Source organism: Geomesophilobacter sediminis (genome assembly GCF_016458275.1).
Lineage (GTDB): Bacteria > Desulfobacterota > Desulfuromonadia > Geobacterales > Geobacteraceae > Geomesophilobacter > Geomesophilobacter sediminis.
Map to the genome: position 1 here is coordinate 229,711 of NZ_JAEMHM010000006.1, position 55,764 is coordinate 285,474.

61 protein-coding genes and 1 pseudogene (2 of these 62 cut by a window edge) are annotated in these 55,764 nt (G+C 59.4%); 46 read left to right on the plus strand and 16 right to left on the minus strand.

Annotation, left to right across the window (positions count from 1 at the left end; all coding sequences use genetic code 11):
- The 9 genes from JFN93_RS08990 to JFN93_RS09030 form a co-directional block, all read right to left on the minus strand.
- Positions 1-230: the beginning of a radical SAM protein gene (locus JFN93_RS08990; protein WP_199383724.1), read on the minus strand. 925 nt of this gene lie to the left of the window's left edge; the window shows 230 of its 1,155 coding nt (coding positions 1-230); it begins with the start codon at positions 228-230; its stop codon lies off the left edge, out of view.
- 18 nt (positions 231-248) lie between these two features.
- A complete protein-coding gene (locus JFN93_RS08995) occupies positions 249-1,139 on the minus strand; it encodes a class I SAM-dependent methyltransferase (protein ID WP_199383725.1) in 891 nt (296 codons plus the stop codon).
- 8 nt (positions 1,140-1,147) lie between these two features.
- Positions 1,148-2,197: a UDP-2,4-diacetamido-2,4,6-trideoxy-beta-L-altropyranose hydrolase gene (gene pseG, locus JFN93_RS09000; protein ID WP_199383726.1), complete on the minus strand. Its 1,050-nt coding sequence runs from the start codon at positions 2,195-2,197 to the stop codon at positions 1,148-1,150.
- On the minus strand, positions 2,194-2,895 hold the full coding sequence (gene pseF, locus JFN93_RS09005; protein ID WP_199383727.1) for a pseudaminic acid cytidylyltransferase: 702 nt from the start codon (positions 2,893-2,895) through the stop codon (positions 2,194-2,196). Before pseF ends, pseG begins: the two co-directional genes overlap by 4 nt.
- Complete coding sequence (gene pseC, locus JFN93_RS09010; protein ID WP_199383728.1) at positions 2,892-4,046, minus strand: UDP-4-amino-4,6-dideoxy-N-acetyl-beta-L-altrosamine transaminase; 1,155 nt, start codon at positions 4,044-4,046, stop codon at positions 2,892-2,894. Before pseC ends, pseF begins: the two co-directional genes overlap by 4 nt.
- Positions 4,043-5,062 carry a UDP-N-acetylglucosamine 4,6-dehydratase (inverting) gene (pseB, locus tag JFN93_RS09015; RefSeq protein ID WP_199383729.1) on the minus strand — a complete coding sequence of 340 codons (1,020 nt, stop codon included), beginning with the start codon at positions 5,060-5,062 and terminating at the stop codon, positions 4,043-4,045. The genes pseC and pseB overlap by 4 nt, the downstream gene beginning before the upstream one ends.
- A gap of 405 nt (positions 5,063-5,467) precedes the next feature.
- Positions 5,468-6,295 (minus strand): flagellar motor protein MotB, encoded by an 828-nt coding sequence (locus JFN93_RS09020; RefSeq protein WP_199383730.1) that lies wholly within the window; start codon positions 6,293-6,295, stop codon positions 5,468-5,470.
- A complete protein-coding gene (locus tag JFN93_RS09025) occupies positions 6,296-7,063 on the minus strand; it encodes a flagellar motor protein (protein ID WP_199383731.1) in 768 nt (255 codons plus the stop codon).
- Between the two features lie 20 nt (positions 7,064-7,083).
- Positions 7,084-7,341, minus strand: a complete 258-nt coding sequence (locus tag JFN93_RS09030; protein WP_199383732.1) for a flagellar FlbD family protein — start codon at positions 7,339-7,341, stop codon at positions 7,084-7,086.
- A 421-nt stretch (positions 7,342-7,762) separates the two neighbouring features.
- On the opposite strand from JFN93_RS09030, the gene JFN93_RS09035 reads away from it, so the two are divergent.
- Positions 7,763-8,170, plus strand: coding sequence for a flagellar protein FlaG (locus tag JFN93_RS09035; protein WP_199383733.1), 408 nt, complete (start codon positions 7,763-7,765; stop codon positions 8,168-8,170).
- Positions 8,171-8,467: 297 nt separating this feature from the next.
- Here JFN93_RS09035 and JFN93_RS09040 read toward each other — a convergent pair whose 3' ends face one another.
- Positions 8,468-9,346, minus strand: a complete 879-nt coding sequence (locus JFN93_RS09040; RefSeq protein WP_199383734.1) for an EamA family transporter — start codon at positions 9,344-9,346, stop codon at positions 8,468-8,470.
- Between the two features lie 126 nt (positions 9,347-9,472).
- Here JFN93_RS09040 and JFN93_RS09045 point away from each other — a divergent pair, with 126 nt between their 5' ends.
- Positions 9,473-10,177: a cytidylate kinase-like family protein gene (locus JFN93_RS09045; protein ID WP_199383735.1), complete on the plus strand. Its 705-nt coding sequence runs from the start codon at positions 9,473-9,475 to the stop codon at positions 10,175-10,177.
- Between the two features lie 211 nt (positions 10,178-10,388).
- Here JFN93_RS09045 and JFN93_RS09050 read toward each other — a convergent pair whose 3' ends face one another.
- A complete protein-coding gene (locus JFN93_RS09050) occupies positions 10,389-11,198 on the minus strand; it encodes a metallophosphoesterase (protein WP_199383736.1) in 810 nt (269 codons plus the stop codon).
- A gap of 106 nt (positions 11,199-11,304) precedes the next feature.
- Between JFN93_RS09050 and JFN93_RS09055 the strand changes: the two genes are divergently transcribed.
- From JFN93_RS09055 to recQ, 24 genes are all read left to right on the plus strand, one after another.
- Complete coding sequence (locus JFN93_RS09055) at positions 11,305-11,718, plus strand: peptide chain release factor family protein (protein WP_199383737.1); 414 nt, start codon at positions 11,305-11,307, stop codon at positions 11,716-11,718.
- A gap of 330 nt (positions 11,719-12,048) precedes the next feature.
- On the plus strand, positions 12,049-13,296 hold the full coding sequence (gene rho, locus JFN93_RS09060) for a transcription termination factor Rho (RefSeq protein WP_199383738.1): 1,248 nt from the start codon (positions 12,049-12,051) through the stop codon (positions 13,294-13,296).
- 100 nt (positions 13,297-13,396) lie between these two features.
- The gene (gene rpmE / locus JFN93_RS09065; protein WP_199383739.1) at positions 13,397-13,603 is read left to right on the plus strand and encodes a 50S ribosomal protein L31; all 207 of its coding nucleotides are present in this window, start codon (positions 13,397-13,399) and stop codon (positions 13,601-13,603) included.
- Positions 13,604-13,708: 105 nt separating this feature from the next.
- A complete protein-coding gene (thyX, locus tag JFN93_RS09070; RefSeq protein ID WP_199383740.1) occupies positions 13,709-14,398 on the plus strand; it encodes an FAD-dependent thymidylate synthase in 690 nt (229 codons plus the stop codon).
- A gap of 169 nt (positions 14,399-14,567) precedes the next feature.
- Positions 14,568-15,473 carry a DUF1385 domain-containing protein gene (locus tag JFN93_RS09075; RefSeq protein WP_199383741.1) on the plus strand — a complete coding sequence of 302 codons (906 nt, stop codon included), beginning with the start codon at positions 14,568-14,570 and terminating at the stop codon, positions 15,471-15,473.
- Between the two features lie 151 nt (positions 15,474-15,624).
- Positions 15,625-16,695, plus strand: coding sequence for a peptide chain release factor 1 (gene prfA / locus JFN93_RS09080; protein ID WP_199383742.1), 1,071 nt, complete (start codon positions 15,625-15,627; stop codon positions 16,693-16,695).
- Between the two features lie 108 nt (positions 16,696-16,803).
- Complete coding sequence (gene prmC / locus JFN93_RS09085; RefSeq protein WP_199383743.1) at positions 16,804-17,664, plus strand: peptide chain release factor N(5)-glutamine methyltransferase; 861 nt, start codon at positions 16,804-16,806, stop codon at positions 17,662-17,664.
- A gap of 36 nt (positions 17,665-17,700) precedes the next feature.
- Positions 17,701-18,966 carry a UDP-N-acetylglucosamine 1-carboxyvinyltransferase gene (murA, locus tag JFN93_RS09090; protein ID WP_199383744.1) on the plus strand — a complete coding sequence of 422 codons (1,266 nt, stop codon included), beginning with the start codon at positions 17,701-17,703 and terminating at the stop codon, positions 18,964-18,966.
- A 178-nt stretch (positions 18,967-19,144) separates the two neighbouring features.
- Positions 19,145-19,783 (plus strand): ATP phosphoribosyltransferase, encoded by a 639-nt coding sequence (hisG, locus tag JFN93_RS09095; protein WP_199383745.1) that lies wholly within the window; start codon positions 19,145-19,147, stop codon positions 19,781-19,783.
- Between the two features lie 201 nt (positions 19,784-19,984).
- Positions 19,985-21,271 carry a histidinol dehydrogenase gene (gene hisD, locus JFN93_RS09100; protein WP_199383746.1) on the plus strand — a complete coding sequence of 429 codons (1,287 nt, stop codon included), beginning with the start codon at positions 19,985-19,987 and terminating at the stop codon, positions 21,269-21,271.
- Positions 21,272-21,306: 35 nt separating this feature from the next.
- The gene (gene hisB / locus JFN93_RS09105; protein ID WP_199383747.1) at positions 21,307-21,891 is read left to right on the plus strand and encodes an imidazoleglycerol-phosphate dehydratase HisB; all 585 of its coding nucleotides are present in this window, start codon (positions 21,307-21,309) and stop codon (positions 21,889-21,891) included.
- Between the two features lie 12 nt (positions 21,892-21,903).
- Complete coding sequence (gene hisH / locus JFN93_RS09110) at positions 21,904-22,527, plus strand: imidazole glycerol phosphate synthase subunit HisH (RefSeq protein ID WP_199383748.1); 624 nt, start codon at positions 21,904-21,906, stop codon at positions 22,525-22,527.
- Positions 22,528-22,547: 20 nt separating this feature from the next.
- Positions 22,548-23,273 carry a 1-(5-phosphoribosyl)-5-[(5-phosphoribosylamino)methylideneamino]imidazole-4-carboxamide isomerase gene (gene hisA / locus JFN93_RS09115; RefSeq protein WP_199383749.1) on the plus strand — a complete coding sequence of 242 codons (726 nt, stop codon included), beginning with the start codon at positions 22,548-22,550 and terminating at the stop codon, positions 23,271-23,273.
- A gap of 94 nt (positions 23,274-23,367) precedes the next feature.
- Positions 23,368-24,126, plus strand: a complete 759-nt coding sequence (hisF, locus tag JFN93_RS09120) for an imidazole glycerol phosphate synthase subunit HisF (protein ID WP_199383750.1) — start codon at positions 23,368-23,370, stop codon at positions 24,124-24,126.
- Between the two features lie 145 nt (positions 24,127-24,271).
- Positions 24,272-24,601, plus strand: a complete 330-nt coding sequence (locus JFN93_RS09125; protein ID WP_199383751.1) for a phosphoribosyl-ATP diphosphatase — start codon at positions 24,272-24,274, stop codon at positions 24,599-24,601.
- 134 nt (positions 24,602-24,735) lie between these two features.
- Complete coding sequence (rpsU, locus tag JFN93_RS09130; protein ID WP_199383752.1) at positions 24,736-24,933, plus strand: 30S ribosomal protein S21; 198 nt, start codon at positions 24,736-24,738, stop codon at positions 24,931-24,933.
- An 11-nt stretch (positions 24,934-24,944) separates the two neighbouring features.
- Positions 24,945-25,388 (plus strand): GatB/YqeY domain-containing protein, encoded by a 444-nt coding sequence (locus JFN93_RS09135; protein ID WP_199383753.1) that lies wholly within the window; start codon positions 24,945-24,947, stop codon positions 25,386-25,388.
- Between the two features lie 114 nt (positions 25,389-25,502).
- A complete protein-coding gene (locus JFN93_RS09140; RefSeq protein WP_199383754.1) occupies positions 25,503-26,015 on the plus strand; it encodes a CvpA family protein in 513 nt (170 codons plus the stop codon).
- Between the two features lie 12 nt (positions 26,016-26,027).
- Positions 26,028-27,767: a DNA primase gene (dnaG, locus tag JFN93_RS09145; protein ID WP_199383755.1), complete on the plus strand. Its 1,740-nt coding sequence runs from the start codon at positions 26,028-26,030 to the stop codon at positions 27,765-27,767.
- A 27-nt stretch (positions 27,768-27,794) separates the two neighbouring features.
- The gene (gene rpoD / locus JFN93_RS09150; RefSeq protein WP_199383756.1) at positions 27,795-29,549 is read left to right on the plus strand and encodes an RNA polymerase sigma factor RpoD; all 1,755 of its coding nucleotides are present in this window, start codon (positions 27,795-27,797) and stop codon (positions 29,547-29,549) included.
- 239 nt (positions 29,550-29,788) lie between these two features.
- Positions 29,789-30,469, plus strand: coding sequence for a 7-cyano-7-deazaguanine synthase QueC (queC, locus tag JFN93_RS09155; RefSeq protein WP_199383757.1), 681 nt, complete (start codon positions 29,789-29,791; stop codon positions 30,467-30,469).
- Positions 30,470-30,482: 13 nt separating this feature from the next.
- Positions 30,483-31,307 (plus strand): GTP cyclohydrolase FolE2, encoded by an 825-nt coding sequence (folE2, locus tag JFN93_RS09160; RefSeq protein ID WP_199383758.1) that lies wholly within the window; start codon positions 30,483-30,485, stop codon positions 31,305-31,307.
- A gap of 115 nt (positions 31,308-31,422) precedes the next feature.
- Entirely contained in the window at positions 31,423-32,097 is a 675-nt protein-coding gene (locus tag JFN93_RS09165) for a TIGR04282 family arsenosugar biosynthesis glycosyltransferase (RefSeq protein WP_199383759.1), read from the plus strand.
- 74 nt (positions 32,098-32,171) lie between these two features.
- A complete protein-coding gene (gene recQ, locus JFN93_RS09170; protein ID WP_199383760.1) occupies positions 32,172-33,959 on the plus strand; it encodes a DNA helicase RecQ in 1,788 nt (595 codons plus the stop codon).
- A 310-nt stretch (positions 33,960-34,269) separates the two neighbouring features.
- Here recQ and ilvA read toward each other — a convergent pair whose 3' ends face one another.
- The 3 genes from ilvA to JFN93_RS09185 are packed head-to-tail and all read right to left on the minus strand — an operon-like array spanning position 34,270 to position 37,271.
- Positions 34,270-35,472, minus strand: a complete 1,203-nt coding sequence (gene ilvA, locus JFN93_RS09175) for a threonine ammonia-lyase (protein WP_199383761.1) — start codon at positions 35,470-35,472, stop codon at positions 34,270-34,272.
- A 20-nt stretch (positions 35,473-35,492) separates the two neighbouring features.
- Positions 35,493-36,488 (minus strand): cation diffusion facilitator family transporter, encoded by a 996-nt coding sequence (locus JFN93_RS09180; RefSeq protein WP_199383762.1) that lies wholly within the window; start codon positions 36,486-36,488, stop codon positions 35,493-35,495.
- Positions 36,489-36,536: 48 nt separating this feature from the next.
- Positions 36,537-37,271, minus strand: coding sequence for a hypothetical protein (locus tag JFN93_RS09185; protein WP_199383763.1), 735 nt, complete (start codon positions 37,269-37,271; stop codon positions 36,537-36,539).
- A gap of 144 nt (positions 37,272-37,415) precedes the next feature.
- Here JFN93_RS09185 and trxB point away from each other — a divergent pair, with 144 nt between their 5' ends.
- Positions 37,416-38,372, plus strand: a complete 957-nt coding sequence (gene trxB, locus JFN93_RS09190; RefSeq protein WP_199383764.1) for a thioredoxin-disulfide reductase — start codon at positions 37,416-37,418, stop codon at positions 38,370-38,372.
- Between the two features lie 131 nt (positions 38,373-38,503).
- Positions 38,504-39,520, plus strand: a pseudogene (locus JFN93_RS09195) (YifB family Mg chelatase-like AAA ATPase); the annotation flags it as partial.
- Here JFN93_RS09195 and JFN93_RS09200 read toward each other — a convergent pair.
- Positions 39,513-41,033: a recombinase family protein gene (locus JFN93_RS09200; protein ID WP_236021603.1), complete on the minus strand. Its 1,521-nt coding sequence runs from the start codon at positions 41,031-41,033 to the stop codon at positions 39,513-39,515. The pseudogene JFN93_RS09195 and the gene JFN93_RS09200 sit on opposite strands and share 8 nt — an antisense overlap.
- 13 nt (positions 41,034-41,046) lie before the next feature.
- On the minus strand, positions 41,047-41,742 hold the full coding sequence (locus JFN93_RS09205) for a LexA family transcriptional regulator (protein ID WP_199383766.1): 696 nt from the start codon (positions 41,740-41,742) through the stop codon (positions 41,047-41,049).
- 62 nt (positions 41,743-41,804) lie between these two features.
- Between JFN93_RS09205 and JFN93_RS26070 the strand changes: the two genes are divergently transcribed.
- The 18 genes from JFN93_RS26070 to JFN93_RS09295 form a co-directional block, all read left to right on the plus strand.
- Entirely contained in the window at positions 41,805-41,966 is a 162-nt protein-coding gene (locus JFN93_RS26070; RefSeq protein ID WP_407931877.1) for a hypothetical protein, read from the plus strand.
- 286 nt (positions 41,967-42,252) lie between these two features.
- Positions 42,253-43,098: a plasmid replication initiator TrfA gene (gene trfA, locus JFN93_RS09215; protein WP_215907718.1), complete on the plus strand. Its 846-nt coding sequence runs from the start codon at positions 42,253-42,255 to the stop codon at positions 43,096-43,098.
- A 261-nt stretch (positions 43,099-43,359) separates the two neighbouring features.
- Complete coding sequence (locus JFN93_RS09220) at positions 43,360-43,725, plus strand: hypothetical protein (protein ID WP_199383768.1); 366 nt, start codon at positions 43,360-43,362, stop codon at positions 43,723-43,725.
- A gap of 118 nt (positions 43,726-43,843) precedes the next feature.
- Positions 43,844-44,440: a sigma-70 family RNA polymerase sigma factor gene (locus JFN93_RS09225; protein ID WP_199383769.1), complete on the plus strand. Its 597-nt coding sequence runs from the start codon at positions 43,844-43,846 to the stop codon at positions 44,438-44,440.
- Between the two features lie 35 nt (positions 44,441-44,475).
- Positions 44,476-44,973 carry a hypothetical protein gene (locus tag JFN93_RS09230; protein WP_199383770.1) on the plus strand — a complete coding sequence of 166 codons (498 nt, stop codon included), beginning with the start codon at positions 44,476-44,478 and terminating at the stop codon, positions 44,971-44,973.
- Positions 44,974-45,036: 63 nt separating this feature from the next.
- Positions 45,037-45,654: a hypothetical protein gene (locus tag JFN93_RS09235; protein WP_199383771.1), complete on the plus strand. Its 618-nt coding sequence runs from the start codon at positions 45,037-45,039 to the stop codon at positions 45,652-45,654.
- Positions 45,655-45,854: 200 nt separating this feature from the next.
- Positions 45,855-46,736, plus strand: a complete 882-nt coding sequence (locus JFN93_RS09240) for a ParM/StbA family protein (RefSeq protein ID WP_199383772.1) — start codon at positions 45,855-45,857, stop codon at positions 46,734-46,736.
- A 7-nt stretch (positions 46,737-46,743) separates the two neighbouring features.
- Positions 46,744-47,049 carry a hypothetical protein gene (locus JFN93_RS09245; protein WP_199383773.1) on the plus strand — a complete coding sequence of 102 codons (306 nt, stop codon included), beginning with the start codon at positions 46,744-46,746 and terminating at the stop codon, positions 47,047-47,049.
- 109 nt (positions 47,050-47,158) lie between these two features.
- A complete protein-coding gene (locus tag JFN93_RS09250) occupies positions 47,159-47,755 on the plus strand; it encodes an OmpA family protein (RefSeq protein ID WP_199383774.1) in 597 nt (198 codons plus the stop codon).
- Positions 47,752-48,492 (plus strand): DsbC family protein, encoded by a 741-nt coding sequence (locus tag JFN93_RS09255; RefSeq protein ID WP_199383775.1) that lies wholly within the window; start codon positions 47,752-47,754, stop codon positions 48,490-48,492. Before JFN93_RS09250 ends, JFN93_RS09255 begins: the two co-directional genes overlap by 4 nt.
- Before the next feature lie 58 nt (positions 48,493-48,550).
- Positions 48,551-48,856 (plus strand): hypothetical protein, encoded by a 306-nt coding sequence (locus JFN93_RS09260; RefSeq protein ID WP_199383776.1) that lies wholly within the window; start codon positions 48,551-48,553, stop codon positions 48,854-48,856.
- Positions 48,857-48,910: 54 nt separating this feature from the next.
- Positions 48,911-49,174: a type IV conjugative transfer system protein TraL gene (locus tag JFN93_RS09265; RefSeq protein WP_199383777.1), complete on the plus strand. Its 264-nt coding sequence runs from the start codon at positions 48,911-48,913 to the stop codon at positions 49,172-49,174.
- A 22-nt stretch (positions 49,175-49,196) separates the two neighbouring features.
- Positions 49,197-49,775, plus strand: coding sequence for a type IV conjugative transfer system protein TraE (locus JFN93_RS09270; RefSeq protein ID WP_199383778.1), 579 nt, complete (start codon positions 49,197-49,199; stop codon positions 49,773-49,775).
- Positions 49,772-50,725 (plus strand): type-F conjugative transfer system secretin TraK, encoded by a 954-nt coding sequence (locus tag JFN93_RS09275; protein WP_199383779.1) that lies wholly within the window; start codon positions 49,772-49,774, stop codon positions 50,723-50,725. The genes JFN93_RS09270 and JFN93_RS09275 overlap by 4 nt, the downstream gene beginning before the upstream one ends.
- Positions 50,715-51,965: a TraB/VirB10 family protein gene (locus tag JFN93_RS09280; protein ID WP_199383780.1), complete on the plus strand. Its 1,251-nt coding sequence runs from the start codon at positions 50,715-50,717 to the stop codon at positions 51,963-51,965. The genes JFN93_RS09275 and JFN93_RS09280 overlap by 11 nt, the downstream gene beginning before the upstream one ends.
- A complete protein-coding gene (traV, locus tag JFN93_RS09285) occupies positions 51,962-52,486 on the plus strand; it encodes a type IV conjugative transfer system lipoprotein TraV (protein ID WP_199383781.1) in 525 nt (174 codons plus the stop codon). Before JFN93_RS09280 ends, traV begins: the two co-directional genes overlap by 4 nt.
- 2 nt (positions 52,487-52,488) lie before the next feature.
- A complete protein-coding gene (locus JFN93_RS09290) occupies positions 52,489-54,942 on the plus strand; it encodes a TraC family protein (protein ID WP_328753773.1) in 2,454 nt (817 codons plus the stop codon).
- 4 nt (positions 54,943-54,946) lie between these two features.
- Positions 54,947-55,764, plus strand: the beginning of a protein-coding gene (locus tag JFN93_RS09295) for a hypothetical protein (RefSeq protein ID WP_236021604.1). 1,135 nt of this gene lie beyond the right edge of the window; the window shows 818 of its 1,953 coding nt (coding positions 1-818); it begins with the start codon at positions 54,947-54,949; the stop codon falls past the right edge of the window.

The window sequence follows — 55,764 nt, forward strand, 5'->3', positions numbered from 1 at the left end:
ATCATGTCGTTGTTAATCACGGTCATGAACTGCCCGAAGACGCCGGGAAGCCCGAGCTTCCGGGAGGCGTAGTAGACCTCCGGCTTCTCCACGATCTCGCAATTGCTATTGAGGATCGCCATGCTGGTCTTCCCTGTTTCGGCCTGCTTCTTCATTTCCTGCTCAATCAGCTCTTGCGGGATCGTGGCAAGAGGGGGAGCGACGATGGCGTCAAAGTTGAAGTAAATCAAGGGGGACTCCTTTTTTCGTTACTTCTTGAAATAAGCGATTAGCTCGCGCCCGATGCCGAGCTCGAAGAAGCGGGCGTAAAGGTCCCGCTTCAGGTCCAGCTTTTCCGCATCCCTGAAGACGTACTCGAAGTTGACGCGCTGAGAATGGATCGATTTACCCACTGCCGGTTCCTCGACATAGTTCAGCCCCATCATGAGGTACATCTCAAGGGGGAACGTGACCGTCCCGCCGATGAAGGTGAAGCCGGCCTTGCCCACCAGTCGGAGCAGGCTCTCCCGGTCGAAGTAGTTGATGTGGTCGGGGTGCGATATCCAGTACGGGCGGAAGTTCCGGCTTTCCTGAAGCATCGTCTGCAGCGGGCTGAAATCGTTAGGGACCTTCACCTGAAGGATCCCGCCCTCTTCGAGCAAGTGGTCATAGATCTCACGGCAGACCGATTGCGGCTCGATCACGTGCTCCAGCACGTTGTTCAGCGTGACGACGGAGAAACGCTTCCCGGCGAAGAGTCGGTGGTCGAACTCCTGCTCGTGGATCGTTATGCCGTGCTGGCGCGCGAAATCGCTGATCCCGGAGAGGCTAGGCTCGACCCCGGTTACTTCCCATCCCGCATCGTGGCAGTACTTGAGGAAAAGCCCGCTGCCGCACCCAATGTCCAACAGACTCCTGGCGCCGGACCCGACGTGCCTGCCGATTTCCGCGAGGTACTCAGAGAAACAGAAGTTCAGGTAGTCGTTGTCGGCCAGCTGCTTCTCGTAGTAGTCGTCCTGCGTGGTGACGAAATACTGTTTCTTATAAAAGGAGGCGATGAACTCCTTGTCGGGGACCGGGAGTAGGTGGCGGTACCCGCACACCGTGCAGTCGATCACCCTCACGTCATCCTTGCTGCAGATGATTTCTCCTGAATGCATTTCGCACCTCATTGCAACGAAAGTAAGGCGAGTTGTTCAGCGCAGCGTTCGGCTCCCTTGCCGTCGACGAGCTCCATGGATTTCGTCGTAAAACCTCTGAGGAGGGGGGCGTCGGCCATTACCCGCTGAAGGAGCTCCGCCAGTTGCTTCTCCGTTAGCTCGCCTGCATGCCCCGCGTGAAGCAGTACTCCGCATCCCGCGAGATGGTTGATCGGCTCAATCTGGTTTGCCGCAGTGGTGATCACGACCGAAGGGAGGCCCAAGCAGCATCTTTCCCAGGTGGCAGATCCGGCGGTTCCGACAAAAAGATCCGCCTCACTCATCAGCTCCGCCATGTTTTCCACGTAGAAAAAGGTGCGTCCGGCTGGAAACTCCGCGACCAGTCTCCCGATCTCTTCCTTCAGGGGGGTGTGCCCTCCGACGACGACATCGACGGCCAAGGATTTACTGTTCCTTGCCAGCGCCCGCAGCGCCTTCGCTGTCTCGCCGGTCGTGTCGTTGCCGCCGAAATAGATCAGCACCCTCTTCACGCCTCCACCCCGCTCACGCAGGACGGCCCGCGCCGCAGCGAATTGTGGTCGCAAGAGGGCGAACCGGGGGCCTAGGAGGTTGACGCACCCCTTTGGGAGGTGTGGAAGGTAACGTGCCTCGGCGTTGGTAAAGAAGTTCTGGTCCAGCAGAAGGTCACAGTCGTGGTCGCGGTCGGCCAGGTCGTCGATCGCCATGATCCTTGCGGCGTTGCAACGCATGGCAGTTTCCCACCCTTGGCCCAGTCCGTAATGGTCGACGATCAGCCAGTCCAGCTTTTCAGCTGCCAAACGGGCCGACGTTTGCGCGGCGTCTTCCTCAAACGAAGGTGCCGCAGCGGCAAAATCCGGCAGGCGTATCGTCGGGTAACCGCAGTTTTCCACAACGTCACAGAGGTGGCCGGGGAACTCCCTGGAGATAAAACAAACAGTGGCTCCACCCGCACGAAGCACATCGGCAAGGGTCAGGGTGCGGATCACGTGCCCTGAGCCAATCTTGGCCGATGCATCGGCGCGCACCGCGACTTTCATAATGTTTCGGCTAACTGGCGCCATGCCCGGAACATCAGCTCCGCCCTTGTCCAGTCCTCAGGCGTGTCTATGTCTTGGACAAGGTGGCGTGGCAGGATCACCGGAACGGAGGCGGGAGAGAAAGCGACTGTGCCGTTCAGGAAAGCATCGGATCGTCCCCACAGAAATTGTCCGGCATCGTGGTAGGTCTCCTCCAGATCCTGTGAGCGGGTGAAGACGTGTTCAGGATAGAGCGGTTCCACCGTCCCGTCGGGACGAAGCCGGATCGCGCGCTGAACCGGGAACGCGAACGAAGTGACGGCAAAGGCGTAGCTCTTGCCGGTGGCGACCAGCTTCTCGTAACCTTCCTGCAAAAAGGAGGGCTGGAGGAACGGCGCAGTTGCATAGATGCAGCAGGCGTGGCTGATGGGAGTCCCCTGGGTCGCAAACCACTCGATCGCATGCTTTACCACATCGCTGGTCCCGGTGTGGTCGTCGGCCAGTTGTTTCGGGCGCAGGAAAGGGATGTCGGCTCCGAAAGACCTTGCCACCTCCGCTATTTCTTCATCATCGGTTGAGACCACGATACGATCGAACAGCCCGCACTCCCGTGCCGCCTCAATGGAGTAGCCGATGATCGGTTTGCCCGCGAAGGCTCTGATATTCTTGCGCGGAATCCGCTTGCTTCCGCCGCGGGCGGGTATCAGTGCCAAATTCATCGCACTACCTCCTTTACCGCCTTGATGACTTGGTCCTGCTCCTCGTAGGTGAGTGAGTAGTAGAGGGGGAGGGTGATCGCTTCGGCATAGTACGCTTCGGCCTGCGGGAAGTCACCTTCCCGGAAACCGAGCTCCCGGTAGTACGGCTGGGTGTGCACCGGGATGTAGTGCACGTTCACCAGGATGCCGCGGGCGCGCAGGGCCTCGAAAACCTCGCGGCGCCCCTTTCCCGGCCGCTGCGGCACTTTGATCACGTAGAGGTGGAACGCCGAGTAGCTGTCGGGGTGCTGCCAGGGAAGGGTCACCGGGAGCTCCCGAAGGGCGTCGTCGTAGCGCCGCACCAGCTCGTGGCGGCGTGCCACGAACTCGTCGAGACGGGTCATCTGGCTGGCGCCCAGGGCCGCCTGAAGGTCGGTCATGCGGTAGTTGAAGCCGAGCTCGATCTGCTCGTAGTACCAAGGTCCCTGGGATGCGCCGTGCATCAGGGAGGGATCTCGGGTGATGCCGTGGCTGCGCAGCCGGACCAGGCGCTCGTTGAGCTCGGCGCTTCTGGTAAGGACCATGCCTCCTTCGGCGGTGGTGACGATCTTGACCGGGTGGAAGCTGAAGACGGTCAGGTCGGAGTAACGGCAATTGCCGACCGGCTCACCCCGGTAGCGACCGCCGATGGCGTGGGAGGCATCCTCGATGACCTTGAACCCGTATTGCTTGGCCAACGCGTCGATCCCGGCCATGTCGCAGGACTGCCCGGCGAAGTGCACCGGGATCACCACCTTGGGGAGCTTTCCCGCCGCGGCGGCCTGCGCAAGCTTTTCCGCCAGCCGCTCCACGCTCATGTTGTAGGTGCGGGGATCGATGTCGACGAAATCGACCGAGGCGCCGCAGTAGCGGGCGCAGTTGGCCGAGGCGACGAAGGTGTTGGGAGAGGTCCAGAGGGTGTCCCCGGGGCCGAGTCCCAGGGCGAGACAGGCGATGTGCAACGCGGAGGTCGCGCTGTTGACCGCGACGGCGTGGGGGACCCCGCAGTAGGCCGCGACGCAGCTTTCGAACCGCTCCACCGCGGGCCCCTGGGTGAGCCAGTCCGATTGGAGGACTTCGGTCACTGCGGCCACGTCGGCGGCGGAGATGCTCTGCCTCCCGTACGGTATCACAGCAACTTCGCCTTGAAGCTGGGATCGACGTGCTCGACCATGAGCTGGCGCAGCTCATCGACGGTGAGCCACTGGTCGTTGGTGCCGCTGTTGTAGGCGAAGCCGGGCTTGCAGGGCGCGCCGTTGAAGGTGCGGGCGAATTCCTGGGCGTCCCACATCGGGATCGACGGGAGGATGACGAAGTGCTTCTCGAACTCGATGGAGCTGATGGCATCGGTGGCGGTGATCATCTCCTCGTGGAGTTTTTCGCCGGGGCGGATGCCGATGATCTCGTGCTTGCAGCCCGGCGCGATCGCTTCGGCGACGTCGGTGATCCGGTAGCTCGGGATCTTGGGGACGAAGATCTCGCCCCCCCACATCTGCTCCAGGGCGTGGAGCACGAGGTTGACGCCGTCGGTGAGGGTGATGTTGAAGCGGGTCATCCGCTCGTCGGTGATCGGGATCACCCCCTCGGAGCGCTTGTTGAGGAAGAAGGGGATGACGGAACCGCGGCTCCCCATGACGTTGCCGTAGCGGACCACGGCGTACTTGATGTCGCGCTTTCCCTTGAAGTTGTTGGCGGCGACGAAGAGCTTGTCGGAGCAGAGCTTGGTGGCGCCGTAGAGGTTGATCGGGGCGGCGGCCTTGTCGGTGCTGAGCGCCACCACCCTGCTGACCCCCTTGTCCATGGCCGCTTCGATGACGTTCTGGCCGCCCAGGATGTTGGTCTTGATCGCCTCGAACGGGTTGTATTCGCAGGCGGGAACCTGCTTCAACGCCGCGGCATGGACCACGACGTCGATTCCCTCCATGGCGCGGGTGATCCGGTCTCGGTCCCGGACGTCGCCGATGAAGTAGCGGATCTGGCGGAATTTATCGGGCGGGAACTGCTGAGCCATCTCGTGCTGCTTCAGTTCGTCCCGGGAAAATACTACGAGGCGGTGGACTTCCGGGTAGCGCTGCAGGATGAGTTCGACGAACTTCTTGCCAAACGAACCGGTCCCGCCGGTGACCAGAATCGACTTTCCTTTGAGCATCTGTCAGATACCTCCGAAATTGGACCGCAATGGGTCGGAATTCAGGGAAGCAACTGCCATGCCAAAGGCCGAAGGGGTTGAATATAGTGGAAAAACATCGATTTGAGGGGTGTTTGGGGGCGTCGGGGAACCAAGGGGGCGAGGAAATGCGGGAAGGGGTCAAAACTTTGAACGATAAAACTATGACAGAACCGGAGAGAATCAAACAATGAGGCCATGAGCCACTGAGCTCAATGAGGCAAGGCACATCCCGTGCGTGGGCCGCGTTGACAAACGAAACGCGACGGCTCCTGCACGACAAGACCCTGCGATCACGGAAAAAGGAGGGTGGTGGACCGCGGGCTGTCCGCCACTACGAGTTCGCATCACGAAAAAAGCCGGTCCGCTTGCGCCGACCGGCTTCTTCTATTCTTTCTTGGGCTCGGGGGTGATCGGCCCGCTGCCCAACGGTGCGCTTACCGGCCGCATTGCCGTCGGTTCCCGTCGCTCCTCCTGCTCGGAGAGGAGCACGATGTCCACGCGCCGGTTCTTTTTCCGCCCCTCCGCGCTGTCGTTGTCGGCGATGGGGCGGTATTCCCCGTAACCGGCGGCGGAAAGATGGTCCGGCTCGAAATCCTCTTTCATCATGTAGCGCAGCACGTTGGTGGCGCGTGCCGTGGAAAGCTCCCAGTTGGAAGGGAAGGCCGAGGTGCTGATGGGGATGTTGTCGGTATGCCCCTCCACCCGGATGTCATTGGAATACTCGGACAGGGATTCGATGACGTCCTTGAGCAGCGTGACCGCGGAGGGTTTGATGGTGGCGCTTCCCGAGTCGAAGAAGCCTCCTTCCTTCAGGCTCACCACGAGACCGCGTTGATTCTGGGAGACGCTCACCTTGTCCTGGGCGCCGCTTTTGATCAGGAACGCCTCGAGCGAGGCCTTGGTGAGCTTGAATTCCTTGGTGGACCCACGGGTCTTGCCGCGCCGCATGGGGGTGGAGGTGGCCTTGCTGGGGGCCTGGGGGATCAGGTTCATCGCCCCGGACTCGATGACGCTCGGGGTGGGGGCCGAGGACTGCGTGAACCCGAAGGAGTCGCGCATCGACGCCATGACTTCCTCGATCTTCTTCTTGTCCGTCTGGCTCATCGCGTACAGGGTGACGAACACGGCGAAGAGAAGCGTGATGAAGTCCGCGTAGGAGACCAGCCACCGCTCGTGGTTAGGTTCCTTCTCGTGCTCCTTTTTTCTGGCCATCTATTTGCCCTTCTTTTCGCCGCTGTCGCCGTGCACGTAGGCCCGAAGTTTCTGCTCGATGAAGTGCGGGTTCTCACCGTTTTGGATGGCGATGAGACCCTCGATCACCATCTCCTTCTGCAGCAGTTCCTCTTTCAGCCGGTGCTTGAGCTTGGAGCCGAACGGGAGACAGAAGATGTTGGCGGTCATGAGACCGTAGATGGTGGCGACGAAGGCGACCGCGATGCCGCCGCCCAGCTTGGACGGGTCGGAGAGGTTGCTCATGACGTGAATGAGACCGAGTACGGCGCCGATAATACCGATGGTCGGGGCGAAGCCGCCGGCGGCCTCGAAAACCTCGGCGCTCCCTTTGCCGTGCGATTCGAAGGAGGAAAGCTCGATCTCCATCGTTTCCCGCAGTTTTTGCGGGTCGATGCCGTCGACGACCAGCGAGATCCCCTTCTTGGTGAAGGAGTCCTTGACCGTCTGGGCTTCCTGTTCCAGGGAGATGAGACCGTTACGGCGGGCCTTGGCGGCGTAGTTGATGATGTTCTTGATCACCCCTTCCGGGTCGTCCTTGGGGGGCATGAAAACCCGCCCGACGTCCTTGAACGCCTTCAGGATGACCGGGAGCGGAAAGCTGACGAAGGTCGCGCCGAAGGTGCCGCCGAGAACGATCATCGCCGCGGTCGGCTGAATCAGCGCCCCGATGTGGAGGCCTTCCAGGAGCGCGCCGCCGAAAACGGCACCGACCCCCATTACAATTCCGATTATGGTTGCTAAATCCATGGTGGCTCGCTTGAGTTAAGTTACGGTTTGCTCGCGGGGAGGTACCGGCTCGGGGTCGTCTTCCCCAGGTACTTCTTTGTCGGGGGAGTCGCGGCGCGCCTCAGGATGCGGGCCCGGTAGGCGACGATCCGGTCGATCACTACGCAGGCGGGCTCCCGAAAGAGGTAGTTCTTGCCGTTGGAGAGGGTGACGTGGGTGTCCGGCGTCTCTTCCAGGATCTCGATGTGGTCGGGGTTCAGGAAGATCTCTGCCCCGTCCAGTTTGGTCAGCTTGATCATAGGCACCTGCCTTGGATGATTGGGTAGCTGTTAGTTGTCTTCGGCAGCAGCTTGCGAAATCTTTAGCGGGTAATTGGAGAAATGCCGAAAAAATCAGGACCCTCGCCACGGTGCGACACGCCGCGCCAAGGGTGAGCAAAGATGGTCCCCGGTATTGGTAAGCAAGGATTGAGCCTTCTTTACTGCCTGTCGGGAAAGGCTAATAAAAACAGTTGCCTGTAGAACCGGTGGCGGGGCGCGGACCGTTTTGTGCCCACCGTTGGACCGGCCGGTCCGGGCTGCCGGAGTCAACTTTTTGAAGCTGCCCGATGAAAAAAAATAGCGTGTGGGGGAAGCTTGATTTTTTTTTGCTAAAGTTTCGCCCGGAAGCGCCGAAAAGTGGAACCATGAGAGGCAGTAGAAGGACTTAGGAGGAAACGCCATGGCCCTTGAAGCAATCAGTGGATCGCCCGCTGCATACGTTCCCGCCCCGGGAACGCAGCACAATTCGGCAACGGCGCCGACCCCCACCGCTACCGACGCGGGCATCAAGAAGCAGGCACAGGAATCGATAAAGCTCCAGCTCGCGACCAAGGTACAGGACGCGACGCAGGTAAAAAAAGCTGCAACGGTGGAAGATCGCGTCAAGGAAGCCACCCAGGCGCTCAACGATTTCATGAAGCACTACGGGATCAAGCTGCAGTTCGATATCGACGACAAGCAGACGATCGTGAAGGTGCTGAACCAGCAGACCGGTGACGTGATCCGGCAGATCCCTTCGGAAGAGGCAATCCGCATCTCGAAGGCGCTGGATACCCTCCAGGGATTGATCATTCAAAAGAAGGTCTGATACCTCTCATCCCAGGACGAAATCTGTACAAACAGCAGCGTCGGCCCCATGCCGGCGCTGCTGTTTGCGTTTTCGGAGGTAAGGCTATCTCCTGCTACGAGCGACTTTCCGGCCGCGACGACCTTTACTGGGGGAGCGCCTTTCCAGGCGCGATCCGCCGAAGGCGGTGACAGCGGGTTTCGATCAATCGCGACAGGCATGTCGCTCCTGCACGGTAAGCCGGCGCCGCTCCCCTCTATCCATTTGTCAAACTTTTGAAAACTGCCCGCCCCTTTCTGCGGTCATTATTTTGACGACTTATCCTTCCCACACGATCAGCAGCACGCCAATCAGCATCAGGATGGTTGCCAGCATCCGTCCCGTGGTTCCTTCCTCGTGGAAAAGGAGCCGACCGTACAGCACTCCGAAGAGGAGACTCGTTCTTTTTACCGCGATCATGTAGGCGACGTTGGCGACGTTGATGGCGTAGACGTGGCTGAGCGCCTGGACCAGGTAGCAAAGGGAGGGGAGGACGGTGGCCCGTACCGTGCCGTTTCGCCCCATTTCCCGGATCTCCCGGCGCCCTTTCCACAATGCCACCGGGGTCACGATCACCGCCAAAAGCGGCAGGTAGACGGCGGCAAAGAAGAGCGGAGAGGAGGCGGCGATGGCGCGTTTGCCGAGGACGGACGTGACGCTGTAGATCACGGCGACCGCCAGCATGCAGAGCGAGCCCCGGTCGGAGAGCAGGGCGCGGATCGGGGTCAGCCACCCCTGCCGGGCCTGGGGGAGATGCAGCAGGTAGCTCCCCGCCGCGACCAGGAGCACCCCCGCCGCACCGGTGGGGGAGATGGTTTCCCCAAGGATGAGAGACGGCACCACCAGGAGGAATACCGGGGTGAGGGAAAGCAGCGGAAGCGTCAGGCTCAGCGGGGAGAGCTTGAGCGCCTTGGTATAGAGAAACAGGGCGACCGTCTCCAGGGGGAGCGCCCAGAGGGTGCTCGGCAGGAATTCCGGCGCCAGGGGAGGGACATCGACGAATAGAAGCAGGGCGAGCAGAAACGGCAGGGCGGGGAGCGTCCTGGCCCAGGTGACCAGGTACTCGTTGCGACCGGAGAGGGCCTTCTTGAGCAGCGCGTCACTGGTCGCGAGCATGAAGGCGGAGAAAAGGGTAAGGGGAACCCAGAACCAGAGCATCTGCCAATCTTACCCGGCGGGGCGATCATTTGCAGCAGTTCACATTAGCCGGGGTTGACTCTGTTGCAAAAGCGGGCTTAATTAGTTCTTCAGGCAGGTGATTATCATCCTGAGGGGGGCCGGGAGATGGGAGAGAGCAATCTGATCGCGTCGGTGGAGAAGAGGCTGGAAACCCTGATCGAGATCAACCGGAGAAACCTGCGCGAGCACGGCATTACCAAGGGAGACCGGATCTTTCCGACGGTGACCCTGACCCGGGAGTACGGCTGTGCCGGTTTCCCCGTCGCGCAGCGGCTTCAGGAGATCATGGAAAAGCGGAGCGGGCTCCCCTGGCTGGTGATGGACAAGGAGCTTTTCCGGGCCGCAGCCGAGAACCATCACGTTTCGGAGGAGGTTTTCAGCAACCTCGGCGTGAAGCATCGGTTTTTGGATGAGGCGCTCTCCACCTTTTCGCCGCGTTGGAAAAGCGACAAGGATTACTACCGGCTGCTGGTGCGCCAGATCGCGGCGCTGGCCCAGGAGGGCAACGTGATCCTGGTCGGCCGCGGCGCCGCCGGGCTCACCCAGGAACTCGGCAACTGCTTCCACTTCCGGATCGTTGCGCCGCTATCCTACCGGATCGCGGCCATTTCCAGCCGCCACGGCGTTGATGCCGAGGAGGCGGAACGGATGGCGATCAAGCATCAGCGCCAGCGGGAGGCCTTCATCGCCGACTTCCTCGGGCGCGATCTTGCCGACCCGACGCTGTATCACCTGGTGTTCAATAACGCCCGGGTCACCGTGGACCGGATGGCGCAGATCATCGCCGATTTCGTCACCGGCGGGCAGTAGCTCGCAGCGTTCGGGATCGTCGGGTGCGACGGGGGCGGCGTCCATTGGGGGCGGCCCACCCTGCGGGAGCGCCATTCCTCGCGATCCGCCGCAGGCGGTAACCAGCCTTTGCCGGTTCAATCGCGCCTGGACAGTTTTCCCCACCGCGGGGGGGCGGCGACTTCGGCGTTTGATGCTCTCTGGGATTTCGGCAGGATCTTGCGGGGCGGTTTCACGAGGCGACCAGGGTGACCAGGGTCACCTCGGGGGGGATGTTCCAGCGTACCGGGAGCCAGCTCTCGCCGAGCCCGGCGTTTACCACCAGCGCGGACGTGCCGTGGCGGAAGAATCCGTAGTCCCAGCGGGGGAAAAAGCCGAGCTTGGGAACATAGACGGCGCGCAGGCCGGGAAGGCGGATCTGGCCCCCGTGGGTGTGACCGGCCAGCACGAGGTCCACCGAGGCCGCCGCCGCGCGCGGAAAGATATGGGGGGAATGGGCCAAAAGCAGCCGCCGCTCCCCGGAGGGGATGCCGGCCAGCGCGTGATTCAGCCGGTCCTTGCCGGTCACCGGGTCGTCCACCCCGGTGATCCACAACCGTGCCCCGTCCCGTTCCAGGCAAACCCCCTGGTTGGAGAGGACCCGGGCACCCGCTTCCTCCAGTGCCTGCTTGATACGCATGCCGATGCCGTGGTCGTGGCCGCTTTCCCCCCAGTCGTGGTTCCCCGAAACCGAGAAAACCGGCACCCGCGCAAGCCCCTGCACCAGGTCCAGGGCCGGGGTGAGCCGGTAGCGCGGTCCCAGCACCAGGTCGCCGGTGAAGACGACGAGGTCGAACGGCTCCCGGGCGAGGAGCTCCAGGAGTGCCTTCCCGCCCGCTTCGAATTCCTTGTCGTGCAGATCGCTCAATTGCAGGATGGTGAACCCGTCGAAAGCCGCCGGCAATCCCGCGACCGGGACCCGGTAGCGGACGATGCGTACGGAATAACGTTCGCGGTCCAGATAGGCGGAGATCAGCATTGCCGGTCGTTTCGCTGTCGTCATGGGGGCCACCTCCGAGTCGTGAATTATAACCAAGGAAATGCCGGAGACAGCAGACGCCGGTTGAATCCTCTTTCCTTGTCCGGGTGGTTCGGGTTACAAGGGAGCTATGGTCGATTTTTCGGTAAGCGCAGAGAAGAACCGGTGGCTCAAGGAGCGGATGGAAGCGCTCGGGGTGCGGGATCAGGACCTGGAGGAGCATTTCGTACATGCCTCGGGGCGCGGGGGGCAGCACGTCAACAAGGGCTCTTCCTGCGTCTACCTCAAGCACCTTCCCACCGGTATCGAGGTGAAGTGCATGGAATCGCGCAGCCAGTCGCTGAACCGCTTCCTGGCCCGGCGCTACCTCCTCGAAAAGCTGGAAGCGGCTTCCGGCGCGCCCACCAAAAAGGACTTGGCCGTCGAAAAGCTCAGGCGGCAGAAGGCCCGGCGCAAACGGCGCAGCGGTACCAAATATGCCGCTCCGGCCGAGGGGAGCGTGCCGGTGGAAAGGGATCCTGTCACAGAAAATGATCTGGAATGACACAGAGGAAAGCGCTATGATGCTTGGTAGGCGTGCAAAAACAGCGGGTTACAAGAGTTTGGTCAGCGTAAAAAAATATTGACAAGGCACAAGAGTCAAGAGTATAAATTTCCAATATCCTCAATATTACCTTTGCAACTGCCTCTGCTCCTTTTCATACCGGATCCGTACCGACACACCCAGCACCCTAAATCCAGGTCATACAACCAAAGCGCCCATCCGCTATAGATAGTCCAGATTGTCCATACCCACTCCATCCATGGAAGATTTCTCAAACCCCATCCACGCTTGACCCTTACCCCTACACCTGCGTCAATGCCAGGAGAACAGATGAACTTACAGGAACTCAAAGAAAAGAAGATTAACGATCTGACAGCTATCGCCAAGGGTCTAAACATAGAGGGTGCGTCCAGTCTGCGCAAACAGGATCTGATCTTCGCGATCCTGAACGCCCAGACCGAGAAGAACGGCATGATCTTCGGGGAGGGGGTTCTGGAGACCCTTCCGGATGGCTTCGGTTTCCTTCGGGCGCCGGACTACAACTACCTGCCGGGGCCGGACGACATCTACGTCTCCCCGTCGCAGATCCGCCGTTTCAACCTGCACACCGGTGACACCGTCGCCGGGCAGATCCGTCCTCCGAAGGAGGGGGAGCGCTACTTCGCCCTGCTCAAGGTCGAGACCGTCAACCACGAGTCTCCCGACGTGGCCCGCGAAAAGATCCTCTTCGACAACCTGACTCCGCTCTACCCCGAGGAAAAGCTCAAGCTGGAGACCGCTCCGGACAACATGTCCACCCGCGTGATGGAGCTGATCGCTCCGATCGGCAAGGGGCAGAGGGGGCTCATCGTCGCGCCGCCGCGTACCGGCAAGACGATGCTGATCCAGAACATCGCCAACTCGATCGCCGAAAACCATCCGGAAGTCTTCCTCATCGTTCTGCTCATCGACGAGCGTCCCGAGGAGGTCACCGACATGCAGCGCTCGGTCAAGGGTGAGGTCGTCTCCTCCACCTTCGACGAGCCCGCCTCCCGTCACATCCAGGTGGCCGAGATGGTCATCGAGAAAGCCAAGCGCCTCGTGGAGCACAAGCGCGACGTCGTGATCCTGCTCGACTCGATCACCCGTCTGGCCCGCGCCTACAACACGGTCATTCCCCCCTCCGGCAAGATCCTCTCCGGCGGTGTCGACTCCAACGCGCTGCACAAGCCGAAGCGCTTCTTCGGAGCGGCCCGCAACATCGAGGAAGGAGGCTCGCTCACCATCATCGCCACCGCGCTGGTCGACACCGGCAGCAAGATGGACGAGGTCATCTTCGAAGAGTTCAAGGGTACCGGCAACATGGAGCTTCACCTCGACCGCAAGCTGGTCGAGAAGCGGACCTTCCCGGCGATCGACATCAACAAGTCCGGGACCCGTAAAGAGGAGCTCTTGATCGACAAGTCGGCCCTGAACCGGATCTGGATCCTGCGCAAGGTGCTCCACCCGATGAACGTGGTCGACTCCATGGAGTTCCTGATCTCCAAGCTCACTGGGACCAAGACCAACCAGGAGTTCCTGGACTCGATGAGCAAGTAGAAAAAAGGGTTGAAATAGTATCGCCAAAATGTTATTGGTGAATACTTTCTGGCTGATCACATGCCAAAGGTAAACGGGCGCGCCCCGCGAGGAGGAAGATATGAGAGAAGGGATTCACCCCAAGTACAACGAGATCACCGTTAAGTGCCTCTGCGGCAATACGTTCCAGACCCGGTCCACCAAGGCGGAGATCTCCACCGAAATTTGCTCGGCTTGCCACCCGTTCTACACCGGCAAGCAGAAGCTGATCGACACCGCCGGCCGCGTCGAGCGCTTCCGCAAGCGGTACAACCTGGAATCGAAATAGCGATTCTCATGACCGAGCATCCGTTCGAGGGGATTTTGTCTATGGCGAAATCCCCTTGTTTCGTTTTTTCATGATTCACGCAGTACCCCCGCTCGAAGGTTCTTCATGAACGTCGCTCTGCTGCAACACACCCCCGAACCAGAACAGACCATCGCGCTCGCCGCCCGCCTCTGCTATTCGAAGGTCGACATCGAAGCGCTCAAGGAACGGATCACCGGCGCGGACATCAAGTCCTTCCTCGACAAGATCATGTCGCTGGGGCACCAGTCGGTGCTGGAGCACGCCAGCTTCACCTTCGGGATCGAAGGGATTTCCCGGGTGACCACCCACCAGTTGGTCCGGCACCGGGTCGCCTCGTATTCCCAGCAGTCCCAGCGTTACGTATCCCATACCGAGCAGTTCGATGTGGTGACGCCGCCGTCGATCGCCGCAAACCCCGAGCACGCCAAGGTGTTCGGGGCCCAGATCGCCGCGGTTCACGCGGCCTACGCCGCGCTGGTCGAGGCGGGGGTGCCGGCGGAAGACGCCCGCTACCTGCTTCCCAACGCGACCCACACCAAGATCATCGTCACCATGAACGCGCGCGAGCTTTTGCATTTCTTCGGGGTGCGCTGCTGCGAGCGGGCCCAGTGGGAAATCCGGGCGATGGCGATCGAGATGCTGAAACTGGTCCGCCCGGTGGCGCCGACCGTTTTCGGTTCGGCCGGTCCGGGATGCCTCAGCGGCCCGTGCCCGGAAGGGGCGATGTGCTGCGGAAAGATGGCGGACGTGAGGGAGTTCTTCCGGAAGCTGTAACGGAGCTATTGCCTGGTTCCTTTCCGGGCCCTCCCCTTCACGGGGCGGACGGAGGGGGATGAGGTTTTTCGGGGGTGACGAAGCCCATCCCCACCCCGACTCTCCCCTCGATGGGGAGGGAGGTCGTTCGCAGGTTTCGTTTCAGTGGTGAGCAGTACCAGAGGTGAGCATGTCCAAGATCAACATCGGCGGTCAGGCGGTTCTTGAAGGGGTCATGATGCGGGCACCGCGTTCCCTGGCCATTGCCGTCAGGCGTCCCGACGGCGAGATTTCGGTGAAAAGCGAGACCGTGATCCCGCTTTCCGAGCGGTTCCCGGTCGTGAAACTCCCCATCGTGCGTGGCGCGGTGGCGCTTTTCAGTTCGCTCATCATCGGCATCAAGGCGCTCAACTTCTCCGCCAACGAGGCGATCGCCGAGGGCGAGGAGAAGGAGGAGCTGAGCTCCATGGCGATCGGCGGCACCATGGCGGTCGCCTTCGGGGCCGGCATCCTGCTGTTTTTCATTCTCCCCCTGTACCTGACCAAGCTGCTGGTCCCGATCATCGGGCAGTCCAACCTGGTATTCAACCTGGTGGACGGCGTGATCCGGGTGACCGTCTTCCTCGTCTACATAACCGCCATCTCCCGGATGAAGGACATCCAGCGGGTCTTCCAGTATCACGGGGCGGAGCACAAATCGATCTTCACCTTCGAGGCGGGGGAGGAACTGACCGTCGAGAACGTGCGGAAGTACAGCTGCCTGCACCCGCGCTGCGGGACCAGTTTCCTGCTCATCGTCATGCTGGTGAGCATCCTGATCTTCTCGCTGATCCCGAAACTGTGGCCGTTTTATTTCAAGGCCGGGGCGCGCATCCTGCTCCTGCCGATCATCGCCGGCGTCTCGTACGAGGTGCTGAAGTGGAGCGCGAAGCACGACGGCAACCCGCTGGTGAAGCTGGTGATCGCCCCCGGGCTTGCCCTGCAGCGGCTGACCACCCGGGAGCCGGACGACAGCCAGATCGAGGTCGCGATCCGCTCGATGAATACCGCCCTGGAGCTCAACGGCGGGCACAAGGACGACCGGCTGGTCGTTTAGCAGTGAGCAAAGAGCAATGAACCGGTTTGTGCCTGTTCGCAGCTAGTTTGAATGACTATTAAGTACAGGGTGTGGGAGTGGGGAAAGGGTGATCGAGCAGACGAGACTGCTCAGTGCTCTTGGCTCACTGCTCATGGCCCGCGGAGTTTGGATGTTTGAAAAAATTGCAGATCTGGAGCGGCGGTTCGAGGAACTGGAGTCGCTCTTGGCCGATCCCGAGGTGCTGGCCAACCAGCAGGAATTCCGCAAGCTCTCCAAGGAGCATTCCGGCCTCACCGAGCTGATCGCCGCCTTCCGCGAATACAAGAAGGTCCTCTCCGACATCGAGGACAACCAGGAACTGCTGAAAGAGCCGGACCAGGAGATGCGCGAGATGGCCCAGGCGGAACTCGAGGACCTGGCGGAGCGTCGCGAGAAGCTGGAAGCCGAGATCAAGGTGCTGCTCCTGCCCAAGGACCCCAACGACGACAAGAGCGTCGTTTTGGAGATCCGCGCCGGAACCGGCGGGGACGAGTCGGCCCTTTTTGCCGGCGACCTTTTCCGCATGTACAACCGTTTCGCCGAGACCAACCGCTGGCGCGTCGAGATGATCTCCTGCTCCGAGTCGGAGAAGGGGGGGTACAAGGAGGTCGTTGCGCTCATCGAGGGGACGGGGGTCTTCGCCAAGCTCAAGTACGAGTCGGGGACCCACCGGGTCCAGCGCGTTCCGGAGACCGAAGCGCAGGGGCGGATCCACACCAGTGCCGCCACGGTCGCGGTCCTTCCCGAAGCGGAAGACGTTGACGTCGACATCAACCCGGCGGACCTGAAGATCGACGTCTACCGTTCCTCGGGGGCCGGCGGCCAGCACGTCAACACCACCGACTCTGCGGTCCGGATCACCCACCTCCCGACCGGCACCGTGGTTGCCTGCCAGGAAGAGCGGAGCCAGATCAAAAACCGCGCGAAGGCGATGAAGGTTCTGAAGTCCAAGATCCTCGACACCATCGTGACCGAGCAGAACGCGAAGCTGGCAGCGGACCGGAAGAGCCAGGTCGGCAGCGGCGACCGGAGCGAGCGGATCCGTACCTACAACTTCCCGCAGGGAAGGATGACCGACCACCGGATCGGGCTGACCCTGTACCGCCTCGATGCCATCATGGCCGGCGACATCAACGAGATCACCGAGGCCCTGCGCACCCACTACCAGATGGAAGCGCTCCAGGCGCAGAGCGAAGCTTAGAAACCGGGGCTAGGAACTGGGGGCTAGGGGCTAGGGAATCGAAATCACAGGACACTTGCCCAAAGCGTCCCCTCTCCTTCAAGGAGAGGGACAGGGTGAGGATGGGGTTTGCCGTTGGAACGATGGGACGTGCTCAAGGTCCTGAACTGGACCAAGGGATACCTTGCTGAAAAAGGGGTGGAAAACGCCCGTTTGGAAGCGGAGTGGATGCTGTGCGAGGTCCTTTCCCTGGACCGGGTCGGGCTCTACTGCAACTTCGACAAGCCCCTGTCCGACGCCGAGCTCACCGCTTACCGCTCCATGGTGGCCCGCCGGGCCAAGCGCGAACCGCTCCAGTACATTCTCGGCACCCAGGAGTTCATGGGGCTCGAGTTTCGGGTCACCCCGAGCGTCCTGATCCCGCGCTACGACACCGAAGTACTGGTGAACGAGGCGGTGCAGCGGGCGCCGAAGACGGGCGCCATCCTGGATATCGGAACCGGCAGCGGCTGCGTTGCCATATCCCTGGCGCACCTTCTTCCCGAAGCGAGGGTCACCACTGTCGATGTTTCCCCGGGAGCGATCGAGGTCGCCCGGGAAAACGCGGAGAAAAACGGTGCGACCGTGGAATTTTGCGAAGGATCGCTCTTTGCTCCTTGCGCCGGCCGTCGCTTCGACATGATCGTTTCCAATCCGCCGTACATCCGCAAGGACGAACTGGCCACCCTGCAACCCGAGGTCCGCGATTTCGAACCGATGGGAGCACTGGATGGGGGGGCGGACGGCCTTGATTTCTACCGCACCATCGTAGCCCAGGCGCCTGCGCACCTGGTCGATGGCGGATGGCTTCTTTTCGAGGTGGGTGCCGGACAGGCACCTGACGTGCTCGGCCTGCTCCAAAAGGGCGGTTTCGGTGATTCATCGTTCACCGCGGCCGACCCTGCGGGAATCGACCGCGTCGTCGGAGCCCGGCTCGGGCGCGCCTCCTAGCCGCGACGCGGCGCTAAAAATACAACGAGGTATCGAGTGGACAAACTCATCATCAACGGCGGCAAGAAACTTTCGGGCGATGTGAGCATCAGTGGCTCCAAGAACGCCGCTCTCCCCATATTCATCTCCACCATCCTGGCCCCCGGCTGCCACGAGATCAGCAACGTTCCCTTCCTCCGGGACATCAACACCACCATCAAGGTTCTGGAGCAGCTCGGCGCCAGCGTCGAGGGGCGAGGGAACCTGGTCAAGATCGACACCACCAACCTGAACAGCTACGAGGCCACCTACGACCTGGTCCGCACCATGCGTGCCTCGGTGCTGGTGCTCGGGCCGCTGCTGGCCCGCTTCGGCCAGGCCCGCGTCTCGCTCCCCGGCGGCTGCGCCATCGGCGCCCGTCCGATCAACCTGCACCTGAAAGGGCTTGCCGCTCTCGGCGCCGAGATCACCTTGGAGCACGGTTACGTCGAGGCGAAGGCGAAGAAGCTTAAGGGAGCCCGGATCAACTTCGACATCTCCACCGTCGGCGGGACCGAGCAGCTCTTGATGGCTGCGGCATTGGCCGAAGGGGACACGATCCTGGAAAACGCCGCTCGCGAGCCCGAGATCGTCGATCTTGCCGAGATGCTCATCAAGATGGGGGCGAAGATCGACGGGGCCGGAACCGACACCATCCGCATCACCGGCGTCGATTCCCTTACTCCGGCCAAACACTCGGTGATGCCGGACCGGATCGAGGCGGGTACCTTCATGGTGGCCGCGGCGATCACCGGCGGCGACGTCCGCATCCACAACATGCGCCTGGATCACCTCGACGCGCTGGCGTTCAAACTCCAGGATGCGGGGGTGCAGATCACCAACAAGGACAACGTGGTCCGGGTCAAGGGGCCGGCGAAGGTCCGCAGCGTCAATATCAAGACCCGTCCGTACCCGGGTTTCCCGACCGACATGCAGGCCCAGTTCATGGCGCTCATGTGCCTGGCCGACGGGGCCAGCGTCATCAGCGAGAACATCTTCGAGAACCGGTTCATGCACGTCTCCGAGCTGCTCCGCTTCGGTGCCGACATCGTGGTCGAGGGGAACACCGCCACGGTCAAAGGGGTGAAGAAACTCTCCGGCGCACCGGTCATGGCGACCGACCTTCGCGCCTCGGCCTCGCTGATCCTGGCCGCCCTTGCCGCGGACAGCACCAGCGAGATCACCCGCATTTACCATCTGGACCGCGGCTACGAGTTCATCGAGAAGAAGCTCGCCGGTCTGGGCGCCGACGTCCAGCGGGTGAAGGACGAGACCGGGGTTTAGCGGCGCAGCGTGCTACGCCGCAAGGTCCCAATCGTCCCCCTTTAGCAAAGGGGGATTCAGGGGGATTTGCCGTTAGGTTTTGCTTTTCCAACGGCTTAACGGAAACCTCAAAAACCGAATCCCCCCCGACCCCCCTTCGCAAAGGGGGGAGCACAAGGGTTATAGGAAGGGCTTTTTTATGAGCGATTTCATCACCATTGCCATTCCCAAGGGACGCATCCTGCACGACTCGGTGGCCCTTTTCAAGAAGATCGGGATCGACTGCGAGGAGCTCCTTTCGGATACCCGCAAGCTCGTCTTCGAGAACGCCGAGCAGAAGATGCGTTACATGATCGTCCGGGCCACCGACGTTCCGACCTACGTCGAGTACGGCTGCGCCGATCTGGGCATCGTCGGCAAGGACACGCTGATGGAGCAGGAAAAAGACCTCTACGAGCCGCTCGACCTGAAGTTCGGCTATTGCCGCCTGATGGTCGCCGAGCCCGCGGGCCTTTCCGCCCAGGACGATCCCGCCGCCTGGAACCATATCCGGATCGCGACCAAGTACCCGCATGTGACCGAGAAGTATTTCGCCAGCAAAGGGGTCCAGGTCGAGCTGATCAAGCTCTACGGCTCGATCGAGCTTGCGCCGCTGGTCGGGCTTTCCGAGCGGATCGTCGACCTCGTCTCCACCGGTGAGACCCTGAAGCAGAACGGGCTGGTCGAGGTGGAGACCATCGCCGAGATCACCTGCCGGCTGATCGTGAACCGGGCGAGCCTGAAGACCAAGCACGAGCGGATCTCCGAGATCATCTCCGGGCTGGAAAAACATATTTAGGGCCCTTTCGGGGCTGCTGAGGATTGCAGAGAAAAGGAATCTCGTTCCCAAGCTCCAGCTTGGGAGCGGCATCACTTTTCGAAGCTCCAGCTGCGCGAGTCCTTTCACAAAGCTGGAGCTTTGAACATCTTGCGTACCCAAGGTGGACCTTGGGTACGAGGCTTGAGTGCCGAACGTAGAACCCGCTGGAGGGCGCGACACATGCAGTTCCTCGACATACGTGAAGAAGGTTTTCAGGCGAAATTCGACGCCATCGTCGAGCGCGGCGAGGAGAGCGGCCGCGAGGTCGAAGGGGTCGTGCTGGATATCATCTCGGCCGTCCGCAGCCGCGGCGACGAGGCCCTCTTGGAATACACCCGCCGCTTCGACCGGCTGGAGTGCGCTGCCGCCGGGCTTGAAGTGACCCAGGCGGATTTCGACCGCGCTTTTGCCCAGGTCGAACCGCAGGACCTGGCCGCCCTTAAACTCGCCGTCGAGCGCGTGGCTCGCTTTCATGAAAAGCAGAAGCAGCAGAGCTGGATCTCCACCGAGGAGCCGGACATCATGGTCGGCCAGAAGGTGACGCCGCTCAGCAAGGTCGGGATCTACGTCCCGGGGGGGAAGGCGTCCTATCCCTCCAGCGTCATCATGAACGCGGTTCCGGCCAAGGTCGCCGGCGTCGGCGAGATCGTCATGGTCGCCCCGACCCCGGGGGGTGAGGCCAACCCGCACGTCCTGGTTGCGGCCAAGCTGGCGGGCGTCGACCGCGTCTTCCGCATCGGCGGGGCCCAGGCGGTCGCGGCCCTGGCCTACGGGACCGCAACCGTCCCCCGCGTCGACAAGATCACCGGCCCGGGCAACATCTACGTCGCCACCGCCAAGAAGCTCGTCTTCGGCCAGGTGGGGATCGACATGATCGCCGGTCCGAGCGAAATCCTGGTCATCAACGATGGCAGCGGCAATGCCGCCCACATCGCCGCCGACCTTCTCTCCCAGGCCGAACACGACGAGCTGGCTTCGTCGGTCCTCATCACTACCAGCCGCACCTTTGCTGAGGCGGTGGCCGAAGAGGTCGAGCGGCAGCTGAAGATCCTGCCGCGTGAAGGTATCGCCCGGAAGTCGTGGGAATCCTTCGGTGTCATCATCGTGGCCGGAAACCTGGCAGAGGCGATTTCCTTCTCCAACCGGATCGCTCCGGAGCACCTGGAACTCGCCGTGGAGAACCCCTTCGAGATCCTGCCGCTCATTACCAATGCCGGCGCCATCTTCATGGGGCACTACACCCCGGAGGCTTCCGGCGACTACCTGGCCGGCCCGAACCACACGCTTCCCACCGGCGGAACCGCCCGTTTCTTTTCGCCGCTGTCGGTGGACGACTTCGTGAAAAAGAGCTCCATCATCCATTTCACCCAGGGGGGCTTGCAGCGGGTCGGTAACGAGATCGTCCGCATCGCCGGGCTGGAAGGGCTGGACGCCCACGCCCGCTCGGTGAGCCTGCGCCTTAAGTAATTGCATTCAATGCCATCCAAGGAGGGCGAACGTACATGAGATCGGCAGTCATCGAACGGATCACCAAGGAGACCCAGATCAAGCTCTCCCTTACCATCGACGGCAAGGGCGATTCCAAGATCTGCACGTCGGTCCCCTTCCTCGACCACATGCTGGACCTCTTCGCCCGACACGGCCTGTTCGACCTGCAGGTCGAGGCGCACGGGGACATCGACATCGATTTCCACCACACCGTGGAGGACATCGGGATCGTGCTCGGGACCGCCTTCAAGGAGGCGCTGGGCGACAAAAAGGGGATTCGCCGCTACGGCCAGGCCACCGTCCCGATGGACGAGACGCTGGCTGCCGTTGCCACCGACCTTTCCGGCCGTCCTTTTCTGGTGTACAACGTGCGGCTGCCGAAGGTGAAGATCGGGGATTTCGACGTCGAGCTGGTGAAGGAGTTCTTCCAGGGCTTCGTGAACCACTGCGGGGCGAACCTCCATGTCAACGTCATGTACGGCGACAACGTTCACCATATCGTGGAGGCGTGCTTCAAGGCCGCGGCCCGGGCGCTGGATCAGGCGACCCAGCACGATTCGCGCATCGAAGGGGTCATGTCCACCAAGGGCAAGCTGTAGGGAATGGGGCGTATGATAGCGATAATCGATTACGGCATGGGCAATCTGCGCTCGGTGCAGAAGGGTTTTGAGAAGGTGGGTTTCGACGCGGTGGTGACCACCGACCCGAAGGTCCTCTTCGAGGCGGACCGGGTGGTGCTTCCCGGCGTCGGGGCGTTTCGCGACTGCATCAAGAACCTCGAAGAGGGGGGCTTCGTCGAGCCGATCCTGAAAGTGATTGGGGCCGGCAAGCCGTTTCTCGGGATCTGCCTCGGGCTGCAGCTTCTTTTCACCGAGAGCGAGGAGTTCGGGCTGCACAAGGGGCTCGACGTCATCCCGGGGCGCGTGGTCCGTTTTCCCGAGGGGATGAAGGAAGCCGACGAGGAGCTGAAGGTCCCGCACATGGGTTGGAACCAGATTGCCCTGAAGAAGCCCGCACCGCTTTACGGGGGGATTGCCGAGGGGACCAACGTCTACTTCGTGCACTCTTACTATGTGAAGCCGGATGATGAGGCGGTGGTGGCCTCCACCACCGGCTACGGCATCGAGTTCTGTTCCTCGATCTGGCGGGACAACGTCATGGCGACCCAGTTCCACCCGGAGAAATCCCAGGACAAGGGCCTGGCCATGCTGAAGAACTTCGCGCAGCTGAAATAACCTACGACTTGGAGCTGTAAATGATAGTAATTCCCGCGATCGATCTCAAAAACGGCTGCTGCGTCCGCCTGGAGCAGGGGCTCATGGAAAAGGACACGGTTTTCAACGAGGATCCCGGTGCCCAGGCTGCCGAGTGGCAGCGCCAGGGGGGCGAACTCCTCCACATCGTGGACCTGGACGGCGCCTTCGCCGGCGAACCGAAAAACCGTGCGGCCATCGAGTCGATCGTGAAAAACGTCACCATCCCGACCCAGCTCGGCGGCGGGATCCGCGACATCGCCACCATCGAGTCCTACTTCTCCCTCGGGATCGGGCGCGCCATCATCGGCACCGCCGCCCAACGGAATCCCGACCTCGTCAAGGAGGCCTGCGCCCTCTTTCCCGGCCGGATCGTGGTCGGCATCGACGCCAAGGACGGCATGGTCGCGGTCCAGGGGTGGGCCGAAGTGACCGGCATCACGGCGACCGAGCTGGCCAAGAAGTTCGAAGGCTACGGCGTCTCCGCGATCATCTACACCGACATCAGCCGCGACGGTATGATGCAGGGACCGAACATCGCGGCCACCAAGGCGCTTGCCGAAGCGATCAGCATCCCGGTCATCGCCTCGGGCGGTCTTTCCTCGCTGAAGGACATCGAGAACCTGATGGCGATCGAGTCCTCCGGGGTGACCGGCGTCATCACCGGCAAGGCGATCTACAGCGGCGCCATCAACCTCGCCGAGGCGATCGCGCTGACCAAAAAATAGTTCGGAGTTCCAAGTTCCAGGTTCACAGTTTCCTGTGCTCCGGCACTCAGGACTCTGAACCTCGAAATTGGAACTCGTTTTCGGAGAAAACCACATGCTGACGAAAAGAATCATCCCCTGCCTCGACGTGAAAGGCGGCCGGGTCGTGAAGGGGGTCCAGTTCCTGGAACTGCGGGACGCCGGCGATCCGGTGGAGATCGCGGAGCTCTACGACCGCCAGGGCGCGGATGAGCTGACCTTCCTCGACATCACCGCCTCCTCGGACGAGCGCGACATCATCATCGACGTGGTGCGGCGCACCGCCGAGCGGGTCTTCATGCCGCTCACCGTCGGTGGCGGCGTGCGCGTCGTGGAAGACATCCGCCGCCTGCTGAACGCCGGCGCGGACAAGGTCTCCATCAACACGGCCGCGGTGCACCGCCCCGAGTTCGTCAACGAGGCGGCGGAGCGGTTCGGGTCCCAGTGCACCGTCGTCGCCATCGACGCGCGGAGCAGGGTCGGCGGCGGGTGGGAGGTCTACACCCACGGCGGGCGCAACCCGACCGGGATCGACGCGATCGAGTGGGCCGCCAAGATGGAACAGCTCGGCGCGGGAGAGATCCTGCTTACCAGCATGGACCGCGACGGGACCAAGGACGGCTACGATCTGGCTTTGACCCGCGCGGTGGTTGACGCGGTCAACATCCCGGTCATCGCCTCGGGCGGGGTGGGAAACCTTTCCCATCTCTACGACGGTTTTACCGATGCGGGGGCCAGCGCCTGCCTGGCCGCTTCCATCTTCCACTACCGCGAGCACACCATCCAGGAGGCCAAGGAATACCTCCGGGATCGGGGCGTGGCGGTCCGGCTCTAGCGGCCGGCGGGGTGAAAACCCCGCTGGGTCGGGAGTTTGCTTTTTCCGATAGGATAGGCGTACAATAAGAAGCTACGCTGGGAACAGCCGGAAATCCCTGGGGATTGGCCGCTGACCGGCAACCAGTTTAGATCGAGGAGTTGCGATGGAACGCGGAGGGGCGGAAATCATAAGCGCGGTTTACCGGGTGATCCAGGAGCGCAAGGCGCAGCCGACGGAATCCTCCTACACCGCGAAGCTTTTCGAGAAGGGGATCGACAAGATCCTCAAGAAAGTCGGGGAGGAGGCCACCGAGGTGGTCATCGCCGGCAAGGGCGGGAAACGCGAGGAGATCGTCTACGAGACGGCGGACCTCATCTTTCACAACCTGGTCCTGCTCGGATTCTATGACATCGACCCCGAAGAGGTCTATGCCGAGCTCAGAAGACGCTTCGGAATGTCAGGGCTCGAGGAGAAGGCTTCCCGCCAGGAGTGACCTCTCAGTCAAGTTATAGAAAATTATTGACAATTGCATCTATAGTGCTATGATGCGTATTCCTTGAATAGTGTCTGCCGGCCCGATCACCCACACAAGTTAGTAAATCCAGTAGAGAAGGGGGGGGAATATGAATGCCGGGAGTAAAGGTAAAAGAAGCTGAGCCGTTTGAGCTTGCACTGAAAAAGTTCAAGAAGCAGTGCGAGAAAGCTGGGATCCTTTCCGAGGTTCGTAAGAGAGAACATTACGAAAAACCCAGTATCAAGAAGAAGAAAAAGGCCATTGCCGCGCGGAAACGTGCTCTGAAAAAACAGCGGAAGATGGCTGACTAGTAGAGGGTAGTATGCAACTTATGGAGAAACTGCAGTCCGAGATGAAACTGGCCATGAAGAGCCGCGACGCTCTCCGTTTGTCCACCATCCGGATGATGATCTCCACGGTGAAAAACCGCGCCATCGAGCAGCGTCGCGAGCTCAACGACGCGGAGATCACCGAAGCCATCTCGACCCTCTGCAAACAGCGCCGGGAATCCATCAGGCTCTTTAAGGAAGCAGGCAGACAGGAGCTGGTGGATAAAGAAGAGGCGGAACTGGGTGTCATGCTCGAGTTCCTGCCTCAACAACTGACCCGGGAAGAGCTGGAATCCCTCGTGGAAAAAGCTATTGCCGAGACTTCCGCCTCCGGCGGCAAGGATATGGGAAAGGTCATGAAGTACCTCGCCCCCTCGGTTTCCGGCCGTGCAGACGGCAAGCTGGTTAGCGAAGTTGTGAAGCAGAAACTTGCGTAAATGGGTATCCCCGGGACCTCCCGGGGATGCTTGCAGGTTTCCGGTGCAGTTGAGGTGGGGGCGATTCTTGCGATTGCCCCTACTTTTACTTTGTAGCTGCTGCCAGGTGTTTACATGATCCTTCTCGACATCCTCATTTGGGCCATCCTTTTATTCTTTGTCGCTAAAGGATTCTCAAAAGGGCTGGTCCGGGAAGCATGTTCTCTCCTTGGGCTCGTATTGGGCGGCTGGGCCGCTTTCAGGTATTACCCCTCCGTAGCGCAGGGGATCAAGTTCTTCATCAATCTCCCCCCGCAGGTGGCGCAGCCGCTGTCGTTTCTCCTCGTTTTTTTGCTGCTCGGCATCCTCTTCTATTTTCTCGGTCATCTCTTCACTGTCGTCTTCAAGATCATGCTGTTGGGAGGGATCAACCGCATCGGCGGCATCGTTTTCGGTTTTCTGGAGGGTGGCTTTGTCCTTTGCGTGCTGCTCTACCTGGGGACGACGAAGCCGGTGCCGGACAAGCTGAAGGGATGGATCTCGCACTCGAGGACGGCACAATCTTTTGCGGCGACCGGGGCGAGCATAGCGGCAGGGTGGGAGCACAGCAAAGTGGCAAAGGGGCTGACTGAAGCGCAGAAACGATAAGGTTTACCAAAAATGATAGCGGATGAGAAGGTCAGGGAGGTACGGGAGCGGGCCTCGATTGTCGAGGTGATCTCGGAGTACATGAGCCTCAAGAAGTCGGGCTCGAACTACCAGGGACTCTGCCCGTTCCACGGGGAGAAGACACCCTCCTTCAACGTGAACCCGGCGCGCGGCATCTTCCACTGCTTCGGCTGCGGCACCGGCGGCAACGTGGTGACCTTCGTGATGCGCATGGAAGGGATGAACTTCCCTTCGGCGGTGAAATTTCTCGCCAAGCGGGTGGGGGTCGAGATTCCGGAACGGCCGCTCTCCCGCGACGAAAAGCGGCAGATGGACGAGGCGGAGATCCTCTACCGGGTCAATGAACTGGCCGGGGAATTCTACCAGCAGGTCCTCTCCACCGACGAGGCGGGGGAAGCCGGACGGAGCTATCTCAAGGGTCGCGGCGTGGACCGCACCATCGCCGGAATCTACCGGATGGGATTTGCGCCGGCGGGCTGGGACAACCTGGCCAAGCACCTGCAGCGCAAGGGGATCGCGCCGGAGCAGGCGGAAAAACTTGGGCTGTTGCGGCGCCGCGACGGGGGCGGGTTCTACGACACCTTCCGCAACCGGCTCCTCTTCACCATCGCGGACCTGCACGGCAGGACCATCGGTTTCGGGGGAAGGGTCATGGACGACTCGCTCCCCAAATACATCAACTCCCCGGAGTCCCCCATCTATCGCAAGAGCGAGGTCCTGTTCGGGCTCGACATGGCGAAGAAGGGGATGCGGGAAAAGGGGAACGCGATCATCGTCGAAGGATACTTCGACCACCTCGCCCTCTACCGGGCCGGGTTCACCAACGTGGTCGCCACCTGCGGCACCGCGCTGACCCCGGGGCACCTGCAGCTGCTGAGGCGCTACGCGGAAAAGGCCTACGTCCTTTTCGACGGCGACTCGGCCGGGCGCAAGGCGACGGTCCGGGCGCTGGACCTGTTTCTCGAGGCGGAGTTTCCCGCCGCGGTGGTCCGGGTTCCCGTCGAGGACGATCCGGATACCTTCCTGCGCCGCGAAGGCGCGGCAGGGTTTGCACCGCTTCTGGACCAGGCGGTACCGATCTTCGAGTTCTTTTACAAGGACCTTTTGACCGAGCTCGACGTGCGCAGCGTCGAGGGGAAGCTCGCCTTCGACCGCGAGGTCAAGCCGCGCCTGATGAAGATGCGCAATTCCCTGGAGCGCTCGCTCTACGAGAAAGAGATCGCGAAGGTGCTCGGCCTGGATCAGGGAACGATGCGGCGCACGATGGGACCGGCGCCCAACGCGCCCAGACCGGAACCGCGGGTAAAGCGCGAGACGGCGGGGCCGCGGGAGGTACTCCTCTCGCTCATGGTGAAGTTCCCCGAAGTAACCACTAAGGTTATGCAGCATGGGGCCGATAGACTTTTCAGCGGCAGTGAGCTTGCGGTCGCGCAGGCCATCGTCGCGCAGACCGCCCAGGAAGGGGTGGATATTCCGGCGCTGCTTGAAAACATCGAGAGCCCGGAGGAGCGGACGAGGCTCTCCTCGCTGTTCGTCGAAGACGAGCACCTGGAGGACATCGATCCGCTGAAGGCGTTCGAACAATGCCGCCAGACGCTGGAGCGTGACTACCTGAAGCGGGTCAAGACCCTGGCCAGGGAGCTTGCCCAGGTCGACCCGGAGTCGCCGCGCTACCGGGAGCTTTTGGCTGAGATCGAACAGTTGCGAAATATCAAAGCGAAATTACTATAGAGTATCTGCGGTAGCGGGGTGTGCTTAATGGCAAAGAAAAGTATGGATGAAGTGAAACAGCTGATCGACCTCGGCAAGGAGAAGGGGTTCCTCACCTATGAAGAGGTGAACGACCTCCTCCCCCCCGATATAGTCTCGTCCGATCAGATCGACGACGTTATGAGCATGTTCGGCGATATGGATATCGAGATCGTCGACTCCGCGCAGAAGGTGAAGATCCCCAAGATCAAGATGGATCTTGAGGAGGAAGAGGAGCACGAAGGGGAGCAGGACGAAGTCGAATTCGAGCCCGGCACCCTGGGGCGCACCTCGGACCCGGTCCGGATGTACCTGCGCGAGATGGGCTCCGTATCGCTTTTGACCCGCGAAGGGGAAGTCGAGATCGCCAAGCGGATCGAGGTGGGCGAGCGCGACGTCGCGAGCGTCATCCTCAATACCCCGATCACCGTCAACGAGGTCATCAACCTCGGCGAGCGCCTCCGCAAGGGGCAGATCGGGGCCATCGAGATCTCCAAGGATGTCGAGGAAGAGGTACTGGAAGAGGGCGAAGAAGATCTCCAGGCGCTGCGCGTGCTCGGCATCATCGACGAGATCAAGGAGCACCAGCAGCGGATGGACGAGATCCAGACCCAGCTGGAATCCGACGCCACTCCTGCCGACCAGCAGGCGCCGCTTCAGGAAGAGAGCACCGAGCTCAGGGCCAAGATGGCCGAGCTCCTCAAGTCGCTGCGCCTGAAGGACCGCCACATCGAGAAGATCTCCCTGCGCCTCAAGGAGCTTTCCCTGAAGGTCGATCACGCGATGCAGGAAATCTCCGACCTCGAAAAAGAGAGCGGGGTCCAGAAGGAAGTCTTCCTGACCGCGGTAGAGGAGTTGCGCGGCAGCTCCGACGACAAATTTCAGAAGCGGGTCGGCATGGCTGGTGAGCCGGCCCAAAAACTCGAGAAAAACTTCCGCGCGGCGGAGAAGAAGCTCTCCAAGATCGAGCAGGAATCGGGCTTCAAAGCCTCCGAACTCGCCAACGCCCTGCGCGCGATCGAGGAAGGGGAACACAAGGCGAAGCTGGCCAAGAGCGAGCTCGTCGAGGCGAACCTCCGCCTGGTCGTTTCCATCGCCAAGAAATACACCAACCGCGGCCTGCAGTTTCTCGACCTGATCCAGGAAGGGAACATCGGCCTGATGAAGGCGGTCGACAAGTTCGAGTACCAGCGCGGCTACAAGTTCTCGACCTATGCCACCTGGTGGATCCGCCAGGCGATCACCCGCGCCATCGCGGACCAGGCCCGGACCATCCGGATCCCGGTCCACATGATCGAGACCATCAACAAGCTGATCCGGACCAGCCGTCAGCTGGTGCAGGAGATCGGTCGCGAGCCCTCGCCGGAGGAGATCGCGGAGCGGATGGCGCTGCCGCTGGACAAGGTGCGCAAGGTGCTGAAGATCGCCAAGGAGCCGATCTCCCTGGAGACCCCGATCGGGGAAGAGGAAGACTCCCATCTTGGCGACTTCATCGAGGACAAGGGTGTGGTTTCCCCCCTTGAGGCGGTCATCAAGGCGAACCTTTCCGAGCAGACCTCCCGGGTCCTTTCCACCCTCACCCCGCGTGAGGAGAAGGTCCTCCGGATGCGTTTCGGCATCGGCGAGAAGAGCGACCATACCCTTGAGGAAGTCGGCCAGGATTTCGAGGTGACCCGCGAGAGGATCCGGCAGATCGAGGCGAAGGCGCTCAGAAAGCTGCGCCACCCGAGCCGGGCGAAGAAGCTCAAGAGTTTCGTCGAGTAGCCCTAGCAAAGGGCCGCACCGGACACCCGGCGCGGCCTCTTTTTTCCCGGGTCGTTTTCTCCGCACACTTACTGTTACGTCCCCTCTCCTTCAAGGAGAGGGACCGGGTGAGGATGGGGTAACAGACAATCGGTTTTGCGGGCGCAGCATGCGGCGCCGCTACATTTGTCGGTAACTATGGCCGGTGACGGCGGGCAGATTAGCCGAGGCAAAGCAGGAAAAGCAAGACGAGGTGTTTCATGCAGAAAAAAGCGGTGGTACTTTACAGCGGCGGACTGGATTCCACTACCTGCCTGGCGATTGCCAAGGCCGAAGGGTTTACCCCGTACGCCTTGAGCTTCAGCTACGGGCAGCGGCATCGCCACGAACTGGAGGTGGCCAAGCGTAACGCCGGCCCGATGGGTGCCGCGGATCACCTGCTGGTGGAATTCGATCTGCGCAAGATGGGCGGCAGTGCCCTCACCTCCGACATCGCCGTGCCCAAAGACGGCGTGGGGGACGACATCCCGGTCACCTACGTCCCGGCCCGCAACACCATCTTTCTCTCCTTCGCGCTCGGCTATGCCGAGACCTTGGGAGCCTTCGACATCTTCATCGGCGTCAACGCCCTCGACTACTCCGGCTATCCCGACTGCCGTCCCGAATTCATCGCCTCCTTTCAAGCGATGGCCAACCTCGCCACCAAGGCCGGAGTCGAGGGGACCGGAAAGTACCAGATCCATACCCCGCTGATCGACCTGACCAAGGCGCAGATCATCGAGAAGGGACTTTCCCTCGGTGTCGACTATGCCTTCACCCATTCCTGCTATGATCCGGCCGAGGATGGAACGGCCTGCGGCCTGTGCGACTCCTGCCGCCTCCGTCTCAAGGGATTTGCCGAAGCCGGTGTCACCGATCCCATTCGCTACGTGAAACTGTAGAGGAAGAGCTTTGATGGAAGATACCAAGCAGGCCGCTGGGGCTTCGGTCCCAGGAAAAAAACCGTTCCCCGACGTGCAGCTTTCCCGGGACACCCGCAACATCCCCATCGGCAAGGTCGGCGTCAAGGACATCTCCTACCCGATCGTCGTCATGGACAAGAACCGCTCGTTCCAGAGCACCGTCGCCCGGATCAACATGTACGTGGATCTCCCGCATCATTTCAAGGGGACCCACATGAGCCGGTTCGTGGAGATCCTGAACACCTATCGCGAGAAGATCGCCCTGGACAAAATGGAGACGATCCTCGCCAAGATGAAGGAAAAGCTCGGCGCTTCCAGTGCGCATCTCGAGATGGAATTCCCCTATTTCATCGAGAAAACCGCGCCGGTCTCGGGGGCCAAGAGCCTCATGGAATACACCTGCACCTTCTCCGCTACCCTCTCCGACCACTTTGACTTCGTCCTCGGCGTCAAGGTCCCGGTCACCTCGCTTTGCCCCTGCAGCCGTGAGCTTTCCGCTTATGGCGCCCACAACCAGCGCTCGATCATGACGGTACAGGTCCGCTACAACGAATTTCTCTGGATCGAGGACCTGATCGAATGCATCGAGGCCTGCGGTTCCTCCCCGGTCTACTCGCTTTTGAAACGTGAAGACGAGAAGTTCGTCACCGAGCGCGCCTACGAAAATCCCCGTTTTGTCGAGGATATGGTGCGCGATGCGACGGTGCGCCTGCTGGCGATGGATAACATCTCGTGGTTTTCCGTCGAAGCGGAAAATTTCGAATCGATCCATAAACACTCTGCCTACGCCGCGATAGAGCGGAGTAAAAATATCTAATGCGGGTTTCCCCGGCGAGTGGAAAGACTGTGGATAACCATGTTGAAAACTCGGAAAACTGTGGACAACGCTAGGTATTTTACCTTCATTTGTAATGATTAAGGTGGTTTAGCTAATGCAACGCGCCCTTGCTGTTTTTGCAAAATCACCATCTCCGGGTTTCGTTAAAACACGTCTCTCCCCCGATCTTCTTCCCGACGAATGTGCCGAACTCTACCGTTGCATGCTCCTCGACACTTTGGGGCGGCTAAGGCAACTGCCGATAACTACATACGTTTTTTTCGATGGGGACGAAGCTTTTTTCGAGGAGACCGTCCCTGACGTGCCGCGCATCCGGCAGCATCCGGGTGGGCTGGGTGAGCGTTTGGAGCAGGCGTTCACGGTTCTTCTGGAACGCGGTTTTACTGAGCGAGCCGCCATCGGGACCGATGCTCCCGATCTCCCGCTGCATTTTATAGCCGACGCGTTCGCCGCTCTGCGCGGTGGGGCGGACGCGGTATTTGGACCGGTTGAGGATGGCGGATACTACCTGGTGGGGGTCCGCGACTGCAATTACCAGGTCTTTCGGGATATCCCCTGGTCGACGTCTGCCGTTTTAGCGACCAGCCTGGAACGCGGACGCGAGGCCGGGCTGACTACGGCGCTGCTCCAGCCGTGGTACGACGTCGATACCTATGAGGACCTGTGGCGCCCCGGGCTTGCCGATCCGGAAAACGGAGCTCCGCTGACCCGCGCATTCCTGGCAAGGTTAGGCGCCAAGCGGCGCGATTTTTCAGGCGTTCCCGGTTGACAGCCTAGTCCCGCGTGCTTTTCTTTTCTGGTTTTCATTTCCCGTAGCGGTCCCGTTTCAACTCCAGGTGAGCGATGGAATCCCCCGATAAAATCCTGCACGAGGTCTTCGGCTTCAAGACGTTTCGCCCGCCCCAGCGGGAGATCGTGGAGCAGGTGCTTTCCGGGGGGGATGCTTTCGTCCTCATGCCGACCGGGGGCGGGAAATCGCTTTGCTACCAGGTGCCGGCGCTTTGCTCCCCGGGGACCGCGCTCGTCGTTTCGCCGCTTATCTCCCTCATGAAGGACCAGGTGGATGCCCTCAAGGAAAACGGCGTCCCCGCTGCCTGTTACAACTCCGCACTCACCGAGACCGAGGCCCGCCGCGTCCTTGCCGAACTGCACGCCGGTACCCTCAAGCTCCTCTACGTGTCACCGGAGCGGCTGCTGAGCGACGGCTTCCTGGACCGGATCAAACCCCTCGACATTTCCCTCTTCGCGATCGACGAGGCGCACTGCGTCTCGCAGTGGGGGCATGATTTCCGACCGGAATATGCCCAACTGGGGCAGCTGCGGGAACTTTTTCCCTCGGTCCCGATGATCGCCCTCACCGCTACCGCGGACGCCCAGACCCGCGGCGACATCCTGTCCCGGCTGGGGCTTGCCGATGCGGCTCAGTTCATTGCCGGCTTCGACCGTCCCAACATCCGCTACACCGTTGCCGACAAGAACAAGCCGTTCCAGCAGTTGCAGGCCTTCCTCCAGAGCCGAAAGGATGAGGCGGGGATTATCTATGCACTGTCGCGCAAACGGGTCGCGGAGGTAGCCGAGAAACTCCGCGCTGCCGGGATCAAGGCGGCCGCCTATCATGCTGGGCTCCCCGACGCCGAGCGGCATCGGGTGCAGGACCAATTCTTGCGGGACGACGTGAAGGTGGTGGTGGCGACGGTAGCGTTCGGGATGGGGATCGACAAGTCCAACGTCCGTTTCGTCGTTCACTACGACATGCCCAAAAGCATCGAAAGTTACTACCAGGAGACCGGGCGCGCCGGGAGGGACGGGATGCCCGCGGATGCGCTCCTGCTCTTCGGCTACGGCGACATCGCCATAGCCAGGGGGCTGATCGAGAACGGCGGCAATGCCGAGCAAAACCGCATCGAGTTGCACAAGCTGAACTGCATGATCGGCTTTGCCGAGGCGACCACCTGCCGAAGGCGTGTGCTGCTCGGCTATTTCGGGGAGCGGCTGGAAGAGGATTGCGGCAACTGCGACATCTGCGAGAACCCGCCGGAGCGCTTCGACGCGACCGAGGATGCCCGCAAGGCGTTGTCGTGCGTGTACCGGGTGGGGCAGCGCTTCGGTATGGGGCACGTGATCGAGGTCCTGCGCGGCTCGCAGAACCAGCGGGTTCTGGATTTGAGGCACGATCGGCTCACCACCTACGGGATCGGGAAGCACCTCTCCCAGGATGCCTGGGGAACGCTGATGCGCCAGCTGATTCACTTGGGCTATCTGGAGCAGGACGTGGCGAACTTCTCGGTTTTGAAGCTGACCGAACGGGCCCGACCGCTTTTGCGCGGCGAAGAGCAGCTGGTGCTGGCGCGACACCGCGATACCAAGGTCGTGGAGAAGAAAGCGGCGAAGAAACCTGCCTACGAAGGGGCGCTGTTTCAGAAGCTGCGGGAGTTGCGCAAGGAGATTGCCGACGAACAGCAGGTGCCGCCGTTCGTGGTCTTTGCCGATGCGACGCTGGCCGAAATGGCGGCACAGCGTCCGAAGGACAAGTGGGAACTGTTAAAGATAACCGGCGTGGGCCAGCACAAGATGGCCCGTTATGGGGATGCTTTCCTCCGCGTTATCAAGAGCCAGGAAGCAATCGATTGACAATGGACAGTTGACCACGAAACCCCCGGTTTGCTCATACAAGAACGGACAACCAGTCTAGTTGACGACCGGTTGTCCGTTCTTTTTGGGTTCAACGATCATTGGTCATGCCGATTAGCGTCTATCTTCAGCATCACGTCGCTCCCCCTTCAAGGGGGGCGCGCGTAAGCGCGGCTTGCAACGATGTGGGGGATGGGGGGGCGAAATCAGCGACTTAACCCCATCCTCACCCCGACCCTCTCCTTGAAGGAGAGGGAGGTAACGGTCCTGCTGAAGATGCGCGCTAATCGAATTGATCAACGATCATTGATCATTGAATCAACTTGTACCCCTTGCTCTCCAAATGGCTGATGACCTCGCGGATATGGTCCGGGCCACGGGTTTCCAGCTCTACGAGCACCTCCGTCTTGCCGATCGGCAGCGATTCGGAGCGACGATCGTGGGTGATGATCGAGATGTTGGCCCGGGCCTCGGCGATTTCCGTCGACAGCCGCGCCAGCGCCCCCGGCACGTCGTCCAGTTCCACCTTCAGCTTCAGGTAGCGCCCCGCCGCGAGCATGCCTCGCTCCACGACCACCGCGATCGTCTTCACGTCGATGTTCCCGCCGGAAAGAAGCGCCACCGTTTTCCCTGAAATCTTCGCCACCTTCCGGTTCAAAAGGGCAGCCACCCCGACCGCTCCGGCCCCTTCCACCATCAGCTTGTTGCGTTCCAGAAGGGACACGATCGCCAGGGCGATTTCTTCTTCTTCCACCAGGACAATCTCGTCGACCAGGTCCCGCACCACCGGATAGGTTTCGCTGCCGGCCGTTTTCACGGCAATGCCGTCGGCAAGGCTCGCCCGGATCGGCACGGTCACGACTTTCCCTTTCTTGATCGCCGTTTGCATGGATGGCGCAGCGGCCGACTCCACGCCGATCACCCTGACATGGGGATGGGTCTCTTTGATGGCCATGGCGATCCCGGCGATCAGTCCGCCGCCACCGATGGGGACCAGGACGTTGGCGAGGTCGGGAAGGTCTTCCAGAAGTTCCAAGCCGATGGTTCCCTGCCCCGCCATCACCAGCGGGTCGTCGAACGGATGCACGAAGAGCGCCCCGGTCTCCTTGCTTCGTGTCAGCGCGGCGCTGCACGCCTCGTCGAAATTTTTCCCTTCCAGCACGACCTCCGCGCCGTAGTCGCGGGTGGAGAAAACCTTCTGCGGCGGGGTGGTTTCCGGCATGTAAACCGTAGATTTGACGCCCAGCAGGTCGGCAGAAAAGGCAACTCCTTGGGCGTGGTTGCCCGCCGAGGCGGTAATGACGCCGCCGGCCAGCGCAGAACGCGGCTGGGCCGCCATGAAGTTCATCGCTCCCCGGATTTTAAAGGCGCCGGTTCTCTGAAGGTTTTCGCATTTAAGGTAAAGCGGCAGGCCGAGACGTTCGCTGAAGTGGTGGGCGTGAATCAACTCGGTGCGACGCACCCGCTTTTTAAGACGGGTGGCCGCATCGAGGATCAGATCGTAATCAAGCATGTAGTACCTTTCCGGAGGGATTAATGGGCGTGGTCGTGGCCGCAACAGCTATCGCCGTGCGGATGCCGGTGCGGGTGGGTGTGGCCATGCGCGTGGCTGTGAGCCCGGGGACGGTGGCGAAACTGCTTGGCGCCCGGGTCATCGGTGCAGCGGGTGCTCTCCAGCTGCAGGGTCGTGTGGGAGATATGGAACCTCTCGAAGAGGGCCTGCTCGATCTTCCTGAGCATGCCGCCCTGTTCGCCGCGGAAGCTCGGCGGCACCACGACATGGGCCGAAAGCGCCAGGATATGGGAGCAGATGGTCCAGATGTTGACGTGATGCACCTCTGACACTCCCTCGACCTCCCGGATCGCTGCCGCCACCTCGTTGACGTCGATACCTTTGGGGACACCTTCCAGGAGGATGTGCACCGATTCCCGGATGACGCGCCAGGATCCCCAGAAGATCACCGTGCCGATCCCTACCGAGATGATGGCATCGAGGAGGTACCAGTTGCTGAAGTACATGATGATGCCGCCGACGATGACGCCGATGGAAGCCGCGGCGTCGCCGATCATGTGGAGAAACGCGCTGTGCACGTTCAGGTCGTCGTGGGAGTGGGAATGCAGTGCGCTCGCGGCGAAGACGTTCATCGCGAGGCCGACCCCGGCAATGATCATCATGGGGAGGCTTTTGACCTCTTCCGGGTGCTGCATCCTGCCGAACGCTTCATAGCAGATGATCCCCGCGATCACGAAGACGGTCACCCCGTTGATGAAGGAGGCGAAGACCTCGGCACGGTGCCAGCCGAAGGTCCGGGTATCGGAAGTCGGGAAGGTGGAGAGCTTGATGGCACCCAGCGAGAGGAGCAGCGCGAACAGGTCGAGGAATACGTGAGCGGCGTCGGAGAGGAGGGCCAATGAGTTGGTCCAGATCCCGCCGGCGAGTTCCGCGACGAGGGTGGCGGCGGTCAGGAAGATGGCGTATTTGAAGCGCCCGGCAATGCTTTGGTCCAGATGATGAGATTCGGCGTGCATGATCAACCCCGTCGGGAGGGGGGCTGGGCCCCCTCCCCAAGTCCGTGGTTAGAAATTCAGCGCAGCCTTCAGCGAGTAGATGGGTCGCACCTGGTATTCCGCCTCCGCGGTGATCGCAAAGAGCGGCAGGGGCGATATCTTCAACCCTGCGAAGAAGCGCGGCTGATAGATGGTTTCGTTCGAAAGATTCGACAGTTGCTGCAGATGTCCTTCAGCTTTGCTCTGAATCCAGACAGCACCAGCACCGACATAGGGAGTCAGGAAGAGAATCCCCTTGCTGATGGAGGTATCGATGCCAGCGGTTTTAAGGCTGAGATCGTTGACTCCGGCCAACTGGGAGTAGGTCGCCCGGATGCCCCAGGCCGGAGTGGCCATGGTCCCGTCCAGGATCGCCTTGCTGACCTCAACACCCCACAGCTTGATGTTGGAGTCGGGCACGTAAGAGTACATCGCGCCGACGTCGATGCTGAAGGGAAGACCCTTTCTGACACGGAGTTTCGGGAGGAGCAGGAATGAGGGAGCGTCGTTACCGAAAGCCTTATTCCAGTAGGAACTGCCGCTATTGATGTCCATCGCTTCGAGCTCGACTCCGGCGTCAAAACCGAGAATTCCTAGCGGTTCGGCAGGAGCGGTGTTCTTGTAGGAGATCGCGGCGCCGGCCTGCTTGCTCAGGTCCCTGAATTCGCTTTGTGCCAGACCGGAGGAGAACCTCAGGTCCCTTGCCATTGCTTGTGACGCAATTAATAGAGTCAGGGAGAGTGCTAGAACTATTAGTTTTTTCACGTTATCCTCCTTGTCATTGTATACCAGATTAATTTTAATCTTAACAGAGCCGCTATGACGGGTCAATGAATAAGGAAGGTTGCTACCCTTGCAATTTTGCTTGTATGCTGCTACTTTCAGCCAAAATCCAGTGGGAGGATGTTCATGGAAGTAAAGCACCGCCGACTCATCATTCTCGGCTCCGGTCCTGCCGGCTACACCGCAGCCCTCTACGCTGCCCGGGCCAACCTCGAGCCGATGCTGATCACCGGATTGCAGCAAGGGGGACAGTTGATGACCACGACGGAGGTGGACAACTGGCCTGGAGACCCGGACGGGGTGCAGGGACCCGAACTGATGGAACGGATGCTGCGCCACGCCGAGCGTTTCGGAACCGAGATCGTTTTCGACCATATCAACAAGGCGCAGGTCACCAAGCCCCCCTTCGTACTGGAAGGGGACAGCGGGACCTACAGCTGCGATGCCCTCATCATCGCGACCGGCGCCTCGGCCAAATACCTCGGCCTCCCCTCGGAGGAAGCCTTCAAGGGGAAAGGCGTCTCCGCCTGTGCCACCTGCGACGGGTTCTTCTACCGCGGCAAGCCGGTTGCGGTCATCGGCGGCGGCAACACTGCCGTCGAGGAAGCCCTCTATCTCTCGAACATCGCGAGCCACGTGACCGTTGTGCACCGGCGGGACCGTTTCCGCTCGGAGAAGATCCTTGCGGACCGGCTCATTGAAAAGACCAAGGGTGGCAACGTCACCATCGAATGGAACCAGCAATTGGATGAGATCCTGGGTGACGAGAGCGGAGTTACCGGGATTCGTCTTCTGCATCCCCAGAGCGGCTCCGACAAGGTGATCCCGGTCCATGGCTGTTTCATTGCCATCGGCCATACGCCGAACACCCACCTCTTCGAAGGGCAGCTCGAGATGGAGGACGGCTACATCCAGACCGCCGGTGGGTGCGAAGGCATGACCACCTGCACCAGCGTGCCGGGGGTCTTCGCTGCCGGCGATGTGCAGGACAAGATGTACAAGCAGGCGATCACCTCCGCCGGTACCGGCTGCATGGCCGCCCTCGATGCCGATCGCTACCTGGAAATGCTGAAAATCGTCTAGGCAAGAATTGAGAAAGATCCGGATGTTGATACGCTGAAGGCTTCCTTACGTTCCCTCCCCTTCAAGGGGAGGGGGCAGGCTTGGAGGATGGGGTTGAAGTTCTGGTCACCACGCATGATCAGGAGTTTGCCATGCTTGCCAAGGTCCTTTCCAGCGCAGTCGTCGGCATCGACGCGATCATCATCGATGTCGAGGTCGATATAGCCCAAGGGCTGCCGCAGCTGGCAACCGTCGGGCTCCCCGAGGGGGCGGTCAAGGAGAGCAAGGACCGCGTCAAGGCCGCCCTCAAAAATTCCGGCTACGATTTCCCCAACCGCAAGATCACCGTCAATCTCGCCCCCGCCGACGTCAAGAAGGAGGGGGCTTCCTTCGATCTCCCCATCTCCATCGGCATCCTTGCCGCTACCGGCGCCATCCGCAAAGAAAAACTCAAGCACTACCTCCTGCTCGGCGAGCTCTCCCTCGACGGCGGCGTCAAACCGATCCGCGGCGGCCTCCCGGTTGCCGTGGCCGCCAAAGAAGGCGAGCTCACCGGCATCATCATTCCCAAAGAGAACGTGCCGGAAGCGGGAGTGGTCGAAGGCGTTTCCGTCATCGGCGTGACCCAGCTCTCCGAAGTGGTCGATTTTCTGAATGGCGCGCTGGAGATCGCACCCTTTCAGGCCGACATCGGGGACCTGTTCAGCCAGCTCGGGGAGGGGGGCGACGACTTCTGCGACGTGAAAGGGCAGGAGCACGCCAAGCGCGCCTTGGAAGTGGCGGCGGCGGGAAGCCACAATCTGTTGATGCTCGGCCCGCCCGGTTCCGGGAAGACCATGCTGGCCCGCCGGATACCGTCCATCCTTCCGCCGATGCTGTTCGAGGAGTCGATCGAGACGACGAAGATCTACAGCGTGATGGGGCTTTTGGAGCGGGACCGCGCCCTGATCACCAGCCGCCCCTTCCGGGCGCCACACCACACCATCTCGGACGTCGGCCTCATCGGCGGCAGCAACACCCCCAAGCCCGGCGAGGTGTCGCTTTCCCACAACGGGGTGCTCTTTCTGGACGAGCTCCCGGAATTCAAAAAGCACGTCATCGAAGTCCTGCGCCAGCCGATGGAGGACGGCCGGGTCACCATCTCCCGCGCCCTTTCCTCCGTTACCTATCCTTCGCGAATAATGTTGGTTGCCGCGATGAACCCGTGTGGGTGTGTGCACCTTTCTCTACTGGCACAAAAGAAGGGATATAATAGAAGACAAAATGGAGGGATTCCTCGCCGACATCTACCCGGTCCAAGACTTCCTTCACAACTTGCTGCCTAGCCTCGTAGCTAAGCATTCCCCAAAGCGATGTAAGCGTGGTAGCTCTTTCGATTACGTATGATCTGCCAATTTCGTTCGTCTTGATGAAATCGATCTCCGCCTGAAGGCGGGGGATCTCCGCGAAGATGCTTTCCTTCCTGTACTTGAGAGGATCGAATCTCTCCCGAAATTCGTTCTGATCGAGGGCCTGCTTCCCGTACAGATCGATAAGAACGTCAATCTTGCTGTTCACATCTTTCTGTTCCTTCTTCAAAAGTTCCAGCCGTTCCTGTTTCTCCAGGAGCTCCTTTTCCAGGTCCTCATTCGCCCCAAGCTGTTCAGGTGAGACAACTATGCCTTTCAAGGCATCGTGAAAATGCTGCTCAATGATGTCTTCATTGATCTTTGTCCGGCATTTCTTGCAGGCATAGCGCGGAATCTTCATAGAGGGGTACGGTGCGACATAGAGCTTGGAACCGCATTGGCATTTCAGCAGGCCGGAAAAGAGAAACCTTCCGTTTTTCGGAACCTCTTTGAAGTTGGGATATCGGCTCGCCGTTTCCTGGAATATCTTGTTGACGGCCTCCCAGTCTTCTTCTGACACCAAGGGTTCGACGTTGAAATATACCCAGTCTTTCTCGGGCTTCAGGACCCAGTTCTTCTTGTTCCCTAGGCTTTTCGCATAATTCGCCCTTCTGATTCCCTTATAGACTGTCTCAGAGAGCATCCGCTTGAGCGACGTGGGGCGGAAGACGCACTTGTTCCTAGAATAGAGCCCTTCTTCCTTGAGAATGTTGCAGGTGGTGAGTAATTTGCCAGTTCCGAGGAAGAGCTCGTAAGCCCTCTTTACGATGGGAGCCTCAGATGGATTGGGAACAAGCTTCCCTTCTACCCAATGGTAACCAAAAGGTCCCTTCCCACCGGTGTTCTTCCCCATTTTTGCACGAACGGGGATCGAAGCTGCAACGCGAGCAGATATCTCTTCTCTTTCCCACTGGGCCAAGGCGCCGATCACTGTGTAGAGAAGACGGCCCGCAGGCGAGGACGTGTCTATGCTTTCTTCCAAGCTGACGAGGGCTGCATCGTGTTTCTGGAAATAATCAGAGATTTCGAGGAGCTGCTTTGTGTTGCGGGCGAGACGGGCGAGTTTTGAGAAGATCAGCGCCTTGATGCGGCCTGCTGCCACATCTTCGAGCATCCTCTTCGCTTCGGAATTATCCAGAACGTCTTTACCGGATACTCCTGACAGGTCGTACAGCTCAACGACTTGCCACCTCTTGAGTTCGGCGTACATCCTGGCGCGCGCTTCATGATTTTTCGGGGACTCCCCCCGGGCCTGATCCTCCGTTGATACCCTTATCCAGATTCCAACATGCATGACAGCATCCCGCCTAGATTACTCCGCCAGCCCAGACAACCCTTCCGACGATATTCAGTTTTTCAGTATCATCACCGTGCAATATCTCAGGTTCGTACAACGGATTGTCACTTCTGATGACCACAGAACCGTCGAACTTTTTCTGAAGGCGTTTGACGAGCAGAGCGTCATCAAATTGCAGAACATAGATAGCACCATCTTCCACCCTTGATACTCGGGTATCAACCAGTATCAAATCTCCGTTGCTCAGGGTCGGTTCCATACTGTCGCCATGAACGGCAATCAGTGCAAGGGAGTCTCTCGGGATACCCAGCACATTCTTGACCCAATCAGCCTTGAAATAAAGATGGTCGACGATCTGTTCGCTATGAATGATGGCGCCGCCACCGGCGCTCGCATGCACTTCATATCGCGGTACCCGAATATACCCTTCCTTCTCCATTACGAGATGCTTCCCCTCCAATTTCTCCGTTGAGACATCACCTTCCTCTGCAAACATCCACTCCAAATCGATGTGGTTCTTGATGCACAGGCTGATGATCCTTTCGTACGGGATCGTGTTGCGCCCTTTCCAAACCCCCAACAGCCTCGGGTCCACATCGAGAGCCCTTGCGATATCAACATCCCCTTTTACGTCGAGGGCAGTTTTCAGCTTTTCGATGATTTCAGAGATCTTGAAGTCTTCATGTTGTGCATTTTTTCTTGACATGTTATCATCCTTATGTGATAATAATCATCATGATGAAGATTTCGATGAAAATAAAGATCCTGATGATGGAAAAAGGGATATCAGGATCGGATATCGCCAGGATGGCAGGTGTCCATCGGACGGCCGTCTATCATGTAATCAGCGGGAGGGCAAGATCTCAGCGGATTCAGAGAATTATCGCCAGAGAGCTAGGTGTCCCATACGAGAGTTTGTGGGCTCGATGAAAGCTGTTGAGATATCATCAGCTTGGATTTCTTGCGCCTCAATTACTCATCATCTTATAACACAAAAAATTATACAATTCATCAAAATGTTTTTCATCTCTTCTTTATGTTGCAAGAGACGCCGTGAAAGTCACCGTAGAATACATAAATTCGTGTGATCCGGAGGCAAGATTTGAGCGTCTGATGAATATCATCCGACGCGACCTCGAACGGCAAGCCTTTGAGAGGAGTGCAGGAAAGGAGATCGTTCCCGCGGTTCTGCCTTCCCCCGTGACGGAGGTGGCCATTGCACTGTAATACTCAGGCCATCCCGGGTTCCTCTTCCAGATTGCCCAAGGAAACCGAAGTCGACTCTTTCGAGCGAATCCTTGCGAGCCTCGCAGCAAAACCCAAATACCTCCCAGAGTGGCCGGATGGTCAACGAGCCATACCGAACGAGGTTCTCCGCTCAGCCCTCTTTAATTGCCGAAACAGAAATCAGAAACGCATCTTCCTCAAAGACATTGAAATAGCCGTCATCGGCGACGGGCAGATCATGTACCGCGGAGAAGAGCTGCGCCAGGATGACGAGCTTGTCTGGCTCCATCTCATTCACTTGGCAAAGAAAGTCGCCCTCGGAGAATGCGTAGAGTTTACGCCCTATTCTTTCGTCAAGGCCCTTGGGTGGCCAATCAAGGGGCAAAGCTATGAGCGTCTCCGCACCTGCCTCAGCCGGATGCAGGCTACCGCGATCCGCATCCATTCCAAGCGGCTCGGATGCTTTATCAGCGTATCGTTGATTCTCAAGTTCAAATCAAGGGACGAGAACAACGAAAACATGTCGCGATGGCAGGTTTGGGTAGGCGAGGAAATGCGGCTGCTGTTCGACGATGACTTTCTTACGAGGGTGAACTGGGAAACCAGAAAATCATTGCCGGACGGGATCACGTCAAAGCTCTTCGGATATTGGGCGAGTCACCGGCAGCCATACCCGGTAAAAGTCGAGACCCTGGTCAAGCTATGCGGCTCCGAGATGGCGCAGAAAAACTTCAAGATCGAACTCAAGAAGGCCCTTGGCGAGCTCGTCAGGATTGAGTTTCTTGACAGTTGGGAAATCGTGGAGGACCTAGTTGCGGTCAAGAGGAGGTATTGACCTTTGACTTACCAGCTATTGACCTATGACCAACCAGCTATTGACCTTTGGCTTACCGGGCATTGACCTTTGACCAACCGGTATTGACCTATGCCAAACCAAAACATTGACCTTTGACTTACCGGACTGTTGACCTTTGACCAACTGCATGTCCGGAGAATCGCAAGCAATGACAGTGCATTGCGGGGTTTTCAACAACCCGCTAACCATATTCTAACCCTTTTTAACCAAATAAGGGGAGCAAGCCAGGAGGAGAGACGCATGAACTGCCAATTTCCATACGATGCAATGGCCATCGTCATAACTCACTTGCGACGGTCTGGAATGACGATCTCCAAAGCCGGTGATTCCTACCGGATCGTAGAAGGGATCTTAAATCTCAACGTCGTCAGCGAAGCTGTACGGGACCGGGCAATAACAATTGCCGAAGACGGTTCTATCCAGATATGCGGGGCGTATATCCCCACAGGATGGGACATCGTTCGGATTCGCCGGAAAGTGGAAGATCATTTGCGGAAATCTGCCTCCACAGAAGAAATCATCCGTATCGCCTCATGCCTTGGCGTCACGCTGATTTCTAGCGACAGGGAGATCGCGAAGCCAGACTTCTCGGTTCCAGGCATTTAGCAGCTGTTTTCATAACCGCATATTTCATTGCTGGCACGGCCAAGCGCTTTCAGGCGCGGCAAAGCCGGTCTTCGGAGCTCGACTCCGTGGCCGGCTTTTTTTGTTTTTCGGAGGCAACATGGATTTCCTGATGGCTGTCGAGTGGGTTCAAGAAAACAGGGAGGGCATCAAGTTGATGATCTCCCAGTATCGCAAGTTCTCGCCCTACGAAGAGAGCGACTACATCCAGGAAGCCTATGAGGCGGCAATGGTGGCGACCTTGCGAAGCGAATCGAAGGGGATACCGTTCGAGGCCGCCTTCTGGACCATTTTTCGGAACCAGATCAGCGTCATGACCCCGAACCTCAACCACCACGGCTCGAACTCGATCTCATCTCACCTGTGCTCTTTCGACATCGACAACGTGTCAGCCAATGATCAGAACGGTGAAAGCGATATGGTCATAGAGGCGGTATTCGAGGCGATCCAGCAGCATCTCACCAAGAAGGAGCAAGAAATCTTCTCCTTGTCTCTCGGCTTGACCGAAGCGGGAGCGTTGTCCAGCTATGAGATTGCCAAGCTCCTCGGTTGCTTGCCGACCAACATACGCAACACGTTCAGCAGGGTCTTCAGCCGATTGAAGAAGCTGGTCGCCGAAGGCGTTGTCGATCCGGCGAGGATCAGAAATGAACAGTTCAACTCCAGGCAGAGAAGTTCGGCAGGTGCCTGCATGTGAAACCTCCCGAACACCAGCCCCAAGGACAACCCACTATGGATCTCAAAACCGCCGTGAAGACCTTCAAACCGGTCACCGGCAAGGTCATGAGGAGATTGTCGCAGGACAACATCATTTCCTTCCCTCTCGACGATGCCGATCAACGCCTTCTGTCTTCTCTCAGTCACATCTGGAGGCACGACTGGTATGTCTCCCAGATGAACAAATCGTTCAGGCCAGACAAGAGAGCGGCAATGCTGGCTTTCCCGGAATTCGGAAAGATCGAGCGCTACATCCTCAGCACTTATCTGAATCTGAAACCCCGCATGAAGGTATCGGTGACCGAGATGGCCGACAGGATTCACGAGTTCTTCGAGGTCGAGTATCCGCTGAGCAAGATAAAGAGGGTCAGACAGATCGCTTACAACCTCCGCCGCAGATCGAGGGAGGAGTCATGCAAGCGGACCATGATCCAACTGGCTCTGCTGGAGGAATCCAAGGAAAAAAATTCGCGGGAACGTCTGTCATTTTCACCAGATAAACTTTCAAAATGAACGTAGTTCATTATGAAAGTTATTGTTGCGCCCTGCTGCGCATGGCATCGAACGGAGGTGGACATGGAACGGGAAGACTTGATTCAGGATATCAGGGGGCAGATCGTCGTTGCGTTTCTCTCTGGAATGAGCGTTGTGGAAATCACCAGGGCACTCAAGAAAGGCAATGTCGAGTTCGTGCACAGCTTCCTCAGAAGTATCGGTCACATCAAGAGCATGGACAAGGAGTCCTATCATCAGTCTTTCGATATCGACTGGCCTCTCGAAGCGGCGCTCCGAAAGATCGGATACACATTCGCCAGATGGTGTAAGGGATGGGGATTCGATCCAGCCGTTGCGGAATTGGTCCTCAAGGACCGGCCCAATATTGACCATACCCCGAAGGAGCATGAGGCCATGAAACGGGACTTCCCGGAAGCCTATGCCAAGGTGTTCGGCAAAGATGCCGAACAAGCATCTGCAGCAGTGAAAGCGAAAAAGCAGTATCCAACGATATGCCTTACGAGGGACAGCTTGCGGGAAGCCTACCTTGCCGAGATCCCCGGCCCGCCGGTTCTGAATGCGTGCGGTGCCAGCCTGGATCATGCGTATGAACGGATCAAGGAGGTATGGAAACTTTACGAAAGTCTTTTGAGGCTCAAATCCGCGATCGAAAACCACATCGCCAGAGAATCCTTTTAGGGCGCCAAATAGGTCGCTGTTTTGGCTGATAGCCAGGCGACACCCCGAATATGGTTGCCAAATCTCCGCCATAATCGTCACAGTTCGGACATATCCCCATTTTTTTCTCCATTTTCCTCCCCAATAGATGTCCCCCCGCTAGATATGGGGGTAATGGGGAACATTTGTTCCCCATTAACGACACCATAAGGGAGGCAAACATGAACGTGCTGGTCTGTGATCTGGGGTTTTCTTCGGCCAAATGGATCTACGGGGAGAGGAAAGGCAGGATAATCTCCGCTTTCCGGTATGACGGAGACAATCTTCTCATCGGGGAAGAGGCGCTGCTCTCTTCCGGCTCCTCCTACCTTAAGACAATGGAGGAACTGGGAAGGTACTATCCTGTTTTCGTGGAACATTGCCAGCAAATCGCGGAAACTTCCGGGGAACTGGTACTGGCTGTCGGCCTGCCTTACTCCTACTGGCTGGAGCAGAATAAGCCCGGGGGGGCGGTACCCGCCATAGCCAAGGCTCTTTCCGGCGGCGCGATCAGCGATGTCGCAGTTTTTCCGCAGGGGCTCGGCGGCATCAGGGATTACCTTGACCAGGCCAATGAACGTCCTGACGGCAACGTCCTCGGCATCGACATCGGGTTCAATACCGTCATAGTGACGCTTTTCTCCCCGGCCAGGAGGCAAATCATCTACGGCAAGACGCTCAACAAGCGCGGGGTCCATCAGATGGCGACGAGCTTCCTGCTACCCCGCATCAAGAACCTCGCTCCGTCAGGGACGTTCACTCCCGTCGAGATTGCGTTTCTCATCGAGAAAGGATACCTGCAATACGGCTTTGAGCGCCATGACGTGACCAGGGAAATCCATGAAGCGGGGGTAACCTACATCGAGCACATCCTGAAAGATGTCCAGGGGGAATTGCAGGCCCACGTCGGAATGCATGCCGACTTCAACCGGGTCCTGCTGTTCGGCGGAGGGGCAGCACTTCTCAAAGACGACTTTCCGGCAAAGAACATCGAGGTTGTCATCCTGCCTGAGCCGGAATTCGCTAACGCCCGGGGATTCCTGTCGCTCGCCGGCGGAAAGTGAGAGTGACATGCCACAGTACACGATCAAGATCAACACATACGATCCGGTCATCATCGAGGCTTTCGCCCGCTTACGGAAGAGCCGGAAGCAGGCGGCGTTCACGCAGGAGGCGCTGAAACACTTCATCGCCTCCGACAAGGGGGCTCAGGTCATCAAGCTCATGAGCCAGGAAACCCGGCCGTCACCAGGGTCGGACTCGCCTCAGCCACTGAAGGTTCATCATGAAACGCGGCCTCCGGCCTCATCGGCGAATGATGTCCGCAAACCATCGCTGGAACCCTGCAGCGATGTCCTGGAAAAAATTTTGAAATAGCCGAATGCCCCGTTTTCCGCGGGGCATTCTCATTTTCCCGCCTCGTTTCTGTCCGAACAACTGTCCCCCCCATAGATATTACCCGTGAAAGAAACAATTCGGAGGTCCCATGCCCGGAAGATACATCGCCATCGGATTGGCACTCCTTGTTCCCGTCGCTGCCGAAGCCGCAGTCATCAAGCAGAGGCCCTTTGACTACTCCTTTGAGGTGGCAGACGTGAGGGGAAGCGACGTCTTCGTGGTCTGTACAAGCTCTCCCGATGATCGGCTCTCCGTGCTGCCAGCTCCCCCACCACTGGCAGTACGGTCGAGTCGTGACGAAATCCCGGTGAAAGAAGTGCTGAAGACGGCGCCGCCGGCAGTTGATGCCCGCAAGGATTGCGTCAATTGTCTCCTGGGAACGGTCAGGTTTGCCTTCGACAGCTGGGAGATAACGAAGGATCAGCGGGCAAAACTCGAGGAGGTGATCAAAACGGTTCCGGAAGGTGCGGTCGTCAACATTGACGGTTACACCTGCGATCTTGGCAGCGCGTCCCACAACTTGCGCCTCTCATACAAGAGGGCGAACAAGGTCGCTGCGTATCTGCGCGGAAAGGGCGTTCCCGTGGGGAGAGTGAATGGCCTGGGCGAGTGCTGTCCCGTGTCCGACGACAAGCCGCAAAACAGACGTGTCGAGATAAGCACACAGCAAAAGGAGGAGAAGTGAGAGTTCTGACGAAGAAAAAGCTCAAGATCGGCGGGATCATCCTGGTCATCGTCACCACGGCGGGTCTTTCCGCGGCGAACGAGAGCCTGAAGTCCGAGGAGAAAAACCTGAAGAAGAGCTTTCCGAATCTGAGAGTAGACAATTTCAGGGAATCACCCGTGAAGGGGCTGTACGAGATCGTTGCCGGAAACCAGGTTTTCTACTTCAGCCCGGACGGCTTCCTGATGTTCGGCGAACTGTGGAGCAAGGACGGGAAAAACCTGACCGCCGAGACACGCGAGAAGGTCCTGGCCGAGAAACTGAAAAGCATCCCGCTGGACAAGGCCCTGAAAATCGGCTCCGGCCCGCACCAGGTCATCGAGTTCACCGACCCTGATTGTCCCTTCTGCCGCAAAGTGGACGAACTCCTCGCGAAGAGGACCGACATCACCCGCTATGTGTTCTTCTTCCCGCTTCGGAGAATTCATCCTGATGCGGAAAAGAAGGCCCGTTACATCCTGTCGCAGAAGGAGAAGGAGAATGCATTCCGTGAGGTTCTCAGCGGCACACTGGACGGCAAGCCGATACCGCAGGATGAAAACAATGCCTCGCAACTGGAGGAGATGGAAAAAGTCGCCCAGAGCATTGGCGTGCAAGGGACGCCGGCCATCTGGATTGACGGCGTTGCGATCAACGGGGCGGACATCCCGCGCATAAAGGCGCTTCTGGACGGAAAGGGGGTGAATGTCCCGAAATAACGTCAGACGAGTCACGAGGGTAGCAAGTCGTCACACCACAACAAGGAAGGAGAACAAAATGAAATTTAACAGGAAAAAGATGTTGATACTGTTCGGGCTCGCTGTGGCGGTCACCCTCGTGGCATCACAGGCCATGGCCCTCACCGCCCCCGTAGCCGGATCGTTCGGTTACGAGGCCTATGACTTTTTCATCAACAAGCTGGTGAAGGGGCCCTTCGGGGCGATCGCCTCGGTCCTCCTCATCCTCACGAGCATCATCTTCTTCGTCAAGCAGACCCTCGCACCGGCAATTACCTGCATCCTGGCCGGGGTCCTGCTCATCAACGCAAGCGCCATCGTGACCTCTCTCGGCTGCGTAATGTAACTGTAACAACAGACGGAGGGGGGATCACTCCCCCCTTTTCAAGGAGAACGCGGGATGGTCCGTTTCCCCCAATATCTTAGCCAACCCTTCCAGATCCTCTGGTTCGAGCCCGACGACATGGCTTTTATGGCGGTCGGCTTCATTTTCGCGCAGAAGTTTGGCGGCGTCTTCTGGTTTTTGATGTTCGTTCTTCCCTGGATATATGGCCGCATGAAGAAACGGTATCCCAGGGGCTTTCTGCGCCACACGCTTTACTTCACGGGGATCGCGCCAATGAGGGGTTATCCCCATTTCTTCCAGAAGCATTTCCTCGATTGATCGCCTGACAGGGAGACAGACAGTGAAACTGGATATTTTCCTCCAACGCAATTCGAACATCTTTGCCGAAAACCGACTGCTCAAGTTCGCCATCATCATACTGGGGGTGGCGGTCGTCATAAATACCGTCGGAGTCTTCACGGCCCTCGACAAGCAGAGGGTCATCCTCGTACCGCCGGTCATAAACTCGAAGTTGATGGTTTCCGGCGACAAGGCTTCGGACGAATATCTGAAGGAGTTTACCAGATATGTTCTCGGACTGGCCCTCACCTACAACCCGGCAACCGCCCGGACCCAGTTCAGCGAGATCCTGGCTGTCTACGATCCTTCAGAGTTCCAGAAGGCGAGGAAGGAACTGTACGAGCTGGCCGACAAGATCGAGAATGCCCGCGCCTCCAGCGCTTTCTATATCCAGTCGATCACCAACGATGCAGACAAGCGTCGCATCGAGGTCGCAGGCACAAAGAACACCTACATGGCCGAGCAGAAGGCCGATTCCGTCCAGACCACCTACATCATCGAATACCGCTTCGACAGCGGAAAATTCATCCTCACTCGTCTCTACGAAAAGACGGCGCAGGGTGAGAACAAGGGGGCATGATGCACAAGGTCGCTTTTCTGGTCGCCGTTATGGCGCCGATGATGGCGTTCGCAGCCGACCATGGCAAAACTGAGCAGACAATAAAGCAGCGGAGTGTGGCGCCGGTCGAGAAACAGGCAGAGCAGTTCCCTCCCGAAGGGGAGTTTCCAGTCGTGATTCCCCCGGAGGTCACGACGACCATCCGACTCTCGAGCTCCGATCTTAACCGGATTTCCTGCACTGCGGAGATCAAGGAGGCCCTGACATCTACCGAGAAGGGGGTCACCATCAAGATCACCGGGAAGGACGCCTTCGTGAAGTTCAAGGTTACGAAGCGGGGCGACAGGATGGTCTACTCCACCACGCCTACCGAAGTCTATGTCGTGTGCGGGGATGAAACCTACAGCATGATCGCCTTCCCCCAGCGTATTCCTTCCCAGACCATCCGGCTTTCCTCCGGCAAGGAGAAGAGGATCAAGGAAAACATCTCCCTCTATTCCGGCCTGCCTTTCGAGAAGAAACTGCTCAAGATCATCAAGGAAGTTTTCACTGAGCAGATCCCCGACTCTTACACGGTCACAAGGGAAGTAAAGCGATTCGACGCGTACAAGGAAATCAGGCTGACCCTCCGGAGAACGGTGGACATCGAAGGTGAGGGACTCCGGGTGAAGGAGTACGAGGTTGCCCTCAAGGATGGTATTCCCCAGTTCAAGATGAACGAGAAGATGTTCATCCGCACGGAGCTCGCGGAGAATCCGGTTGCGGTCTCCCTTGAACGGCATCTTCTCCGGGGAGGGGACACTTCCAGGCTTTTCATTGTCGAGCAGCGTGCCACCAGGCAAGGGATGAAAAGACTCGACGGAGAGCTCCCGGTCATGGACGCCAGACCCCACGAAGCTCGCCAGCCCCAGAGGAAGGGACTGGAGCACGAAGCGGGCTTCAAGGCACAGGAGGCAGACGATGAAAAATAGGCTTCTGTCCTACTGGAACAGTCTGAACTCTGGGCAACGCCGTACCGCGGTCATATTCGGAATCGGGATTTTCACCGTCTTGCTGAGCGTTGCCATCTACCTGACGAGCAGCAGGAGCGATCAGAAGACAGGAGAGGAGAAGAAAAGCTCGCCTATCAGCCTTGAACCGAAGCTGCTGGAGAAGAACCAGTTTCTGGAGAGCCAAAAAGAGATTACCCGGCGCGACGAAAAGGTGGCCGAGCTGCAGAAAAAGCTCGAGGAGATCTCCCAGCAGAAAAACAGCCAGGTGGCGATGAATGTCCAACAGCCGGCTCCAATGCCTGCGAGCGGGCAGCCGGCCACTACCGCAGCCCTGCACCAGCAAAGCCCGTCTGACGCAAGCGGCGCAAGGCCGATCGGCGGCAGACAGCGTGTTCCTCAGCCTCCGCCGCTTCCCCAGAGTGCCATCCCGCCACCACCCTCCATGCCGAGCAGTGCGCAGGGGCAACCGATTCCGCCGCCCGAAACGGAGGTGGGCGACATCAATCTTGTCGTTGGTCCTGCGCAAGGCGCTCCGTCCAGAGATACCGTGGAAGATAAAAAAAAAGAGAACGTTACAGTCTATCTTCCACCATCTTTCATGGAGGCGACCCTTCTTTCCGGATTGGACGCACCAACCGCCTCGGAAGCGAAAGGTAATCCCGTGCCGGTACTCCTGAAGGTGAAGACCCCCGCGGTGCTCCCCAACAGCGTCAAGGCAAACCTGAAGGGGTGCTTCGTCATCGCGGATGGGAGGGGAAACCTCGCCACCGAAAGGGCGGAGCTGCTCCTAGTTTCCTTGTCGTGTCTGGACAGGAAGGGACAGGCAGTCATCGACCAGAAGGTGAAAGGCTTCGTCGTTGACGAGGACGGCAAGATCGGTCTGCGTGGCAAGGTGGTGGCGAAGATGGGAGCGATGGTCGCCCGGAGCATGATCGCCGGCTTTTTCGGCGGCGTCGGCGACGTCCTCAAGGCTTCGGCAACAACGACTTCGGTCAGCGCCCTTGGGACTACACAGTCGATCAACGCCAACGACCTGGCGGTTGCAGGAGTCGGTAACGGGCTTTCCAGCGGCTTCAAGGAAATCCAGAAATTCTACATGGAACTGGCCCGGCAGACGCTGCCGGTCATCGAGGTGGGCGCCACCAAGCCGGTCACGCTTGTGGTGAGCGAAGGAACGAACCTGGAGATCAAGAAGATCTCGAAGGGAGGGGCTAAGTGAGAAAGGCCGCATTACTTTTCAGCGCGTTTTTCCTTGGAGGATGCGCATTCTTGAATCCGTACGAGAGCGATTTCAGTTGTCCGGAAGGAAATAACGGGAAATGCGTCTCCGTGCAGCAGGCATACGAGGACAACGGCTCGGTTCCCACGAAGGCCACTACAGACGTCTCAAGGAAAGGGAACTGCACTTCCAGCTACAGTGAAATCGACGGTGCGGTGTCGCTCGATACTGTCTGTTCAGATCCGCAACCGGCGACAACTTCAACCCCTGCCGCAACCATGGTGCTCAACCAGGAAGACCGGAACTACAACCACTACCGCTCGGCACTCTTCGAAAAATTCAACGGCCTCCTGAAGGAACCGGTGACACCGGTGGTGGCTCCCCCGAAAGCGATGAGGGTTCTGCTTCTCCCCTACACCGGGCAGGAAAACGAGTTCTACATGCTCAGGTACGTCTACTTCTTCGTTGATGAGCCCCGCTGGATTCTTGGCGATTCAGTCCTTGAGGAAGAGGAGGAATAGACGTGGGACTGTTCGATCTCATCTTCGGCAAAGACGGCGGAGCCACCGTTGCGGGACTGCGGGCCATGACAGAGCGCGACCGGTTCGCCGAGTACCTGCCGTGGGAAGCCTACGGCCCTGAATCCCGGCTCTATATCAATATCGACAACACCGTGGGGATGATGTGGGAGTGCTCGCCGCTGGTCTTTGCGGGAGAGTCGACCATGAGAACGCTTGAGGGGCTTTTCCGTCTCAATCTTCCCGACGGGGCGATCATGCAGTTCATCCTTTTCGCCGACCCGGACGTCACGCCGATCATCCGGGACTTCAACTCGATGAAGTCCCGGAAAAGCGAGCTGATTCAGGATGTCGCAGAAAACGTTTCCGATTTCTATTTGTCAGGGGTCGAGGGCCTCCCGAATCTGTCCGGGATACCTATCCGCAACTTCCGGCTCTTTTTCACCGTGAAATTCCCCGACAGGGAACTGCCGAACGTCAACATCGACGAGATCAACGGGACGGTCCATGAGATCCTCCAGGGTGCCGGGCTTTCGCCCAGGAGCGTTGAGCCTGGGGTACTGCTCGATTGGTTGCGCCGGATGATGAACGACACCCCGTCGGAAAACAACGGCCACTACGACGACCGCAAGGAGATCCGCAAGCAGGTACTCCTCGCCACCCCGATCGAAACCGGCTTCTCGCGGTTGAAGTTCGGCTCGAAGTGCTTCCGCTGCGTGACGCCGCGCTCCTACCCGCGAGAGGGAAACCCGATCCAGACCAACAAGCTTTTCGGCGGGATCATGGGACAGCCAACCGACTCGGACCAGATCAGGACGCCGTTCTTTTTCACCCTGAATATCATCCTCAAGAACCAGAAGCAGAAGCTCCACACCAAGTGCAACCTCGTTCTCCAGCAGAAGGGGGTCGGTTCCTTCGCCCCGTCCCTCGCCCGCAAGCAGGAAGAATACATGTGGGCGGCCGACGAACTGGAGCGGGGAACGAAGTTCTTCAAGATCATTCCAGTGCTCTGGGTCTACGGCAGCGATGAATGGCTGGTGAACGAGTCTGTCACCAGGGCCAAGCGTGTGTGGGAGGGTCAGGGATACGTGATGCAGGAGGATAAGGGCATTCTCCCTATCCTCTTCATCTCCGCCCTGCCGTTCGGCCTCTACGACATCAAGAGCAACGTCGAAACACTTGACCGGGACCAGATCATGCCGGTGGGCAGCATTGCCGCCACCCTGCCGGTGCAGGGGGACTTCTCCGGCCTGGGCCGGCCGGCGATGCTCTTTGCCGGCAGAAAGGGACAACTGTTCGGCCTCGACATCTTTCACAAGAAGGGGGTCAACAACCACAACGCGATGGTCTGCGCGGAGAGCGGAGCCGGCAAGAGCTTCTTTCTGAACTATCTCCTCTTCAACTACTACGCCTTGAAAGCGAAGGTGAGGGTGATCGACATCGGCGGCTCCTACAAAAAGATGACCATGCTGTGCGGCGCCCGCTATCTGGATTTCTCGGAGGATTCGGACGTCTGCCTCAACCCGTTCACGAACATCGTGGACGTGGAGCACGACATCCCAATCATCGCCCCGATCGTGGCGCAGATGATCTTCTCCTCCGGCAACTCCAGCCCGAGCGAAACCGAGATGACCCTCATCAAGGAAGCGGTCCGCTGGGCATGGCAGCAGGAAGGGAATGACGCCGGGATCGACACCGTCCACGAGTATCTGTCCAACTTCGACCGCTATTCCAACGTCGGCGGCGAGGTGAAGGATGCGGCTGCCCGCCTCGCCTTCAATCTTGGGGATTTTCGGAGTGACGGTCCGTTCGGCCGCTTCTTCAACGGCAAAAGCACCTTCGACATCGCCAACGACGAGTTCGTTGTTCTCGAACTCGAACATCTCGTGCAGAAAAAGTCGCTCTTCAGGGTCGTCACCCTCCAGGTGATCAACGCCGTGACCCAGGACCTCTATCTGTCCGACCGTTCCGACCGGCGGCTGATAGTGTTCGACGAGGCATGGCAGTTCCTGGGGGAGAGCTCGACCCTGAAGGAAGTCATCGAAGAAGGGTACCGCCGCGCACGCAAGTACGGCGGCAGCTTCACCATAATCACCCAGTCGGTACTGGACATGAAGCGTTTCGGCGGCGTCGGAAACGTCATCAGGGAGAACTCCGCCTTCAAGTTCTATCTCGAATCCAAAGCATTCGAGGAAGCGCGGAACGAGAAGATGCTCGACTACGACGACTTCACCATGGATATCCTCAAGTCCACCAAGAGCGCCAAGCCGAGGTACTCGGAGATCTTCATGGATACGCCATACGGCGTGGGAGTGGGGAGACTGGCGGTCGATCCCTTCTCCTACTACGTCTTCACGTCGGATGCGGACGAGATCACGGAAATCGAGCAGCTGGTAGATGGAGGCATGGGGTACGAGGATGCGATTAGGGAGATGGTTAGGAAATATCGCGGCGATTAGCGTTATGGCAACAGTCATGGCCGGCAATGCCCTGGGAGGAACATACGACGACGCCAAGAGTGCCGGGACGGGCTCCGCGCAGACTGCGCTCTCCCGTTTCGGGAGCCAGGACGGGTCGAACCAGAACATCTCCCAGCCGTTGACGAGCCCGACGAAGCTCTTGCAGACCGTGGACGGTTCACAGAGTTTCCAGGCGAACATCACCTCGCCCTCTTCGGCGAAATTCCTGGAGGTCTTCATCCAGCCGGCAGGGACCGGCGACCTGCAGAAGGTCATCGTCAGCCAGGACCTCGACACCAACGGAACGTTCGATTACGTCTATACCCTTCCGAGAGCGGTTTCAGGGGTCTGCGGCAACGGTTATATCGCCTGCGATCCGGGGACCTGGAACCATTGCCAGTATTTCAAGTGGACGGCCGGTCCCGACGGAAAAATCGCCGATTCCGCCACATCGATCACCGACTTGGGGGGCTGTTACTGCATCAATCAGAGCTGCGGCAGCAACCTCGTCTGGGCGAACAGCGCGGTGATCCTCCAGGACCTGGGAGGAGGAATCGTCAATGCCATCCATAACGGCAATTCCGCCTTCACCATCACCAGCGTCAACTACGACCTCACGACAATCGACTACTTCGGCCGCGTAACTGGCAACTCGACGACCGCCTCCGGCTCCATCAATTCGCTAGCTTCATCGCCGACCGTAAGCACCCTGAGCGGCTACTACACCAACTGGGCCGGATTGACCGCGGGCAGGGACAACGCCGCCATCGCCCAGTCCACGGACCCGAATAGCCTTTACTACCTGATCTCCAATTCCGGTGC

What these genes read in the sequence shown, in the direction of transcription:
- JFN93_RS09135 (WP_199383753.1), top strand. Translation starts at nt 24,945, where the DNA reads ATGCAACTTATGGAGAAACTGCAGTCCGAGATGAAACTGGCCATGAAG.
- JFN93_RS09125 (WP_199383751.1), top strand. Translation starts at nt 24,272, where the DNA reads ATGGAACGCGGAGGGGCGGAAATCATAAGCGCGGTTTACCGGGTGATC.
- JFN93_RS09040 (WP_199383734.1), bottom strand. Translation starts at nt 9,346, where the DNA reads ATGCTCTGGTTCTGGGTTCCCCTTACCCTTTTCTCCGCCTTCATGCTC.
- recQ (WP_199383760.1), top strand. Translation starts at nt 32,172, where the DNA reads ATGGAATCCCCCGATAAAATCCTGCACGAGGTCTTCGGCTTCAAGACG.
- hisB (WP_199383747.1), top strand. Translation starts at nt 21,307, where the DNA reads ATGAGATCGGCAGTCATCGAACGGATCACCAAGGAGACCCAGATCAAG.
- pseG (WP_199383726.1), bottom strand. Translation starts at nt 2,197, where the DNA reads ATGAAAGTCGCGGTGCGCGCCGATGCATCGGCCAAGATTGGCTCAGGG.
- JFN93_RS09230 (WP_199383770.1), top strand. Translation starts at nt 44,476, where the DNA reads ATGGATCTCAAAACCGCCGTGAAGACCTTCAAACCGGTCACCGGCAAG.
- JFN93_RS09020 (WP_199383730.1), bottom strand. Translation starts at nt 6,295, where the DNA reads ATGGCCAGAAAAAAGGAGCACGAGAAGGAACCTAACCACGAGCGGTGG.
- JFN93_RS09165 (WP_199383759.1), top strand. Translation starts at nt 31,423, where the DNA reads ATGCAACGCGCCCTTGCTGTTTTTGCAAAATCACCATCTCCGGGTTTC.
- JFN93_RS09030 (WP_199383732.1), bottom strand. Translation starts at nt 7,341, where the DNA reads ATGATCAAGCTGACCAAACTGGACGGGGCAGAGATCTTCCTGAACCCC.
- JFN93_RS09055 (WP_199383737.1), top strand. Translation starts at nt 11,305, where the DNA reads ATGGTCGATTTTTCGGTAAGCGCAGAGAAGAACCGGTGGCTCAAGGAG.
- hisA (WP_199383749.1), top strand. Translation starts at nt 22,548, where the DNA reads ATGATAGTAATTCCCGCGATCGATCTCAAAAACGGCTGCTGCGTCCGC.
- JFN93_RS09035 (WP_199383733.1), top strand. Translation starts at nt 7,763, where the DNA reads ATGGCCCTTGAAGCAATCAGTGGATCGCCCGCTGCATACGTTCCCGCC.
- JFN93_RS26070 (WP_407931877.1), top strand. Translation starts at nt 41,805, where the DNA reads ATGATGGAAAAAGGGATATCAGGATCGGATATCGCCAGGATGGCAGGT.
- JFN93_RS09200 (WP_236021603.1), bottom strand. Translation starts at nt 41,033, where the DNA reads ATGCATGTTGGAATCTGGATAAGGGTATCAACGGAGGATCAGGCCCGG.
- rpsU (WP_199383752.1), top strand. Translation starts at nt 24,736, where the DNA reads ATGCCGGGAGTAAAGGTAAAAGAAGCTGAGCCGTTTGAGCTTGCACTG.
- folE2 (WP_199383758.1), top strand. Translation starts at nt 30,483, where the DNA reads ATGGAAGATACCAAGCAGGCCGCTGGGGCTTCGGTCCCAGGAAAAAAA.
- hisG (WP_199383745.1), top strand. Translation starts at nt 19,145, where the DNA reads ATGAGCGATTTCATCACCATTGCCATTCCCAAGGGACGCATCCTGCAC.
- hisH (WP_199383748.1), top strand. Translation starts at nt 21,904, where the DNA reads ATGATAGCGATAATCGATTACGGCATGGGCAATCTGCGCTCGGTGCAG.
- pseB (WP_199383729.1), bottom strand. Translation starts at nt 5,062, where the DNA reads ATGCTCAAAGGAAAGTCGATTCTGGTCACCGGCGGGACCGGTTCGTTT.
- JFN93_RS09220 (WP_199383768.1), top strand. Translation starts at nt 43,360, where the DNA reads ATGAACTGCCAATTTCCATACGATGCAATGGCCATCGTCATAACTCAC.
- JFN93_RS09225 (WP_199383769.1), top strand. Translation starts at nt 43,844, where the DNA reads ATGGATTTCCTGATGGCTGTCGAGTGGGTTCAAGAAAACAGGGAGGGC.
- JFN93_RS09250 (WP_199383774.1), top strand. Translation starts at nt 47,159, where the DNA reads ATGCCCGGAAGATACATCGCCATCGGATTGGCACTCCTTGTTCCCGTC.
- ilvA (WP_199383761.1), bottom strand. Translation starts at nt 35,472, where the DNA reads ATGCTTGATTACGATCTGATCCTCGATGCGGCCACCCGTCTTAAAAAG.
- rpmE (WP_199383739.1), top strand. Translation starts at nt 13,397, where the DNA reads ATGAGAGAAGGGATTCACCCCAAGTACAACGAGATCACCGTTAAGTGC.
- JFN93_RS08995 (WP_199383725.1), bottom strand. Translation starts at nt 1,139, where the DNA reads ATGCATTCAGGAGAAATCATCTGCAGCAAGGATGACGTGAGGGTGATC.
- hisF (WP_199383750.1), top strand. Translation starts at nt 23,368, where the DNA reads ATGCTGACGAAAAGAATCATCCCCTGCCTCGACGTGAAAGGCGGCCGG.
- trxB (WP_199383764.1), top strand. Translation starts at nt 37,416, where the DNA reads ATGGAAGTAAAGCACCGCCGACTCATCATTCTCGGCTCCGGTCCTGCC.
- JFN93_RS09025 (WP_199383731.1), bottom strand. Translation starts at nt 7,063, where the DNA reads ATGGATTTAGCAACCATAATCGGAATTGTAATGGGGGTCGGTGCCGTT.
- queC (WP_199383757.1), top strand. Translation starts at nt 29,789, where the DNA reads ATGCAGAAAAAAGCGGTGGTACTTTACAGCGGCGGACTGGATTCCACT.
- JFN93_RS09180 (WP_199383762.1), bottom strand. Translation starts at nt 36,488, where the DNA reads ATGCACGCCGAATCTCATCATCTGGACCAAAGCATTGCCGGGCGCTTC.
- JFN93_RS09240 (WP_199383772.1), top strand. Translation starts at nt 45,855, where the DNA reads ATGAACGTGCTGGTCTGTGATCTGGGGTTTTCTTCGGCCAAATGGATC.
- pseF (WP_199383727.1), bottom strand. Translation starts at nt 2,895, where the DNA reads ATGAATTTGGCACTGATACCCGCCCGCGGCGGAAGCAAGCGGATTCCG.
- thyX (WP_199383740.1), top strand. Translation starts at nt 13,709, where the DNA reads ATGAACGTCGCTCTGCTGCAACACACCCCCGAACCAGAACAGACCATC.
- JFN93_RS09140 (WP_199383754.1), top strand. Translation starts at nt 25,503, where the DNA reads ATGATCCTTCTCGACATCCTCATTTGGGCCATCCTTTTATTCTTTGTC.
- JFN93_RS09205 (WP_199383766.1), bottom strand. Translation starts at nt 41,742, where the DNA reads ATGTCAAGAAAAAATGCACAACATGAAGACTTCAAGATCTCTGAAATC.
- JFN93_RS09280 (WP_199383780.1), top strand. Translation starts at nt 50,715, where the DNA reads ATGAAAAATAGGCTTCTGTCCTACTGGAACAGTCTGAACTCTGGGCAA.
- dnaG (WP_199383755.1), top strand. Translation starts at nt 26,028, where the DNA reads ATGATAGCGGATGAGAAGGTCAGGGAGGTACGGGAGCGGGCCTCGATT.
- hisD (WP_199383746.1), top strand. Translation starts at nt 19,985, where the DNA reads ATGCAGTTCCTCGACATACGTGAAGAAGGTTTTCAGGCGAAATTCGAC.
- prfA (WP_199383742.1), top strand. Translation starts at nt 15,625, where the DNA reads ATGTTTGAAAAAATTGCAGATCTGGAGCGGCGGTTCGAGGAACTGGAG.
- JFN93_RS09260 (WP_199383776.1), top strand. Translation starts at nt 48,551, where the DNA reads ATGAAATTTAACAGGAAAAAGATGTTGATACTGTTCGGGCTCGCTGTG.
- JFN93_RS09265 (WP_199383777.1), top strand. Translation starts at nt 48,911, where the DNA reads ATGGTCCGTTTCCCCCAATATCTTAGCCAACCCTTCCAGATCCTCTGG.
- JFN93_RS09050 (WP_199383736.1), bottom strand. Translation starts at nt 11,198, where the DNA reads ATGACGACAGCGAAACGACCGGCAATGCTGATCTCCGCCTATCTGGAC.
- rpoD (WP_199383756.1), top strand. Translation starts at nt 27,795, where the DNA reads ATGGCAAAGAAAAGTATGGATGAAGTGAAACAGCTGATCGACCTCGGC.
- JFN93_RS09275 (WP_199383779.1), top strand. Translation starts at nt 49,772, where the DNA reads ATGATGCACAAGGTCGCTTTTCTGGTCGCCGTTATGGCGCCGATGATG.
- JFN93_RS09235 (WP_199383771.1), top strand. Translation starts at nt 45,037, where the DNA reads ATGGAACGGGAAGACTTGATTCAGGATATCAGGGGGCAGATCGTCGTT.
- JFN93_RS09075 (WP_199383741.1), top strand. Translation starts at nt 14,568, where the DNA reads ATGTCCAAGATCAACATCGGCGGTCAGGCGGTTCTTGAAGGGGTCATG.
- JFN93_RS09045 (WP_199383735.1), top strand. Translation starts at nt 9,473, where the DNA reads ATGGGAGAGAGCAATCTGATCGCGTCGGTGGAGAAGAGGCTGGAAACC.
- JFN93_RS09245 (WP_199383773.1), top strand. Translation starts at nt 46,744, where the DNA reads ATGCCACAGTACACGATCAAGATCAACACATACGATCCGGTCATCATC.
- rho (WP_199383738.1), top strand. Translation starts at nt 12,049, where the DNA reads ATGAACTTACAGGAACTCAAAGAAAAGAAGATTAACGATCTGACAGCT.